Genomic DNA, 54864 nt, shown 5'->3' on the forward strand with positions numbered 1-54864 from the left:
CCCCGCCGGCCCCCCCCCCCCCCCCCGGGCCCCCCGGCCGCCCGGGGGGCGGCCCCCCCGGGGGGGGGCGCCGCGGGCGGTGGGGCCGCCGGCCCCCCACCGCCCTCGGGCCCGTCGGGGCCCTCAGGACCGTCGGGGCCGTCCGGGGGCGGTGCGGGTGGCTCCAGCGCGGGCAGCGGGCGGGGTCCGCGCAGGCCGTGGTGGCGTTCCCGGACGGGGCTGTCGGTCGCGGCCGGCGTGGTGGCGGCGGCCGTGGTGGCGACGGTGCTGATCGTCAACAACCAGGGCGGCAAGAACGAGGCCGTCCCGACCGCCAACGAGGTCGCCCTCCAGGCCCCGGCCGACCCCGGACCGGCGCCGTTCACCCCATCGGTGGAAACCCAGGGCATGAGCGCCCCGGCCCCCGCTCCCACCAGCACGGCGGCACAGCCGGGCGGCACCCCCAGAACCAGCTCCCCGGCCGTCCTGCACAGCGTGCAGGGCAACTCGGCGGGCCTGTACGGCGGGACGATGAGCCGGTCCAGCTGCGACACCGAACGGCTGATCGGCATGGTGTCCAGCGGTGACGCCGGACGGGCCTGGGCCTCGGCCGCGGGCATCGAACAGTCCGCGATCCCGTCCTACCTGCGCTCGCTGACCTCGGCCTACCTGCGGGTGGACACCCGGGTGACCAACCACAGCTACAAGAGCGGCGCCGTGGTGGAGTACCAGTCCGTGCTGCAGGCGGGCACGGCCGTCCTGGTGGACGCCCAGGGCGTGCCCCGGGTGCGCTGCGCCTGCGGCAACCCGTTGAAGCCGGCGGTGCTGGTGAGCAACGCCAAGTACACCGGGAAGGCCTGGACGGGCTTCGAGCCGACCACGCTGATCGTGGTGGTGCCGGCCCCGCAGCCGGTGACCGAGATCATCCTGGTGAACGTCGAGACGGGCGGCTGGTTCTCCCGGCTGACCGGTCGGATCGAGGTGGTGGACAAGCGCGTCGAGCCGCCGAAGCAACTGGTGCCGGGCGTTCCGCCGCCCGTGCCGTGGAAGCCCACGTCGCCGACGGCGACGGCCTCGACCTCGGGCACGACCTCTTCGGGCGCGACGTCCAGCGGGGCGACCTCGTCCGGTGCCACCTCCTCCGGCGCCACCAGCTCGGGTGCCACCACCTCCGGAGCGACCTCGTCCGGCGCGACGGCCTCGACCTCGGGCGCCACCAGCTCCGGTGCGACGTCCTCCGGCGCCACCTCCTCCGGAGCGACGTCCGGCGGTACGACGTCCTCCGGCGCCTCCACCGGTACGGGCTCAGCCGCGGCCACCTCGTCGACCACGTCGGGCAGGCCGTCCGAGAGCACCGCGACGACGCACTCCTCGTCCGCCTCGACGCTCAGCGAGGCACCGACCAGCAAGACCAGCACGACCGGGGCCGGCGCGACGGGCGAGGGCACCACGACCTCGACCGGCAGCACCTCGGCCGGTGCCACCTCGGCCGGCGCCCAGACGGCGACGCCGATCTGCAAGCAGCCGGGACCGACGGGCACGGTCACGCCCTGCCCGCCCGCGACCCCCTGATCCCACCGCCCCGCCGCCCACTGCCCCACCGCCCCGCCGCCACCGGCCGTCTCGAACGCCGGTGGCGGTGGCACGTCTCAGGGCAGCAGCACCTTCGCGTCGTCCGGGCCGAGCGGCCGCCCGTCCGCCGCGCGCACCTCCACCGGGGCGACCGGGGCGCCCGAGGCGCGGTCGACCAGCCGGGCCCGGGGCTCGCCCTCGGCGAAGAACCAGTCGTCACCCCACTGCCGCAGCGCGGTGATCACCGGGAACAGCGCGCGGCCCTTCTCGGTGAGCAGGTACTCCTGGTAGGGGCTGCCGTCGGCGGCCGGGGCGAGTTCGAAGACGCCATTGGCGACCAGGTTGGTGAGCCGCGCCGACAGGATGTTCTTGGCCAGCCCCAGGTTCTTCTGGAACTGCCCGAAGCGGCGCAGCCCGTCGAAGGCGTCCCGGACGATCAGCAGCGTCCAGCCGTCGCCGACCACGTCGAGCGGGCGGGCGACCGGGCAGGTCGACTCCTCGTGCGTGGTGCGTTTCGGCACTCTTCCCACCTCTCGACCGGTCGGCGGCCAGCGTACCGCCGAACGTGTGGTTGCTTATTGAAACCAGGATATGCCAGGGTGACGCGGTAGCACTTTGAAACCACTGCTGCCCGTCGAGGGGTTCCCGCTCATGACCTCCCCCGCTCCCACCGGCCCACCCACCACCGACGCGACGCGCGCGGCCACGCCGCCGCGCGGCCTGTCACCGGCCGCGGCCTGGCTGCTCTCCGTCGCGTGCGGCCTGGCCGTCGCCAACGTCTACTACTCCCAGCCGCTGCTGGACCTGATCGCCCGGGACTACGGCATCGACCCGGCCACCATCGGCCTGGTCGGCACCCTCACCCAGGTCGGTTACGGGCTCGGCCTGCTGCTGCTCGTCCCGCTCGGCGACCACGTCGACCGCCGCGCCCTGACCACCGCCCAACTCGGCCTGTCCGTCCTCGCCCTGCTCGCCGTCGCCGTCGCACCCTCCGCTCCGCTGCTGCTGGCCGCGATGGCGGCCGTCGGGGTGCTGGCCGTCGTCGCCCAGGTCGTCGTCGCCCACTCCGCCTCGCTCGCCGCGCCCGGCGACCGGGGCCGGGTGGTCGGTACCGTCACCAGCGGCATCGTGGTCGGCATCCTGCTCGCGCGCACCGTCGCCGGGACGGTCGGCGACCTGGCCGGCTGGCGCGCCGTCTACCTCGCCTCCGCCGTCGCGACCGGCGCCATGGCCTTCGCCGTCGCGGCCGTCCTCCCGCCCGACCGCCGCGGCCCGACCGGGCGGATCCGCTACCTGCGGCTGGTCGGCTCGGTGTTCACGCTCTTCGCCGAGGAGAGCGTGCTGCGCGTGCGCGCCGTGCTCGCCCTGCTCACCTTCACCTCCGTCACCGTCCTGCTCACCCCGATGGTCCTCCCGCTCGCCGCGCCGCCCTTCGAGCTCAGCCACACCCGGATCGGCCTGTTCGGACTGGCCGGAGCCGCCGGGGCACTCGGCGCCGGGCGCGCGGGACGCCAGGCCGACCGCGGCCGCCGTCACGCCGAACGCACCGCCGGCCTCGGCCTGGTGGCCATGCTCGCCGCCTGGCTCCCGGCCGCGCTGCTGCCGCACTCGGTGTGGTGGCTGGTGCTCGCCGTGGTCGTCATCGACTACGGCCTCCAGTCCGTGCACGTGGTCAACCAGCACCTCCTCTACCAAGTCCGCCCCGAGGCCAGGAGCCGCCTGACCGCGGGCTACATGCTGCTGTACTCCGTCGGCTGCGGAGCGGGCGCGATCGCCTCCACCGTGGTGTACGACCACGGCGGCTGGAACGCCGTCTGCGCGCTCGGGGCCGCCACCAGCCTCGCCGCGCTCGCTTACTGGCGGGCCGGCAAGAACGGTTGACGATCGCTCACAGCCCGGGCAGCGACGCCTACGTCACCGGCGGCACCGGCTCCAGGACCTCGCGCAGGGCGCGGATCCCCCGGCGCCACTCCCCGTCGGAGTCCGACTCGTCCCACAGCTCGGCCAGTTCGGACTCCTCCGCGACCACCCGGTCCAGCGCCGCCACCGCCAGCGCGCGCAGCTCGACGGGCAGCTCGGGTATCGGCTCGGCCGGGCCGTAGGCCGTCGTCACCGCCGTGCCGCCGGAGCACTGGGCGGCGACCAGCGCCGCCGCTGCGACGGCCTCCACGCCCTCGTCGTCGTCCAGGTACTCCGGCCCGCGGGCGGCGCGCTCCAGCGCCGCCCGGACGAGGCCCGCGCGCTCGCCCGGCGCGGCGTCGTCGAGGCCACCGGCGAAATCCGCCGCCGTGTCGTTGTCGAAAGGGCCGATGTCCCAGGTGCCCATGAGAATTCCCTCCGTGTTCGTGTGCAATGGATGCTGGCACGCCCCACTGACAATTCGCCCGGGCCCCGGAAATCCGCTGGTCAACCACGTGACGGTGCGGCAGGGTTCGCCCATGGACATTCAGGGACTGGACGAGGACGGGTACATCGCGCGGGAGGGCTCGCTGGAGCGCGTCCGGCCGGAGTTCGCGCCGGTGGTCGACGCCGCGCGGGCGCGGATCGCCGCCGCCTTCGGCCCGGACCGCCTGCACGGCGCCTACCTGTACGGCAGCATCCCGCGCGGCACCGCGCTCCCCGGCGTCTCCGACCTCGACCTGCTGCTCGCCCTGCACCGGGAGCCCACGCCCGACGACCGACGGGCGGCCGACGCCCTCGAGGCCGCCCTCGACGCGGACTTCCCGCAGGTCGACGGCGTCGGCGTGCTCCTGTTCGGCACCGGCACGCTGCTCAGCGAGCTGGAACGGCACGACCTGGGCTGGTTCGTCGCCTGCCTGTGCACCCCGCTGCTCGGCGAGGACCTCGCGGGGCGACTCCCCCGCTACCGTCCGGACTCCCTGCTCGCCCGCGAGACCAACGGCGACCTCGCGCTCGCCCTCCCCCGCTGGCGCGAGCGACTGGCCGCCGCCGATTCGGACGCCGAGCTCACCGCGCTGAGCCGCGCGGTCTCCCGTCGGCTCGTCCGCACCGGCTTCACCCTGGTCATGCCCCGCTGGGGCGGCTGGACCAGCGACCTCACCGTCTCCGCCGAGGCCTTCGCCGCCCACTACCCCGACCACGCGGACCGGATGCGCCTGGCCGCCGCCGTGGCCCGCACCCCCACCACCGACCGCGCGGTCCTGGCCGCCCTCATCGACGGGCTGGCCCCCTGGCTGGCCGCCGAGTACACCGCCGTCCACGGCGAGAAGGCCCCGCGCCCCTGACCGCCGTGCCGCCCGCACCCGGGCCATGATGCGCGGAGCAGCCCAAGGCAGGACACCACCGGACACGGAGCGAGCAGTGCTGAACCACCAGGACCACACGAACGGGGCGGAGCCGCGTGCCCTGCTGATCACCGGCACCGTCGGAGTCGGCAAGACCTCGGCCGCCGACGCGGTGGGCGGCCTCCTCCAGGAGGCCGGTGTGCCGCACGCGGTCATGGACCTCGACCGGCTCTGCCAGGCGTGGCCCGCCCCCGAGGGCGACCCGTTCAACCTCGGTCTGCTGCTGCGCAACCTGCGCGCCCTGACCGCCAACTACCGGGACGCCGGGGTGCGCCGGTTCGTCCTGGCCGGGGTGGCCGAGAGCATCGCCGAGCGCGACGGCTACCGGGCCGCCCTCGGCATGCCGCTCCAGGTCTGCCGCCTGACGGCGGACCTCCCCGTCGTCCACGGCCGGCTCAGGCGCCGGCACGAGGCCGACAACGACCCCGGGTCCCTGCCCTGGCACCTGGAGCGCGCCGACGGGCTCCACCGGATCCTCGACCAGGCCGGCGTCGCGGACTTCACCGTCGACACTACCCGCCTGCCGCTCCCGGACGTCGCCTCCGCCGTGCTCAGGACGGCCGGTTGGGCCTGACCGCTCGGGCCTGACCCGAAGCACGATCCGACCCGACGCACGACCCGACCCGACGCACGGTCCGACCCGACACCTGGCGCGTCCGGCGGGCGGCCCCGCCGGACGCTCGTACCGCGGGTCAGTCCACGCAGGGGATCCCGCCGGCCTTCACGGCCGGCCCCTGCATCGGCAGCCCGGCGGCCGGGTCGGCGGAGCCGTCGGCCGGCGCGGGGGCGCCCGAGGCCGTCGCGGCCGGGGTGGGGGTCGAGGTCCGGGTGCCGGCGAGGGTGACCAGGACGTGGCCCGCCGGGACGGCCGAGGACGGGACGGCGGTGACGCCGTACCGGGCGGCGACCGCCTGGGCGTCGGCCTTGGCGCCGGTGCCGTAGCTCACGGTGGTGGTGCGGATCCGCGCGGGCGCGTCACCGATCCGGCCGGCCTGGTAGCCGAGGTCGACCAGCGCCTTGGACTCGGTGGCGGCGGCGCCCGCGCCCGCCGTCGCGTTGACGTCGACCACCGACTTGGGCGCGGCGCTGGGCGAAGGCGAGGGCGGGGCCGTCTCGCCCGGGGCGCCGCCGGGGGCCGCGGCCGGGGCGGCGGGCGCCGGTTCGCGATTGAAGAGCTGCCGGACGATCTTCTTGATCAGGTCCGGGTTGACGGTGTTGACCTCCTGCCCGCCGACGGTCTTGAACCCGGTGATGGGCAGGGTGTTGAACTCGACGTTGCCACCGGTGAGGTTGGGCGCCTGCTGGGCGAAGTCGAGGATGTTCCACTCGTTGTCGATCACGACGTCCTTCTTCACCACCCCGAACAGCTTCTGCATCTGTCCGAAGTCGTTGAGGATGCCCTGCTGCTTGAGCTTGTACTCGACGGAGGAGATGAACGCCTGCTGCCGGTGGGTGCGGTCGAGGTCGCCGTTGGTGAGGTGGTGGCGCTGGCGGACGAAGGACAGTGCCTGGGCGGCGTTCAACGAGCTGATCCCGGCGGGCAGTTTGAGGCCGGTGCCGCCGCCCTCGTGCGCGGCGGTCCGGGCGATGATCGGATCGTCGACCGGGTGGTTGAGGCAGACCTGGATCGGTTCCACGGCCTTGGCGATGTCGTAGAAGCCGATCAGGTTGACCTCGGCGAAGTGGTCGATCGGGACGTCCAGGAAGCTCTGCACCGTCTGGATCGTGGCCGAGCGGCCGGCCTCCCGGCTCTGCCGTTCCAGATCCGCCTTGGAGAGGCCCTTGCCCGCGAGCTTCGACTCGGCGGCCTCCTTGGCGATGCCGTAGGCCTCCTTGATCTTGTGCATCTTGCCGTCGGCGCCGACGGTCTGCACGTAGTCGTCACGCGGGACGGACAGCGCGGTGACCTTCCCGCCGTTGGCCGGGATGTGCAGCACGATCAGGGCGTTGGTGTTGTAGCCGCCGATCTCGCTGGAGCCGGCGTGCAGTTCGTCCTCGACGAACTGCTTGGGCAGGTCGTTGCCGTCCATGTCCTTGCGGCTGTCGAGGCCGATCAGCAGCAGGTTGACGGACTTGTCCAGGTGCGGCGGGGCGTTCTTCTTCGCCTCGTTCAACGCACCGGACTTGATCATGCCGTCGTCCAGGCTGCGGTACTCGTACCAGGTGAAGCCGCTGGCGCCGAGCACGGCGACCGAGACGGCGCAGGCCAGGGTGCGGCCGGCCACGGTCAACGGGGCGGGCCCCCGACGGGCGGCGGAGCCACGGCGCGGGGCCCGGCCGCGCGGGCGCTCGGTGTGGTCGGTGCTGTTCGTGCGGTTGGTGCGGTCAGCCACGGCGGCCCCGTCCGCTCGGGGCTCCGGCCCTGGGGGGCCGGCGGCGGTCCAGCACCGCACGCACCACGATCACCAGCAGCGCGACCGCCAGCGCCGTCGCCATCACCGGGAACGCCTCGACCACCCAGCGCACCGCGCCGGTGCCCAGGCCCTTGCCCCGGTACTTGTCGGGATCGGCCCCGTACTCGACGGCCGAGGCCGTCAGCAGCACCACCAACGGGGTCGCGGTCAGCACCCACCAACGGCCGCTCCGGCTGCACAGCACGGCCGCGACGCCGGTGCCGAGCACCGCGCCGACCGCGAACAGGATGCCGACGCCGGGGCCGCCGAGTTCGTCGCCGATCCCGCCGAGCAGCGGCAGCCCGACCGCGGCGAGCGCGGCGACCGGTCCGCCGCGCCGACGGGCCTGCTGCCTGCGGCGCGAGGCCCCGGCGCGCTGGGCGCGGGCCTGCCCCGACGGGTCGGGGTCACCGCCGGCCGCGCGGGAGCGCTGGGCGGGCACGGCGGGGTCCTCGATGCGAGGTCCCGCGTCCTGGTACGGCGTTCTCGCCCGCTGGCCGGCCATGCGCACTTCCCTCGATCGTTTCGGCTGCGGCGGCGAGACCACGCCGCCCCTCGTGCCGGGACGCCATCCGTCCGCTGGCAATTCCCGCCGTCTACAGGCCTGTAGAGGCTGGTCTGGAGCATACAAACCCATTTCAGCAAAGTCACTCGCCGCCGTTCCGCAGCGGCGGACCGCCCGGCCGGCCCTCGTTAGGATGACCATGATCCCCGCCACGTCGGCACACCAACAGGAACGCACCAGAGGAGTAGAGCGTCACCATGTTTGAAAGTCTTAAGAACATCGCGGACAAGGCCACCGACCTCGCCCGCGAGCACAGCGACGTGCTCGGGCAAGGCCTGGAGAAGGTCGGCGACGTGATCGACGACCGCACGGACGGCAAGTACAGCGGGCAGATCGACACCGGCGTCGAGAAGGCGAAGGACTTCCTGCGCAACCTCGACGGCGACGCGAAGTCCGCCGAGTAGGACCGGCCGGGCCTCCCGCGGGGCACGAGCGACCGTACGACGGTCGAACTGGATGACGGGCGAACGGGGAGGGCCGACGGCGGTGAGCGAGGAGCAGAAAGGTCCGCGCTGGGGGCGCTGGATCGTGATCGGCGTCCTGGCGGCGGCCGGGTGGGGCATCGTCCGCAGCGGCGGCCACGAGCCCGGGGCCGCTTCGGCGGCGCCCTCGTCCTCCGCCGCCGCCCCGTCGTCCGGCGCCTCCGGTTCGGCGGGCGCCGGGTCAGGTGCCGACGCGGGAACCGGGTCGGGTGTCGGCGCGGGTGCTGGGTCGGGCGGGTCGTCGGCGGCCCCGTCGAAGCCCTCCGGCCGCTACGAGCCCGCCGACTACGCGGCGCCGGTGCGCCAGTACGCGGCCGAGGCCGGGGTCAACCCCCAGCTGCTGATGGCGATCCTCTACAACGAGGCGTACAAGCCGCACGACCCGGACTTCGAGCGGGCCTGGCAGCGCGGCAAGCCGGACGCCGCCTTCGGCATCGCCAACATGCACCGCGCCGCCTTCGACGACACCAAGCCGGGCCGCCCGTTCGCCTCCCGCCGCTGGGAGGAGCTGCCGGACGACCGCAACCTGGCCGTCCAGGCAGCCGCCTGGCACCTCCACGACCTCGCCGAACAGCTCCCCGCCAAGGTCGGCGCCCCGCTGAACAAGGACGAGCTGCTCGCCCTCGGCTACAACGCCGGGGCGGGCAACATGCTCGCCTTCGCCCGGGGCGTCAGGATCGGCCCGCAGGCGCAGTCCTACCTGGACCGCCTGCACGACAACTGGGCGAAGTCCGGCGAGGCCGTGAAGTAGCGGTTGCGGCCGGTCAGTTCGCGCCGAGCTGGGTGGCCCACTTGGCGCGCCAGGCGAGCGCGTCGGCGACGCCCTCGGCCAGGGTGCGCCGCGGCGACCAGTCGAGCAGCTCGCGGGCGGCGTCGACGGAGGCGTAGCAGCCGATCACGTCGCCCGGGCGCGGGCCGGCCTCACGGACGTCGAGCTTGCCGCCGACGGCCTGCTCGAAGGCGGCGACCAGCTCACGGACGGTGGTGCCCTCGCCCGTCCCGACGTTGATCGCCCGGAAGCGGTCGGCGGCGTCGGGGGCGATCACCTCGTCGAACCGGAGCAGCGCCGCGACGTGGGCCTCCGCCAGGTCCTGCACGTGGACGTAGTCGCGGATGCCGGAGCCGTCCCGGGTCGGCCAGTCGACGCCGGTGACGGTGAACGGGGTGCCCTCGGTGTGGGCCTCGATCAGCTTGCCGAGGGCGTGGCTGGGGTTGAGGTTCTGCAGGCCGGTGCGCAGCCGGGAGTCGGCGCCGACCGGGTTGAAGTACCGCAGGGTGATGACCCGCTGCCGCTCGGCGCCCTCGCCCCGGGTCCAGTCCTGGAGCACCTGCTCCATCATCAGCTTGGTGCGCGCGTACGGGCTGTTCGCCTCCAGCGCGGAGTCCTCGTCGACCCGGCCGTCCGGGGTGGGCGCGTAGATCGAGGCGGAACTGCTGAACACCACCCGGGTGCAGCCGTGGCGCTGGAGGGCGTCGAGCAGCTCGACGGTCTTGGCGACGTTCTCCCGGTAGTAGAACAGCGGCTTGGCCACCGACTCCGGGACGACGATCCTGGCCGCGCAGTGCACGGTGGCGTCGATGTCCGGGTGTTCGGTGAAGATCCGGTCCAGCAGGGCGGCGTCGGCGATGTCGCCCCCGTAGAAGACGCGGTTCTCCACGAACTCGGCGCGGCCCTTGGACAGGTCGTCCAGGACGACCGGGGTGATGCCCCGGTCGAGCAGGACCGAGGCCACCGTGCTGCCGATGAAGCCGGCACCGCCGGTGATCAGGACCTTCCTCATGCGCGGATGCTCCCTTGCGATCGGCCGGGCGTCCGGTGACGCCCGGTGATCGCTCAGACGTGCTTCGTGCGCCGCCGGTTCCCGGTTTGCCGGGGTGGCACGGATCACGGGTCGCCGACGGCCGGACGGGGCGGTGCCGCGCTCCGGCCCGTCAGCGGCGGGCGCGTCCGCGCAGCCAGAAGCCGGTGCCGACCAGCAGCACGGCCGCGGTGGCGGTGCCGATGGCGGCCCAGGTGGTGGCGTCGTCGGTGGTCTCGTGGGCGGGCGCGGCGGTGGTGGCCGCCGCGGCCACCACGGTCGGGCCCGCGGTGGGCGTGGCGCCGGAGGCCGTGGCGGAGGGTCCGGTGGAGGCCGCGGCAGAGGGCGCGGCGGAGGCCGAGGAGTGGGCGGAGGCGGCCGCGTCCAGCGGCACCGGGTCGCTGATCGCCGCCGCCTCGACGTCGAGTTCGCGCTCGCCGTGGCCCAAGGAGGGGAAGGCGCAGTCGACGGAGATCTTCCAGTGCCCGGCGGGCAGCAGCTCCCGGGTGGTGTACGTACCCGGGCGGCCCGGCACGGCGACCAGCCGCCAGGGGCCGACGGTCCGGCCGTCGGCGGCGGTCGCGGAGAGCGTGCCGGCGAACTCCTCGGTGACCGGGTCGTGGTCGTTCTCCCAGGTGGCGACGGTGCTGACCCGGCCGTTCTGCTGGCCGGTCACGTCCAGGTGGACGGTGTCACCGTGGGCGGCGGCGGGTGCGGCGGCGGGCAGGACGGAGACGGCGGCGAGGGCGAGGGAGGCGAGCAGCGGGCGAGTGCGGGTTCGCATGTCGGGCGGTCCTCGGCGGTGGGGGTGAGGGTAGGTGGAGCAGCGGTGCCGAGTGCGGCCGCCATCCGGTGGTGGCGGCCGCACCCGCTGTGCGGGATCGTGCGGGGCCGTACGGGTAGTACGGGGTGGTACGGGTAGTCCGGGGTGATACGGGATCGTGCGGTCGTACCGGGCTACGAGGTCTTCAGCAGCGACCAGTTCTGGTACGGCCGGCCGTTCGGCTGCTGCAACTCCAGCAGCCAACCACCGTAGTACCAACGGTCGCTGAGCCCGAGCACCAGGCCGGTCCCGTCGGCGGTGAGGGTGAACCCGCCCTCGGCCGCGTTGAGTTGCCACTTCTGCTCAGCGGTGTCGGAGCACGGCTGCTGCGCCACGTACTGCCCGGCCACCGGGGTGCCGCCGAGCTGCAGGCACTTGCCCGAGCGCGTGGACTTGATCCGCAGCGCACCGTTGCCGGCGTCCTCGAACTGCCACTTCTGGTTGGCGTAGCCGGTGCGCTGGTAGCCGATCGCCACGGTGCCGTCGTTCATCGAGCTGCCCCACAGGTCGGCGGCCTGGCCGGTGAGGCCGTTGACCATGCTGTAGTGGGTGCCGGGCTGCGGGCGGCCGGTGTCGGCGAGGGTGCGGAAGTTCGCCGCGCGGCCGGGCTTGCCGACCGTTCCGGCGGCGTCGCGGACGGCGACGGCCACGGTGTAGCCGGTCCCGGGGGCCAACCGGACCACGCCGACCACGGTCGAGCTGACGGTACCGATGGTCCGGCCGTTCAGCTGGACGTCGTAACCGGCGGCGCCGGGAACGGGGCTCCAGCTCAGCACGACCGAGTTCTGGGTGATCTGACTGGTCGTCACATCGGGACCGGCGCCACCCGGGGCCGGGGTCCTGGTCGGCGACGGGGAGCCGGTGGGCGTGGCGGTGGGGCCGCCGGTCGGCGTCGGGGACGGCGAGGGCGTGCGGGTGGGCGTGCCCGTGGGGGTCGGACCCGTGCCGGTCGGGGTCGGGGTCGGCCCGGTGGCGGTCGGGGTCGGCGTGGGGTTCGGCCCGGTCCCGCCGCCGTTGCCCGCGATGAGGAAGCGGTTGTTCGCGACGTTCCAGTGCGTGGCCAGGTAACTGCCGGGTGCCGGAGAGGTGTTGTAGTAGTCGTCGTGGTTGCAGTCGAGCCGGTCGTCGTGCGCGCGGTCCGGGCAGGCGATCCGCATCTGCGGGTAGTACGGGGCGTCCGAGTAGCACATGATGTCCCACTCGTCCGTGCAGTGACCGGCCTTGCTGGAGTTGGGCGCGCTGTTGTTCACCGCGCCCAGGTTGTGGCCGAGTTCGTGCGCGGCGGTGGTTCCGCTCCAGCAGCCGGAGTCGGTCCGGCCGTACGAGGGGCCGAAGTTGCTGAGGTTGTCCTGGCCCGGGCGCTCGTCACCGGCGAAGGTGCCGATCCCGCAGTACACCTTGGCGTCGGTGAACATCATGTACTTGCGGTCCTTGCGGTTGAACCCCTGCGCGGCCAGGGCGCGGTTGCTCGCGTTGAAGTCCTGGATCTCGGAGTCGGAGATCTGCACGTTCAACACCGAGGCGGTGCAGTCGGGTTCGGTGACGAAGCGGACGTGCCGCACGCCGCCGGTCTCGGCGGCGCTGGCGTCGTAGATGACGTCGACGTCCGCGGCCCACTTCTTGAAGGAGGACAGGTACTGGGCGAACCGGTCGTTGCCGGGGGTGTGCACGTACACCACCTGGACGCGGTTGCCGCTGCTGCCGTCACCCTCGCAGACCAGGCCCGCTCCGGCGGCCGGGGCGGCCGCGGGCGGGGCGGCGTCCTGCGCTGCGGAGCCCTGGCCGGCCTCGCCGAGCAGCGCCTTCTGGGTGGCGTCGAGGACGGGCGCGCCGCCCTTCAACAGATCGGCCGTGGAGGGCGGTTGGGCGCCGGCGGGCGGAGTGAGCGCGGGTACCCGGGCGGCCTGGGCGGCGACCGGCGGAACGTCCTTGCGGATGTCCACGTCCTTGGGCGGCGCGTCCGGGCCGTGGCTGCACTGGGCGCTGCCGGTGACCTCCAGCATGTTGCCGCAGCGGTCACTGGTCGGCAGGGTCAACCCCGCGTAGACCAGGCCGCGGTCGGGCTGGTCCTTGGGTATCGCCTTGGGCGGGGCGGCCTTCTCGTCCCGCTTCGGGGCGGGCGCCCTGGTGGCGCCCTCGGCGGTGCCCGTCTCGCCCGGGCCACCGTCGTCCGCGACCGCGTCGAGCGGCGCGTCCGCCGCCGTGACGGTACTGCGCATCGCCCCGGGCTCCAGCGCGGTGCGCAGGCCCAGGGTGCCCGCGACCAGTCCGGCCGCGACCGCCACGGCGACCAGGGCGCTCCTGCGGGTGAACCTGCGGCGCCTGCGCCGGCGGAGTTCGCTGCTCCGGTGTCCCATCGCGTTCCTTTCCTCGTGCGACGGCCCGGACCCTGTGGTGAGGGGTCCGAACCTTCCGACACGAGGGAGAGCCGGTGGGACGGCGGGGAATAACAGAAACCTCTTGCGAAAGTCCCCGGCCCGTTCGAGGCGAGGCCGAGCGGACGGGGAACGGCAGGCGGGGCCCGGCGGCCCGGGCGGCGAAGTGCCGGGGAGCGCACTCGGGGGGTACGCGCTCCCCGGCACGGGGTGGTGGCGGCCACCCGGCCGGAACCCTCGGGGTCTGCGCCCCGGCGGGCCGTGTCGAATGCTAGACCTCCCGCCGGGAGCTGGCCAGCGCCCCGAACGGGGAGGTTTCCGCCCCGGACATGCCATCGCCATACGGGATATGACGATCCGTCACTTGACTCACTACAGACCCCAGGCCGGCCCTCACCCCGGCCCTCAGGCCGCGACCCCGACCCGGGCCGGACCACCGACCGCCGGTCCGCTCGCCACCCCCACCGCACCGCAACCGCCGTGCAACCGGGCCAGCCCTGCGGCGAGCACGGCCCGGTCCCCGGCGAGCCACACCCGCAGCGCGGCGGAGAGCGCGGCACTGGCCGGGCCCGCCGACGGGCCGCCGGTGCGCACCAGCCGCTCGCCGAGCAACGGCAGCAGGTCCGCGACCGGCGCGGGCAGCCAGAGGGTGACCGCACAGGGCGCGGGCCGGGCCAGGACCCGCAGCAGCGGCAGCACCGAACCGTCGTCGTGCAGCGAGGGGATGACCTCCAGGAGCCCGTCGACCGCGACACCGGAGACGTCGCCGCCGTGGCCGCGCGCGAGGTCCCGCAGCAGCGCCCGCTCGGCGGCGGTGATCCGGACGGTCAGCATGACCTCGTCATCGCAGTCCATGGTCCCGTTCCCCTGTCGTGGAGTTGGTGGCGTCTGGAGGGTGGTGGAGCCCGGCGGGAGGTGCGGTCCGACGGGCGGTCCGGCCCGGCGGGCGGCCGAACCTCGCGGATCAATCGCGCGCCGAGGGCATTCCTGCCCCGTGACCGCCCTCCGCTACCGGCGTTATCAGGCCGTAGTGCCCGTCGTAGCGGCGGTAGAGCACCCGGGCGCGGCCGTCCTCGGGGCCGGTGTGGCAGACGAACGGGCGCCCGGTGAGCCAGAGCCGGCGGGCCGCCTCGGCGAGGTCGAGCACCGGCAGCGCGTCGCCGCCGGCGGGCCAGGGCTCGACCGCGCCGCTCAGCGGGCAGCGGTGGACCAGGCCGTCCCGTCCGGTGTCGGCGTCCAGGAACAGGTGGAACCGCCGGTCCAGGAGCAGCAGTTCGCGGGCCGCCTGCGCCTGGGTGCGGCGGGCGGGCACGACCGCCTTGTGCCGGGCGATCCGCCGCCGGGCGAGCGGCCGGTCGGCCCACTGCGGCCGGTAGGCGCTCTCGTGCACGGCGGCCAGACCGATGTCGCCCAGTTCGCGCAGCCGGGACACCCGGCCGGCCAGGGTGCCGAGCACCAGGTCGACGGCCTCCCGGGCGGTGCCGGCGGCCAGCTGGACCCGGACCGGGCCGGTGCCGTCCAGCTCGACGTCGGCCTGGGCGAGCGCGGGCCGGGTGAGCATGCGATCGCGGGCCCGGGTGAGCCGCAGCCGCAGTCCGTGGACGTCGGGGCCCAGGAGCACCGCGGTGTCCTGCGCCCGGCTCCGGGCGTACTCGGCGTCCTCGCGCGGCAGCTCGCCGCGGATCTCCACCCGGACGTCGAGGGCGGGCCGGTGGCGCAGACGGGTCATCAGGTTCCTCCTTCTCCACCCACCATGCTGGCGTCCCCGCGACCGTGCGGCGAGGGTCCAAAGACCCTCCCGCCGGGGCCCGGTACGGGCCACCGCGTGGACGGCATCGACGCAGGTCAGGGCGACGGAAGCGGGCCGCTTCGACACCGGGCGGAGGACCGGGCCGAGGGTCGGACGAAGGACCGGGCAAGGGCCGGGCGAGGGCCGGATGACGGACCGGGCCGAGGGCCGCCCCGGGGGCCGGGCGGCAGGCCTGACGGACGGACGGGCGCAGCGCCGACACGATGATCGTCCGTTGGAGTGATCCGGGCGCGTTCGGCGCAACGCCCGTCGCACCGGCGCGTTTCCCATGGCGTGCGCCCTCCGCCCCTGGCGCACGCGGGTTCCGCGCTCGTCGGCCCCCGCCACCCGGCCGGCCGGCCGGTGCCTTCCCCCGGTACCGCCCGCACCGGCCCCTCTGGTGAGAGGAAGTGTCATGACCCTGCCGACCAACGCCCTGCTGGCAGAGACACGGAAACGGATCGTCCCCCCGAGAACCACGCCACCCCCCGCACCCGCCACCCGAGCCGCCGTCCCGCCGCTCGCCCCCGGCGCCCTGCCCGGCCTCGGCCACGCGGCCGCCCTGCTGCGCGACCCGCTCGGCTTCCTCGGCTCGCTGGCCCGCCACGGCGGCGTGGTCCGCATCCGGCTCGGGCCCCGCACCGTCTGCGTGGTGACCGACGCCCGGCTGGTCCACACCCTGCTCGTCGCCCTCGCCCACGACTGCCCGCGCGGCGCCGTCCAGGACACCCTCAGGACCGCCTTCGGCGACGGCCTGCTGATGTCCGAGGGACAGGCGCACCGCGACCGCCGCCGGATCATCCAACCCGCCTTCGCCCCCGACCGGACGGCCGGCTACCTGGCCGTGATGCACCAGGTCACCGAGGAGCGGGCCGGCCGCTGGCGCGCCGGCCAAGTCCTCGACGTGGCCAAGGAGATGAACCACCTCGCGCTGGAGATCGTCACCCGCTCGCTGTTCGACGCCCGGCTCAGCGAGGACGCCACCCTCGCCTTCCACCGGGCGCTGCCCGACCTGGTGAAGGGCCAGATCGTCCAGTCCCTCTACCCTCACCCCGCCCTCGCCCGGCTCCCGCTGCCCGTCAACCGGCGCTTCGACGCCGCCGTCCGGGTGCTCAACCGGGTGGTCGACCAGGCCGTCAACGGCCGCCCCGGACGCGCCCGGCCCGACCAGCGCGGCGGCACCCTGCCGGCCCTGCTGCGCGCCGCCACCGACCCGGCCACCGGCCGTCCGCTCACCGAGGCCGACGTCCGCTCCGAGGCCATCACCATGTTCGGCGCCGGCACCGAGACCGTCTCCACCACGCTCACCTGGCTGCTCGACGAACTCCTGCGCCACCCCGAGGTGGAGGCCCGGGTCCTGGCCGAACTGGACGAGCACCTGCCCGCCGGCACCACCCCCACCCCCGAGGCGCTCGCCCGGCTCACGTACACCCGCGGCGTCACCCAGGAGGTGGTGCGGCTGCACGCCCCCAACGCCTTCCTGATGCGCACCGCCCGGGTGCCCGTCGACCTCGGCCCGTACCGGATCCCGGCCGGGACCGAGCTGCTGTACAGCCTCACCGCGCTGCACCGCGACCCGCTGAGCTACGACGACCCGTCGAGCTTCCGGCCCGAGCGCTGGCAGGACGGCGGCGGGCTCGGGCGACCGTCCTTCCTGCCCTTCGGGGCGGGCAAGCACAAGTGCATCGGCGAGGCCTTCGCCTGGGCCGAGCTGACCGTCGCGGCCGCCGCGATCCTGCGCCGCTGGCGGCCGGTGGCGGTGCCGGGGTCGCGGGCCCGGGAGGTGGTGTGGACCACCGTCCAGGCCCACGGCCTGCGGGTCCGGCTGGTGCCGCGCGGCTCCGCCGTGCCGAGCGCCGCCGCCTCCGCCCCGGCAGGGCGGGACGTGGCGGCGGACGCTGCGGTCACCGCAAGCACCACAGGCCTCGCACCGGCCGGGGCCGGCACGGAGCGGCCGCACTCCGCCGGCTGTCCGCTCACCGGCACCGCGGCCCGCCCCGGCGCGCCCGCCGCCGTACCCCTCCCCCGGCCGCCCGCCGAACTGCGCGCCGCCGCCGACCGGCACGCCGACTGGGCGGTCCGCCACGGCCTGCTCGCCCCCACCGAGCTCCCCGACTACCGGGCCTACGCCCTGCACGAGCTGATCGGCCACGCCTTCCCCCGCGCCCGGGGCACCGACCTGGACCTGCTGGTGGACATGCTGGGCTGGTTCACCGTCCTGGACGACCGCTTCGACGGCCCGCCCGGGCGCCGACCCGCCGAGGCCCACGCGCTGGTCGACCCGCTGATCTCCGCCCTCGACGACGACGCCCGCCCCGCGGCACCGGGCGACCTGCTCCTCACCGCCTGGCAGGAGCTCTGGGACCGTCAGCGCCGGTCCACCTCCCCCGACTGGCGCGCCCGGGCGGCCCGCGAGTGGCGCGCCTGCCTGGCCACCTTCCCCGCCGAGGCCGAGCACCGCGCCCGCGGCACCGTTCCCGCCCTGGGCCTCGGCCTGGCCGACACCATGCGGCTGCGCCGCCACGGCAGCTGCGTCTACCCGTTCATGAACATACTGGAACGGGTCCACGGCGCCGACGCCCCCGCCGCCCTGCACGCGGAACCCGCACTGCACCGCCTGCGCGCCAACACCGCCGACGCCGCGACGCTGATCAACGACCTCTACTCGCTGGAGCGGGAGGAACGGCAGAGCGCCGCCGCGTTCAACACCGTCCTCACCCTCCAGCGGGTCCGCGGCTGCACCCGCAGCCGGGCCGTGCGCGCGGTGCGCACCCGGGTCGGCACCCTGCACCGGGAGAACGAGCGGCTGCGCCGCGACCTGGGCCGCCGCCACCCGGCGGGGCGCTGGTACCTGGACGGCACCCGGGAGTTGGTGGCCGGCGTCCAGGCCTGGACCAGCACCAGCGACCGCTACCTGGTACCGGGCGACCGCGCTCGCTGACGGGCGTCGCGGCCGGGCCGGACGGCTACTTGCGGTCGCCGAGGGCGAACAGCAGCAGGACGAAGCCCGCGAACAGGTGGGTGGCGAAGATGTAGATGCCGGCGCGGATCAGCATCGCCTTGCGGCGGCGCTTCTCCTCGCCGGTGCTGTCGGCACTGTTGGCGCTGTCGCCCATCGGGCTGTTCTCCTCGGGTCGGTCACGGTCACGGTCGCCCGCCGGTGGGCGCGAAGCTGCAGGCTGCCGGCTGCCGGCTGCGGACTCAGCGGGGCGACCGGCCACCGGCGGCGCGCAGCTCGGTGAGCAGCGCCCCCTGGTCGGTGATCAGCTCGGTCAGGATCCGCCGCGCCGCGCTGAGCAGCTCGGCGACGTCCGGGGTGCTGAGCGCGTACACCACCGTGTTGCCCTCGCGGGTGGCCGTGACCAGCTGGGTGCGGCGCAGCACCGCGAGCTGCTGGGAGAGGTTGGACGGCTCGATACCGATCTCCGCCAGCAGCTCGCGCACCGGCCGGGGGCCGTCCTGGAGCAGTTCCAGGACCCGGATCCGGACGGGGTGGCCGAGGGTGCGGAAGAACTCCGCCTTCGCCTGGTACAGCGGGACCGGCATGGCCCGTTCTCTCCCTCGATCCGGCTCGGTGGCGGCCTGGTCGCCCGGCCGGGCGGGGTCCGTGCCACGGCCGGTAGGCATCATCGCCACAGATGAAGATTTCTTCAAGTCGTCACAGTGGAAGGTGACCTCTCCCACATCGACGGCCGGATCGGGACGGCGAAGGGCCGGACCCGGGACGCTGCCAACTCCCGGGCCCGGCAGTCTGGGTGACGAGCCGTCAGCAGCCTACAGGCACATCGACGGTGACCGGGGCCGGTCCCCGCAAGCTCCCCTCCACCGCGAGGGAGGCGTGCACGACCGACCCGCAGGGCACGGTGGCACCGACCCCGTCCACCCGGACCGTGCTGACCCTGAACTCGGTGCGCCCGGCCACCGCACCGAGCGGGCCGACGCCGGCCAGATCGGCCGACAGCCGGGTGACCAGCGCCTGCGGCGCCGGCGGCCACGGCGTTCCCGGCGAGGGCGGGCCGGCCAGCCCGATCAGGCCGTACAGCACGACGGCGTCACCGGTGACGTCCGCGCAGACCCTGGTGGACAGTCCGGCCTGGAGGCCGGAGTGCCCGCAGGTGGTGACGGTGGCGGACTCCTGCCCGGCGGCGGCCGCCGGCAGCGGCGCGCCCAGCAGCGCGACGGCACCGGCCGCGCCTGCCGCGATCCGGGTGATGCGGGTGATGCGGGTAGCGCGGGTGATGCGGTTCATGGCTCCTCCTTCGGAGGGTGTGAGGAATGAACGCGTGGGACGGGGATCGAGCAATGTGTCATGGCACATGTGACATTTCATGCGTGCCTTGACTGCAACTCTGCCATGCGATTCAAACCCCCAAGTGCCACTTCCCCTTCGAACCAATGCCTCCGACCGAAAGCACGCCTACGATGGCGTGTTCCCATCCGGCAAGGCGAACCCCCGCACCTCGCCGGGCGTCGGCCCGTTGAACCCGGGATGAACCGTTGGCCCGGCGGCCGGACCGAGCAGCGGGGCCGCCCGGTCGGCCGCCCTGGCTGCCCTGGCCGCCCTGGCCGCGCGGGCCGCCGTCAGCCGAAGTCCTCCCGCAGCGCGTCCACCCGGGCGACGGCCTCCGTGAAGGCCGCGCGGTCGAGGCCGCCGGAGTCCAGGGCGGCCGCCAGGGCGGTGGTGGCGTCCTCACCCTGCTGGGGGTCGCGGGCGGAGCAGAGGATCAGGTCCATCCCGGCCGCCGCGGCGGCGACGGCACGCGGGCCGGTCGGACCGTACGGCGTGAGGGCGTCGGCCTCCAGGGCGTCGGTGACGGTGACGCCGTCGAAGCCCAGGCGCTCACGGAGTTCGCCCTGGACCACGATGGGCGACAGCCCGGCCGGGCGGTCCGGGTCCAGCGCCGGGTAGACCGCCCAGGAGGCCATCACCATCCGCACGCCCGCGGCGATGGCGGCCCGGTACGGGGCCTCGTCGCGGGAGCGCAGCCGGTCCAGCGGGACGGGGAGGGTGACGGGGCGGGCGTCGGTGTTCTCGTCCCGGGCCGCCGCACCCAGGCCGGGGAAGTGCTTGGCGGTGGCCGCCACGCCCCGGCTCTGCTGCTCGGCGAGGAAGGCGCTGCCCAACGCGCCCACCGTGGACGGGTCCTGGCCGTAGGAGCGCTCGTAGCGGTCGATGAAGTTGCCCGGGGTGTCGTAGACGTCGAGCACCGGGGCGAGGTTGACGTTCAACCCGGCGTCGCCGAGCGTTCCGGCAGCCCCGGCGCCGGAGTCCACGGCGGCGGCGAACGGATCCGGGGCCGTCCCGGTGCGGCGGGCGGAGAGCTCCGGCGCCCCCGGCAGCCGGCGCACCTTGCCGCCCTCCTGGTCGGTCATCAGCAGCAGCGGGCGCGCGTCCGGGGCCTCGGCGGCGGCCTGCTTCAACGCGGCCACCGCCTCGGCCAGTTGCTCCGGACCGGTGACGTTCTCACCGAACAGGATGACCCCGGCCGCCCGGCCCTCCCGGATCGCCCGCAGCACCCCGGGCGGCGGGGTCGGGCCGGGGTAGGAGAGCACGATGCGCCGACCCGCGAGTTGACGCGCGTCCTGGTGCCGTCCGGTCATCGCCGGGTTCCTCTCGTCGGGGAGCCCTCTCCCGCGCGTCACCGACCCGGCGGGGACGGGGCCGAGCACGGCCGCCACCACCAACACCACTGACGTCAACCGGGCGATCCGACGTAACGGGGCCATCCGTCCCTCCAGGGTCAGCAACGGCATACGGTCCGTCAGCGTACCCAGGAACCCGCCGGACGGCAGCCCGCACACCACCGGCCCCGCCACCGGCCCCGCCACCGGCACCGGCACCGGGGCCGGGCCCCCGTTGGCCCCCGGCCGCGTGCGGTGGGCCTCAGACGGCGTGCTCGACGAACTCGCCGCAGTCGTGGAAGCCCAGGCGGCGGTAGACCAGCCGGCCTTCCGCCGAGGCCTGGAGGACGGCGATCCGGTGCCCGTGGGCGCGGGCCGTCGCCAGGGCGGCGAGGGTGACGGCGCCGCCGTAGCCGCGTCGGCGGTGGGCGGCCAGCGTGGCGATGTTGTAGATCCCGGCGACTCCGGCGTGCAGGAGGACCTCGGCCGAGCAGACCGGCCGGTCGTCGACGTAGCCGACCAGGTAGCGGGCCGGACAGTCGTCGGCGAGTGCCGACTCCGCCGCACGGGTGAAGAACCGCCGCACGGTGGCGGCCGGCGGGTCCCAGTTCGCGGCCACGACCGAGGCGTGGTCGGCGAGGCCTTCGGGTGTGGTCACGGCGCGGATGTCGAGCCCGGTGACGTGCTCGGGCGGTGGGGCGTCGTCCAGGAGCGCCCACATGGCCGTCTCCCGCTCGGACGCCTCCAGGCCGGCGGCGCTCAGGCGGGCGGACAGGTCCGCCGGGGTCGAGGCCGGGCCGACCCACCACGAGAACGGGCGCCCCCTGGCGGCCAGGTCCCGGACGGTGTCGGCGATCCGCGCGTCGGCGGTGTCCGGGCGGAAGCGGGCCAGGGCGACGATGTTGAAGGTGTCGTCGTCGAGGCCGCTGTCGGCGACCGTCAGGTCGTCCGCGTCGGCGACGGTCATGCCCGCGGTACGGCGGTGCAGGTGACAGGCGTGCTCGGCCAGGTTCCGCTCCATCCTGGCCAGCAGGTCGGCTCGCTCCGGTGCAGCGGGTTTCGTCGTCCTCATGGTGGTCGATTCGATCACGCAGGAGCCGGGCGGGCACCCGAATTGCGGCCGGCCGAGGCCCGGCGGACCAACTCCCCCAGGACGGCGATGCCTTCGGCGATGTCGCCCGGCGGGCCGGCCGCGTAGCCGAGCACCAGACCGGGCGGGAACGGCAGGCGGGCGTGCCAGGACAGGGGCTGGACCTTGACGCCGCAGGCGAGCGCCGCGGTGGCCAACTCCACGTCACTGCATCCGAGTTGCTCCGGCAGGGTGAGCATCAGGTGCAGCCCGGCGGCCGCGCCGTGCACGGTCGCGGCGGGGAGGTGGGTACGGACGGCGGCGATCATCGCGTCCCGGCGGCGACGGTGGCGGCGCCGCAACAGCCGCAGGTGGCGCTCCAGTTCACCGGATTCCATCAGCCGGGCGAGCACCAGTTGGGGCAGCACCGGGTTGCCGAGGTCCGCGAAGCGCTTGGCGTCGAGGACGGCCGCACGCAGCGGCGGCGGCACCAGCAGCCAGCCGGTGCGCAGCGCCGGGGCGAGCAGTTTGGAGGTGCTGCCCGCGTAGCAGACCCGGTCGGGCAGTTCGGCCCGCAGCGCGGGGACGGGCGGGCGGTCGTAACGGTGCTCGGCGTCGTAGTCGTCCTCGACGACCAGACCGCCCTCGCCCGCCCAGCGCAGGAGTTCACGGCGCCGCTCGCCGCCGAGGACGACACCGGTCGGGTACTGGTGGGCGGGGGTGAGCAGCACGGCGGGGGCGCCGGTGGCGCGCAGCGCGTCGACCCGGATGCCCTCGGCGTCCACCGGGACGGGCGGGGTGGCGGCGAGCCAGTGGGCGAGGTGCTGGCGGGCGCCGAGGGAGCCCGGATCCTCGACCGCGACCTCGGTGATGCCCATCCGGCCGAAGGCCCGGCCGAGCAGTGCGAGCGACTGGGCCGTCCCGGCGACCACGAGCACCTCCTCCGGGTCGGCGCGGATGCCCCGGTTGCGGGCGAGCCAGTGGGCGACGGCCTGCCGCAGGGCGGGGGTGCCGCGGACGTCCCCGTAGCCGAGGTCGGCCGCGGCGAGGCCGTCGAGGACGGCCCGTTCGGCCCGCAGCCAGGCGGCGCGGGGGAACGCGGCGAGGTCGGGCACGCCGGGGGTGAGGTCGATCCGGGCGGGGGTGGCGCGCAGGTGGTCGAACACCTCGGGGTCGGGGTCGTCCCGGAACAGCGCGGGTGCCGGGCGGGCCGGCACAGCGGCGGAAACCGCGCTGGGAACCTCGGTGGGAACCGCGGCCGGCGGCAACGCGACCACGACCGTCCCGCCCCGGCCCCGCCCGGCGAGCTGCCCCGCCTCGGCGAGCCGCCGGTAGGCATCGGTCACCACGCCCCGGGAGACGCCGAGTTCGGCCGCGAGCACCCGACTGGCGGGCAGTCGGGTGCCGGCGGGCAGCAGCCCGTCGGCGACGGCCTCGCGCAACCGGCGGGCCAGCCAGTCGGTGAGGCCGCCCGGCGGGGCCTCGGCGGCATCGAGCTGGAGGAAGTCGACACCGGTCTCCCCGACCTCCCCGGCCGGTCCGGCCTCTTTGGACCTGTCGTTCGCGGCGGCTTTGGACCTGTTCACCGGTCCATACTGACGCGAGGGTTGAGCCATGACCACCGAGACGACCCCGCTCCCCGCCACCCCGTACGTCCACGGCTACTCCGACACCGAGGCGCAGCGCCTCGGCGACCAGGCCGACACCCTCGCCGAGCTGCTGCACTCGGGCACCGCCTACCCGGCGGGCAGCCGGGTGCTGGAGGCGGGCTGCGGGGTGGGGGCGCAGACGGCGCACCTGCTCGCCACCAGCCCGGGCGTGCTGCTCACGGCGGCGGACGTCTCCGCGCGGTCGCTGGACCAGGCCCGGGCCCGGATCGCCGCCGCGGCGCCGGCCGCCCAGGTCACCTGGCACCACGGCGACCTCCACCGACTGCCCTTCCCGGACGGCGCGTTCGACCACGTCTTCCTGTGCTTCGTACTGGAGCACCTGCCCGACCCGACGGCCGGGCTGGCCGCGCTGCGGCGGGTGCTGCGGCCGGGCGGCACGATCACGGTGATCGAGGGCGACCACGGCTCGGCCTTCTTCCACCCGGAGACCCCGGCGGCCCGCCGCACCGTCGACCACCTGGTCCGGCTCCAGGCCGGGGCGGGCGGCGACGCCCTGGTGGGGCGCCGGCTGCACCCGCTGCTGACGGCGGCCGGGTTCGCGGACGTGACGGTCCGCCCGCGGACGGTCTACGCCGACGACGGCCGCCCGGCCCTGGTGGAGGGCTTCACCCGGCGGACCTTCGTCCCGATGGTCGAGGCCGTCCGGCCCGAGGCCCTGGCCGCCGGGCTCACCACCCCGGAGGCCTTCGACCGCGGCATCGCCGACCTGCGCCGGGCGGCCGAACCGGGCGGGACCTTGCACTACACCTTCTTCAAGGCGGTCGCGGTCAACCCCTGACGCGTACGGGGTCGGCGCCTACCACCAGCCGCCACAGCCGCTGGAGTCGCAGGCACGCAGGTAGACCTCATAGGCGCCCTTGTAGGAGTACTGCTTCCCGAACGTGACCTTCTTCTGCTCCAGGCCGCCGGACTCCCAGCTGATCCGCACCTCGACCCAGACACTGCCGCTCCGCGTCAACCAGGCGAACTGACCGTTGTAGCCCTTGTGCCCGTCACCCGTCCAGGACTTCTCGACTCCGGCCTTGAAGCCCTTCGGGGACCACAGGTTCACGTCCGCCCCACTCTTCGGGGCGGCAGCGGCCGTACCGGCACCGACCGCCGCTGTCAGGGCGGCGGAAGCGAGCACGAGCACCGCGTCGCGCATACGCATCGGAACGATCTCCTTCCGGACATGTCTCGCCTTCGGTGCAATGGTCCCGGAACAGCTCCCGGGAGCGTCACTCCGAAATCGGCCAGTTCGCGTCAACCACCGTGGCGGGGAGAGCCGTTCGGGGCGGACGGCGGGGTCGGACCGTTCTCCGAGGGATCGGGCTCAGGACCGAGTTCCGCCATCCGGTCGGCGATCAGGTCGACGCACTCACGGATGCCGGGCACGGGCTCCGGCGACGCGTCGCGGATCGCCTTGATCGCGTGGACGTGGCGCCGTACGGCGAGGTGTTCGTCGACCGTGCGACGGACGTCGGCGGGGAGTGCGGTCCAGAGGGGGTGGTCCATGGCCGCCATCCAAGGCGGGGCGGCCCGCCCCGGCAATCGATTAACGGCCGGTCGAACCTCCGGCCGACCCGCGGGTCAGCCGGCCGGGTCGTCCCCGAGGTCGGCGAGCAGTGCGCGCATGGCGTCGACGAGCGCGGCCCTGCGGGCCTCGTCGAGGTCGGCGAGCATGCGGTGCTCGGTGGCGATGTGGTCGGGGAGGGCGCGGTCGATCAGGGCGTGGCCCTCGGGGGTGAGTTCGACGTCGCGGCTGCGGCGGTCCTGGTCGCTGCGGGTCCGGGTGACCAGACCGCGGGCTTCCAGGCGGTCGAGGCGCTGGGTGATGGCACCGGAGGTGACCATGGCGGACTGCATCAGGCCGGTGGGGGTGAGGCGGTAGGGCGGGCCGCTGCGTTTGAGGGTGGCGAGGACGTCGAACGAGGGCGCGTCCAGGCCGTGTTCGGCGAAGGTGCGGTTGAGTTCGGCGTCGACGAGGCGGTAGAGGCGCTTGAGCCGTCCGAACACCTCCATCGGGGAGACGTCCAGGTCGGGGCGCTCGGCGCCCCATTGCGCGACGACGCGGTCGAGATGATCTGCCACGGGTTCAGGGTAAGCGATGCCCGTCGGATTCCTTAGCGATGAGGTAACTGTGAGCCACATCACCGGTGGGATCCGCCGAAGAATGCCTTAGCGCTGAGATACATTGGCTTAGTGCTAAGTAATCGCCTCGCCGTCCTGCTGACGACGGCCCTCGCACCCGCGGTCTGGGGGACGACCTACCTCGTCACCACCGAACTGCTCCCGCCCCACCGCCCGCTCCTCGCCGCCGTCATCCGCTGCCTGCCCGCCGGACTGCTGCTGATCGCCCTCACCCGCGCCCTGCCCAAGGGCGACTGGTGGTGGCGCGCCCTCGTCCTCGGCGCCCTCAACATCGGCGCCTTCCAGGCCCTGCTGTTCATCGCCGCCTACCGCCTCCCGGGCGGGATCGCCGCCACCGTCGGCGCCGTCCAGCCCCTGGTCACCGCCGGGCTCTCGGCCGCCCTGCTCGGCGACCGGCTCACCCTGCGCACCGTGCTCTCCGGCATCGCCGGCGTGGCGGGCGTCAGCCTGCTGGTGCTGCGCGCCGACGCCCGGCTGGACGCGGCCGGGGTGGCCGCCGCGCTCGGCGGCGCGGTGGTGATGGCCTTCGGCGTCGTGCTCTCCAAGCGCTGGCTCTCCCCCGCACCGCTGCTCGCCACCACCGGCTGGCAACTCACCGCCGGCGGCCTGCTGCTGGTGCCGGCCACCCTGCTGAGCGAGGGCGCCCCGCCCACCCACTACACCGCCGACAACCTGCTCGGCTACGCCTACCTCTGCCTGATCGGCGCGGCCCTCACCTACGCCGTCTGGTTCCGCGGGCTGCGCTCGCTGCCGCCGACCTCGCTGTCCTTCCTCTCCCTGCTCAGCCCGGTGGTCGCCACCCTGGCCGGCTGGCTGGTGCTCGGACAGGACCTGAGCCCGCTGCAGGCGCTCGGCGCGCTGGTGGTCCTCGGCTCGCTGATCGTCGCCCAGACCCAGCGGCCCCGCCGGGCCGCCCCGCCGTCCACCGGACCGGGACCGGACCTCCGGCCGGACCCGGTGCGCGAGAACGCCTGACCCGGCACCTCGCACCTCGCACCTCGCACACGGCACACCGCACGACACCCCACCCCTGCCCCGTCCCAGTCCCGTTCAGAGGAACCGAGGAGAGACCTTCATGCGCATCACCGTGTTCGGCGCCACCGGCAACGTCGGCCGACGGGTCGTGACCGAGGCGCTCGCCCGCGGCCACGAGGTGACGGCCGTCGTCCGCGACCCCGCCAAGCCGCACGGCCTGCCGGCCACCGTCACGCTCGCCGTCGGCGATGCCGGCGAGCCCGCCGACGTCGCCCGGATCGTCGCCGGCCAGGACCTGGCGGTCACCGCCACCCGCCCGGCGCCCGGCCGTGAGCACGAGCTGGCCGCCACCACCCGGGGTCTGCTGGCCGGCCTCGCCGGGACCGGCGTGCGCCTGCTCGCCGTCGGCGGGGCCGGCAGCCTGACCGTGCCGGGCACCGACGGCACGATCCTGGTGGAGTCGCCCGGCTTCCCCGCGGAGATCCGACCGATCGCCCTGGCCTGCGGCGAGCAGCTGGAGCTCTACCGCGCGGACGGGGAGGTCGACTGGACGTACCTGAGCCCGGCCGCCCTGCTCGAACCCGGGGTGCGCACCGGCCGGTTCCGGCTCGGCCGGGACGAGCTGCTGGTCGACGCCGACGGCAACTCGGCGATCTCCATGGAGGACCTCGCCGTCGCGCTGCTGGACGAGGCGGAGCGGCCCGTGCACCGACGTGCCCGGTTCACCGCCGCTTACTGAGCCGCCCTCCGGAACCGCACCCGCCCGAACCACCCGCCGGAACCACCCGCCGGAACCGCTGCTGAAACGCCCCCCGCCGGGCCGTGGTGCTGGATACCCCCGCCCGGGGGTGTATCCAGCACCACCCCGAAGGCGGTCTCCTGCCTCATCGTGCGTCAGCCGTCCGGCGGGACATGATCGTTCCCGTGAACACCACCGCATCCCACGGCCGCCGCGCCGCCGCCCTCGCCGCCGCGCTCCTCGCCGGCCTCGCCCTGCCCGCCACCGCGAACGCCGACTCCGGCCGCAACCCGGGGGACGCCGACCGCGTCCCCGCCCGCTACGCCCGGCAGGCGCTCGACTGGCAGCCCTGCGCGGGCCAACCGGCCCTGGAGTGCGCCACCATGGCCGTCCCGCGCGACTGGCACCACCCCGGCGCAGGCGACGACCTGAGCATCGCCGTCTCCCGGCACCGCGCCACCGACCAGGCCCACCGCAAGGGCGCGCTGATGGAGACGGCCGGCGGCCCGGGCGGGCAGGGCCTGCTGCGCCCGATGGACCTCGCCCAGGGCGCCCCCGCGGTGGCCGCCGCGTACGACATCGTCAGCTTCGACCAGCGCGGCGTCGGCCGCAGCACCCACGTCGCGTGCCAGACCCCGGAGGAGTTCCAGGAGTTCCTGGCCGGGGACTACCGCGACCGGTCCCCGGAGGCGGTCGACCGGGTCATCGCCAACTCCCGCAAGCTGGTGGAGGGTTGCGAGAAGAACAGCGGCGACCTGCTGCCCTACCTGACCACCGAGCAGACCGCCCGCGACATGGACCTGTACCGCTCGCTGCTGGGCGAGAAGAAGATCAGCTACTACGGCGCCTCCTACGCCACCATGATCGGCGCCTACTACGGGACGCTCTTCCCGCACCGGGTCGAGCGGATGGTACTGGACAGCAACATCGGCTTCGACGGCACCTGGGAGCAGTACGAACTGGGCCAGCCGATGAGCTTCCAGCGCCGCTTCGAGGAGGACTTCCTGCCCTGGATGGCCGCCCGGGATGCCACCTACCACTGGGGCTCGACCCCGGCGGAGGTCGGAGCCCACTGGGAGCAGCGGCGCGCCGCGCTGCACGACGCGCCGATCACCGACGGGTCGTTGACGCTCGGCCCCAACCAGCTGGACAACGGCACGATCAACGCGATCTACAGCGAGAAGGCCTTCCCCCTGCTGGCGAGCGGACTGACCGCGCTGGACGACTGGCAGCAGGCCGATCCGGCCGCCAAGGAGACCGCCCGCCGGCTGTTCGGCCAGTACCTCAGCCCGGAGTTCCTCGCCGAGTACTTCTCGGTGACGTGCGGCGACACCCCGTGGACGAAGGACCTGGACACCTGGATCGAGCGCGGCGCGGAGAACACCGCGCGCTACCCGCTGATCGGTGCCCGCACGCTCGCGTTCAGCTCGGTCTGCGCGCTCTGGCCGACCGCCCCGGCGCCCGAGGTCAAGGTCACCGGCGCCCACCTGCCGCCGGTGCTGATGCTCAACTCGCTGCACGACCCGGCGACGTACTACGAGGCGGCGCTCGGCGCGCACCGGGCGCTGCGCGGCTCCCGGCTGGTGACGGTCACCAGCAACGGCAACCACGGCCAGTACCCGGGCTCCGACCCGTGCGTCACGGACACCGTCGAGCGCTACCTGCTGGACGGCCGCGCGCCCGAGCACGACCTCACCTGCCCGGCGCCGCAGGCCGGTTGAGCCCCCGGGCACCGCGGCCGACCGGCCCGGCCGGGCCGGTCAGGAGCGGGCCGGTCAGGAGCGGGCCGGTCAGGAGCGGGACTTCGGCCGGAGCTTGCCGCGCAGGTGCTCGGCGGCCACGGCCAGGACGAGGAAGCCGCCCACCGACAGCTTGATCCCGGCCTTGGCGACGATCCAGCCGATGCCCGGGACGGTCCAGCCCAACCAGTGGAGCCCGGCCAGCATCGCCGCGCAGCCGCAGACGATCGCCAGCACGGTGGCACCGACGGCGGCGACCCGCGAGAGTTCGCGCGGGCCGCCGTCGCCGTGCTCGCCGGCCTCCGAAGTGGCCTCCACCGCAGTCCCGTTGGCGGTGTCGTCCGCCGCCGCTCCGGCCGTCCCGTTCGTACCCCGATCACCCATGCAGGTGATCATACGGCCTCACCGGTGGGAGTGGTGGGTGTCCCCGAGGTGCTCCCCGGTCTCGTCGTCGGGGAAGCTGACGGCCATGGTGACCCGGTACTCGAAGACGTCGTGCCGGTGCCCGGGCACCCGCGCCCAGGCGAGCGAGTGCACCTCGGCCTCCGGGGCCTGCCGGCACCAGGCGGCGGCCTCCTCCAGGGCGCGCGCTGCCGAACGCCCGGTGCACACCACGGCGGTGTAGGCGGCGACCGCGACGTCCCCGCCGGTGGTGCGGCCGCTGCGCGACACCGCCCGGACGGCGGCGGCGGCCTGGGTCAGGTCACGGGCCAGGTCGTCCACCACCCGAGGGGGTGCCGGCAGGACCACCGCCCCCTCGGCGACGGTCTCCGGCAGGTTCGCGCTCACGGCTTCGGCCTCCATCCACATGGTCACGCGGCACAGCATGCCGGACCGGGATTCCTGGCATGCCCACTTTCACCTGAACGTCATCCGTCCAGGGCCGAGTTGGGGACGCCCCCTGGCGCCCGACCGTCCGTCCTGCTAGGGAAGGCCGCCCACGGGGGCGGGCATCGGGCCAGGTCAGCGGGGTTCGCGACGGGCGCCGCCGGGGAGCCCGAAACGACGCCCACGCACCACCCCCGCGCTTCGAACCGCCCGTCCGACCACCGGGGCGCCCGGCCGACCGGCGTTGGCCCCACGGCCAACTCCCGTTACCGGCAGCGGAGATGAAGCGCGGAGCGGGCGCCGCGCGACGGCTCCGGGCCGACCGGCCCTCGGCCGGGACACCGCGTTCACCCGTCGTCGGGTTCGCGGCCGCCTCCCGTCCATCCTGGACCTGTCAGATCGTCGTGATACTAATCGTTGCGGCGGCGGGCGCCGCCGATTCGGCGGGCGGGCACGATGACGAAGGCTCAACCGTTCCGGGAGGGTCCGGACGGCGACGGGGAGGGGCAGCAGATGGCGGCGAGGATCGGCAGTGCCAAGGGCGGGCGGAAGGTACGGATCGGCAAGCGGGTCACCGGCACGGCGGCCGCGTTCGCCGCGCTGGCCGCGCTGACCGGCTCTCAGGTGTCGGGCCTCGGGCTCGCCCCGGCCGCCGCCGCCGACACCGGGCAGGCACAGGACGCCGCCGCGCAGTCCGCGAGCGGCTCCACCACCCCCTTCGGCGGTCCGGCCGCCGGAGTCCCGGGCACCGCGGCCGACGGCGGCAGCGCCGTCCAGCTGCCGCAGCCGCCCGGCACCCAGCCCGGTCTGCCCGCGGCCGGCCCCTTCACCGCCAACGGGCCCTCGCTGCCCGCCACCGTCTTCGCCGCGTACCAGAAGGCCGAGGCCTCACTCGCGCAGCGTTCGCCGGGCTGCCACCTGCCCTGGCAGCTGCTGGCGGCGATCGGCCAGGTCGAGTCCGGCCAGGCGAACGGCGGCAAGGTGGACGCCGCCGGCACCACGCTCACCCCGATCCTCGGCCCGGTGCTGGACGGCAACGGCTTCGCCGCGATACCCGACACCGACGGCGGCCGCTACGACGGCGACTCCCGTTGGGACCGCGCGGTCGGCCCGATGCAGTTCATCCCCTCCACCTGGGCCTCCTGGGGCGTGGACACCACCGGCAAGGGCACGGCCGACCCGAACAACATCTTCGACGCGGCCGAGGCCGCCGGGCGCTACCTGTGCGCGGGCGGCCGGGACCTCTCCGACCCGGCCCAGCTGGACCGGGCGATCCTCAGCTACAACAACTCCACCGAGTACCTGCGCACCGTCCGCAACTGGATGGCGCACTTCGGCAGCGGCCAGGTGACCACGGTCGCGGACCGCCCGGGCGTCCCGACCCTGCCCGGCTCGACGCCCTCGCCCTTCCTCCGGCCGTCCGGCAGCACCGGCACCCCGGGCACCACCCCGACCGGCGGCACCGGCACCGGCCCGACGCCGGGCGGCCAGCCGACGGTGCCTCCGGTGACGCCGACTCCGACGCCGTCCGCGCAGCCCACCGGCACGCCGACGCCGAGCGGTTCGCCCTCGCCCTCCGCCAGCCCGACGGCCACCCCGAGCGGCACGCCGACGACGACTCCGAGCACCACGCCGACCGGCAGCGCCTCCCCGACGGCCACGCCGTCCGGCACCCCGACCGGCACGCCGACGTCCTGCCCGAGCCCGACCGCGACCGCGACGCCCACCGGAACGGCCACGCCGAGCGGTTCGCCCTCGCCCACCGCCGGCCCGACGTCCACCCCCACCGGCACCCCGTCGGCCGCTCCGTCCACCGCCCCGAACTGCGCGACGCCCACCCCCAGCGGCAGCCCGAGCGCCACCGCGACCCCCAGCGCCCATACCTCCGCCGCGTCGACCAGCACGCCGACCGGCACGCCGAGCGCCTCGCTCTCGCCCTCCCCCTCGGCGAGCGCGAAGAAGTAGCACCCGCGGACGCACCGCACCCAACCGCCGACGGCGGCAGAACGGCCCGACCGGCCGGACTGCCGCCGTCCGCACCTCCGGGACGCGAACGCCGTCGGGGCCGAGCTCCTACAGCTCCAGGTGCCGCGCCGCCCGGTGCACGCGCCAGCGGCCGAGCATCCCGTGCAGCTCGTCGATCATGAACTCGAAGAAGGCCGCGCTCTCCGCGAGCCGCTCCCCCGCGACCGTGCCCCTGCCGACGGTCACCTCCCCCTCCTTCAACACCCCGATCCAGCGCAGCAGCAGTTCGTCGCGCCGGGTCAGCGACTCGAACCAGACGTCGTTGAGCACCCGGTAGCGGTCGCGGCGGGAGCCCGGCTCGCGCTCCTTGGCGACCAGACCGACCTGGATCAGGTAGCGCATCCCGCCGGAGACGGCCGCCGGGCTGATCTGCAGCCGCTCGGAGAGCTCGGCGGAGGTCAGCACACCGCTCTCCTCGGCCATCAGGCAGGAGAAGATCCGGGCGGGCATCCGACCCATGCCGGCGACCACCAGCTCGGCCGCGAACCGCTCCACGAAGTCGGCCACGGCCTGGTACTCGTGCCACCTGCCCGGCGTCGGCGCCGCCCCCTGCTCCGCACTCCGCTCCGGTTCCCGTTCCACCGCTCTCCCCTTTCCCGGAGATCATCCGCCCACTGACCGAACTTTAACGCCTTCCCAATATTCACGTTTTTCTGAAACTACGGTAGCTTCGAAAGCATGACCAAGGCCATCATCCTGTCCGGCCTGCGCAAGACCTTCGGCCGGACCACCGCGCTGGACGGCCTCGACCTCACCGTCGAGACCGGCGAGGTCCACGGCTTCCTCGGCCCCAACGGCGCCGGGAAGTCCACCACCCTCCGCGTCCTGCTCGGCCTGCTGCGCGCCGACGGCGGCAGCGCCCGACTGCTCGGCAAGGACCCGTGGCGCGACGCCGTCGAGTTGCACCGCCGCCTCGCCTACGTCCCCGGGGACGTCGAGCTGTGGCCCAACCTCACCGGCGGCGAGGCGATCGACCTGCTCTGCCGACTGCGCGGCCGGCCCGACCCCCGCCGCCGGGACGAACTGGTCGAGCGCTTCGACCTCGACCCGACCAAGAAGGGCCGCAGCTACTCCAAGGGCAACCGGCAGAAGGTCGCCATCGTCGCCGCACTCGCCTCCGACGCCGAACTCCTGCTGCTGGACGAGCCGACCTCCGGCCTGGACCCGCTGATGGAGGTGGTCTTCCAGGACGTCGTCCGGCAGGCCAAGGACCAGGGCCGCACCGTCCTGCTCTCCAGCCACGTCCTGGACGAGGTGGAGAAGCTGGGCGACCGGGTCAGCATCATCCGCCGGGGCCGGGTGGTGCAGAGCGGCACCCTGTCCGAACTGCGCCACCTCACCCGCACCACCGTGGAGGCGGAGACCGACCGGCCCGTCACCGGACTGGACGCGCTGCCCGGGGTGCACGCCCTGCGCACCGAGGGGCGCCGGGTCCGCTTCGCCGTGGACGGCACCCGGCTCGACGCCGCGGTACGGATGCTGAGCGAGGCCGGACTGCGCACCCTCGTCAGCCACCCGCCCACCCTGGAGGAGCTCATGCTGCGCCACTACGGCGACGAGCTGGCCGCCAACGGGCACCGCCCCGACCCCGAGGCCGTCCGATGACCGCCACCACCGCCCCCACCGCCCGGGGCGCCGCCCCGGTCCGCCCCGGCGGGCCCGCCGCCCTGGCCGGCGCCGCCACCCTGCTGCGCTTCGCGCTGCGCCGCGACCGGGTGCGGCTGGGCGCCTGGGTGCTCGGCCTCGGGCTGCTCACCCTGGCCACCGCCGACAGCGTCCACTCCGTCTACCCGACCGCCGCCGACCGGGCCTCGATCGCGCACGCCTCGGCCAGTCCCGCCGTACTCGCCATGACCGGCCCGGCCCGTTACCTGGCCGACTACACCTGGGGGGCGATGCTCGGCCACCGGCTGCTGGGCCTGCTGGTCGTCCTCGCCGGTCTGCTGAACGTGCTGACCGTCATCCGGCACACCCGGGCCGAGGAGGAGGGCGGCCGCGCCGAGCTGGTCCGCTCGGCCGCCGTCGGCCGGCACGCCCAGCTCGCCGCCGCGCTGGCCGCCGCCGCGGTCGCCGACCTCGCCCTCGGCCTGCTGCTCGCCCTGGGCCTGCCCGCCCTCGGCATCCCCGGACTGGGCGCCGGCGGCGCGCTGCTCTACGGCGCCGCCACGGCCGTCGGCGGGCTGCTGTTCGGGGCCGTCGCCGCCGTCACCGCGCAGGTCTCCGCGCACGCCCGGACGGCCTCCGGGCTCGCCCTCGCCGTACTCGGCGCCGCCTACGCGCTGCGCGCCGCCGGGGACACCGGCCGGACCGGCCTCTCCTGGGCCTCCCCGATCGGCTGGCTCCAGCGCGGCTACCCCTTCGTCGAGGACCGCTGGTGGCCGCTGCTGCCCGCACTGGCGCTGGCCGCCGGCACGGCCGTGGCGGGGTTCGCGCTGAGCACCCGCCGCGACTTCGGCGCCGGGCTGCGCGCGGCCCGCCCCGGCCCGGCCACCGGCAGCGCCTTCCTGGGCACCCCGTTCGGCCTGGCGCTGCGGCTGCACCGCGGGCTGATCGGCGGCTTCGCGGCGGCCCTGCTGCTGCTCGGCGCGATGTACGGCTCGCTGCTCGGCGAGGCCGACTCGATGCTCCGGGACGTCGACCGGATCAAGGAGGCGCTGGCCCGGCTGGGCGGCCACTCCCTCGCCGACTCCTTCGCGGCGCTGACGATGCTGGTCGTCGCGGTGGTCGGCGGCGTCTACGCGGTGCTGGCGGCGCAGCGTGCGCGCGCCGAGGAGAGCGCCGGGCGGGTGGTGCCCGTGCTGGCCGCGGGGGTGTCGCGCTCCGGCTGGCTGGGCGGGCACCTGGCGGCGGCGCTGCTGGGCTCCGTCGTGGTGATGGTGGCGGCGGGCACGGGTTTCGGCCTGGCCGGGGCGCTGTCGACCGGCGACGGTGCCGTGTTCCTGCGGCTGCTGGGTGCGGCGCTGGTTTTCGTGCCCGCGCTGTGGGTGACGGTGGGCTTCGCGGCCGCCGTCCACGGTTGGCTGCCCCGGGCCACGGCGCTGGCCTGGGCCGTCCCGGCGTACGCGTTCGTGATCGGCTACCTGGGCCCGTTGCTGCAACTGCCCCGGGGGCTGGACGGGTTGTCCCCGTTCGGCCGGGTGCCCCGGCTCCCGGCGGCCCGGATGGACTGGGCGCCGCCGATCGTGCTGACCCTGGTCGCGGCCGCGCTGATCGCGCTGGCCCTGGCCGGGTTCCGGCGCCGCGACCTCGACTGAGGCGCCGGAGCCCGGGCCCGGGTCACAGGTGCTTGACCAGCTCCGGCATGAGGTCCTGGAAGGTGCGCCCGCTGGCGGGCTGGCCGATCGCGGCCATCTGCCAACCGCCCGGTGTGCGCTGCACCTTGGCCATGATCTGGGCGGTGTAGGGGCCGCCGCCGGTGAGGGTGTAGCGAGCCAGTTCGACGCCGGTGGTCTCGTCGACCAGGCGGCAGAAGGCGGCCTCGACCTCCTGGAAGGTCTGCCCGGTGAAGGAGTTCACGGTGAAGAGGATCTGGTCGACCTCGGCGGACACCTTGGTCAGGTCGACGGTGATCGACTCGTCGTCGGTCGCGTCGCCCGAGCCGCCGACCAGGTTGTCCCCGCTGTGCCGGACGGAGCCGTCGTTGCTGGTGAGGTGCTGGAAGAAGACCACGTCCAGCGGCTTGCCGTGGGCGAAGAGCACCGCCGAGGCGTCCAGGTCGATCTCCTGCCCGGCGGACAGCAGTTTGGCCAGGAAGCCCTTGCGCTGCACCGCCCGCCAGCCCAGGCCCATCCGGACCACGCTCAGCTGCCCACCGCCCGGCTTCTCCAGGCTGATCTTCTGCCCCTTGGCCAGCGAAACGGCCATCGTGCCCTCCTCGTTCCCGCCGCCGTCCGTGCCGTGAACCTATCGCACACAGAGAAACTATGATCATCGGACGGCGTCCGTCCAGGTCCCCTACCCAGGCGGCGGCGCTCCCACCCACCAGCCCCACCGGCCCCGCTCGCGGCGGTGCTCCGCGCACCGGCGGATCCACCCGTCCGACGACTGGCGTAGCCATGACAGGGGACCGGCCCGACGGGCGGCGCACCGTCTAGGGTCGCCTCGGAGCCGCTCCGACCCACGCTGGGGGACCACCATGCCCGAACAGCACGACGGAACACCGCCCGCGGCCACCGCCGCCACCACCGCCCGCCTCGGCCGCCGCCGGCTGCTCCGGGCCGGCCTCGGCGCGGGCGGCGCCCTCGCCGCCGGCCGCCTGCTGCCAGCCGGCCCGGCCCGGGCCGCCACCCCGTTCGCCCCGGCCCCGCCGACCGCTCCCGCCGCCCCGACCCTGACCGCCCGAGCCGCCCGAGCCGTCCGCCCGGCCGCGCCGGGATCCACCGCGGCGCAGCCCTGGCCCGACTGGACCCGCTACGCCCGGATCGCCGACGGCACCTTCAACGAGCCCGCCGACATGCAGGGTTACGTCGACGCCCTCAAGGCGCAGAACGTCAGCGTCATCGAACTCGACACCCTGCTCTCCAACTGGCTCACCGACGCCGAGTTCGCCGCCCACATGGCCGACGTGAAGACCTTCACCGGCCTGGCCCACGCGGCCGGCCTCAAGGTCGTCATGTACTACCCGTCCCTCGAACTGATCTCCCCCGGCGGTGAGAAGGGCCGCTCCTTCTACAAGGACGACCACGGCAAGGACTGGGTCCAGCGCGACCTCGCGGGCAAGCCCAACGTGTTCTACGGCAGCGTGGTGGTCTGGGTCGACCCGGGCGACGAGAGCGTCTGGCTCAGCCCCCACTCGCCCTGGCGGGACTACTACCTCCGGCGGATCAAGGGGGTGGCCGCCACCGGCGTGGACGGCATCTGGCCGGACGTGCCGATCTACTTCGACGGCGTGCTCACCTGGTGCGACGCCTCCAGCTGGGGCGCGGCCGCCTTCAAGGCCGACACCGGGCTCGCCCTGCCCCGGGCCGCCGACTTCACCGACCCGGTGTTCCGCCGCTACGTCGAGTGGCGCCACCGCAGCCTGCTCGGCTTCCAGTTGGACATCGCCGCCGCCGGGCGCTCGGTCAACCCCGACCTGGTCACCTTCGTCGAGACGGTCTCGATGGACTACCGCTACGCCACCTCCATCGGCCTGGACGGCGGCTACCTGCGCACCGCCGAGGGCGCCGTCTCCCAGGTCTGGGAGGTGGACATCCTCGGCAACTACGACGGGATGCGGCACGCCACCGCCACCGACTGGACCTGCCTGATCTCGATGTACAAGTACGCCCGCGCGGCCAGCGGCGCCAAGCCCGCCTGGGCGTTCTCCTACGGCTGGCAGGCCGACGACGCCTCGCTGGTGATGTCCCAGCTGATCGCGGCCGGCTGCAACCCGTACGAGGTGAGGACGCCGTTCAAGAACGACACCGTGGACGCGGCCATGCGCGCCCGGATGTACGCCTTCGTCCGGGCCAACCAGGCGAAGCTCTACGACCCGGTCTCCGCGGCCCGGGTCGGGGTCTACCACTCCGCGCCGTCCCGGGACTACGTCGCGCCCGGCGAGGGCAACGGGATGTACGCCAACGCCAAGGCCCCGGCCGGGATCGCCGACTGGTGGGGCGGCGACGACCCGCAGATGAGCTGTGCCGCGCTGCCCTGGCTCGGCGAGTTCCGCGGCACGGTCAAGGCGCTGGTGTACGCCCAGGTGCCGTTCGACACCGTGCCCAGCCCCGGCCTCGTCGCCGCCGACCTGGCCCGCTTCCAGGTCCTGCTGCTGCCCAACCTCCAGGCCGTCTCGGACGCCGAGGCGACCGTGCTGCGCGGCTTCGTCGCGGCCGGCGGGACGGTCGTGATCACCGGCCCGGCCCCCACCGCGCTGGACGAACTGGGCGGCCGGCGGGCCGAGTTCGCGCTCTCCGACGTCCTCGGGCTGCGCCGGGCAGACCCGTTGCCCGCGAGCCGGCGGAACTCCTACGGCAGCGGCAGCTGCTGGTACCTCAAGGCCCTGCCCGGGCTGAGCTACCTGTCGAACACCGACCAGGCCTCGGCCGACCAACTGCTGGCGGCGGTACGGCAGTCGGCGCCGCCCGCCGTCACCCTCACCGGGGACCGGCGGATCTTCCTGGACGCCCGGCGGCTCGGCGGCGACACCGTCGTCCACCTGGTGAACTTCACCAACTTCGGCGACGCCCCGGCCGACTTCCGCACCACGCCCGTCAACTGCACCCTCTCCTACGCGCTCCCGGCCGGAGCGGTCGTCACCGCCGTGACCGTCGCCAGCCCGGACGGCACCGACCCGGCGCCCCGGCCCGTCCCGTACACGGTGACCACCGGGACGGTCGGCGTGCCGCTGACCGTCGTCCAGTACTCGGTGGTGACGATCAGCGCGTCGGCGGCCTGACCGGGGGGCGACCGGGCGGGTCAGGCGTCGCCGTCCAGCAGGTGCTGGCGCACCTCCTGGAAGGTCCAGGCCCCGCCGGCCGGCCGGGAGAACACCCAGACCAGGTCGAACCGGTCCGGCCAGGTGCCCGGCGCCCCGCTGCCGGCCGCTCCGAGCGCCTCGACGATCCGCGGGATCCGGGAGTGCTCCCAGCAGATCAGCACCGGCTGCGTTCCGGCGAGGGCGGCGGCGGCCAGCTGGGACTCCTGGGACTCGGCGTAGGTGGTGTCCACGGTCAGTCCGAGCCCGCCGGCCAGCGGGGTGACGGTCTGCCGCATCCGGTGGGCTCCGGCCAGCGGGCCCTGGTCGGTGGCGGCGTAGATCCGGGCGGGGGTGCGCAGGCCGGTCGCGGGCGGGGTGGTGAACAGGGTGGGCAGTGCCTTGGCCCGGTCCCAGCCGCGCTGGGTGAGGGACTTGCCGTCGTGCTTGCCGTTCTCGTCCAGGCCGGGCTGGTTGCCGTCGGGCTTCTCGCCGTGCCGGATGATCATCACGAAGGCGGCGCCGCCCGGGTCACTGGCCCTGGCCACCGGGCCGTTCTTGTCGGCCTTGTCCTTCTTGCCGGAGGAGCAGCCGGCGAGCACCAGCGGGGCGGCGGCCGCGAGGCCGGTGAGGAGCAGCCGGCGGGTGGGGCGGGCGGTCGTGGGCCGGGCGCTCACGCGGCACCCCGCTCCAGGCGCACCAGCGCGTCGATCGCGACGCCCGTCGCGACGCCGGTCGCTCCGCCCGTCGCACCGCCCCGGTGGCCGGGTTCGGTGTCGACCTCGCGCCGGACGCGCTCGGCCCGCACGGTGTGCAGGCCGTAGGGGGCGAGGTCGGCGAGGACGTCCTGCGGGGTGAACAGCACGGCCGGGTCCTGCGGGCCGCCGACGCCTTCGGTGAGGTTGCTCAGGTCGTGTCCGATCACCAGCAGGGTGCCGCCGGGGGCGAGTGCTTCGGCGGCGCGGTGCAGTGCGGCGCGGCGGTCGGCGGCGGGCAGGTGGAGGTAGGCGACCAGGACGAGGTCGTAGCCGACGGTGGGGGCCTCGTGGGTGCGGGCGTCGCCGTGGCGCCAGGTGAGGCGGTCGGCGACCTCGTCGGGCAGTTCGGCGGTGAGCCGTTCGGCGCGTTCGAGGGCGACGGCGGAGAAGTCGAGGCCGGTGACCTCCCAGCCCCGGGCGGCGAGCCAGATGGCGTTGCGGCCCTCGCCGGTGGCCAGGTCGAGGGCGTGGCCGGGGGCGCGGCCGGTGAGTTCGCGCACCACCCACCGGTTGGGCGCGGCGCCCCAGACCAGTTCACTCGCGGCGTAGCGGTCGTCCCAGCCCTGACTGTCCATGCGCTCCTCCGTTCGGCAGTCCTGTTCCGTCCCGGTCAACCTACCGGTCGGCCGCTGTTCGCCGCCCGGGTCGGTCCAGCGGGTGGACACCCTTGACGGCGAATATTGGTCCAGTCCAATCTGTTCAGTCGAGCACCCGTCAAGCACGTGTCACCCCGCCCGGTCGCCCCCACCGCGTCCGGGCCGGCTCCCCACGGCCCGTCCGGGCCACGCACCGCCGGAACCCCCACACATCCGGAGGACACCCCGCATGCACGACCGCGTCCTGCCCGCACGGCCCGACCTGCCCGCCGAGGGTCGAGCCGCCCGTCGGGCCGCCCGGCACAGACGGGCCACCGCACTCGCCCTGGCCGCCACGCTGACCACCAGCGGCGCCGCCCTCGCCCTCACCCTCGGCTCCGCCGCCGCCTCGCCGGTCAACCTGCTGGCCAACGGCGGCTTCGAGACCGGCACCCTGTCCGGCTGGAGCTGCTCCAACGGCTCGGTGGTCACCACCCCGGTGCACGGCGGGAGTTACGCGCTCAGCGGCGCCGCCTCCGCCTCCGACACCGCGCAGTGCCAGCAGACCGTCACCGTCCAGCCGAACACCAGCTACACCCTGGCCGGCTTCGTCCAGGGCAGCTACGTGTACCTGGGCGCCACCGGCACCGGCGTCAACGCCTCCAGCTGGACGCCCGGCGGGACGGGCTGGAACCAGCTGAGCAGCACCTTCACCACCGGCGCCACCACGACCTCCGTCACGGTCTTCACCCACGGCTGGTACGGCACCGGCACGTACTACGCGGACGACCTCACCCTGACCGGTCCGGGCGGGCCGACCTCCACCACCAGCCCGACGGCCACGGGCAGCCCCACGGCGTCCACCAGCCCGACGGCTTCGGGCAGCCCCACGGCCACCGGCTCGCCCAGCGGAAGTCCGACCGCGACGGGCTCCCCGAGCGGGAGCCCCACCGGCAGCCCCACCGGGAGTCCGACCGGGAGTCCGACCGCGACCGCCACCGCGAGCGGCCCGGCCGGGGACGGCAAGGTCACCACCCCGACCGGCGTCACGGTCAGCAAGGTCACCTCCGGCGCCGTGGTGCTCGGCTGGCAGCCGTCCACCCTGAACGGCGACGACGGCCCGGTGGCCTACAAGGTGTGGTCCAACGGCCAGTTGGTCGCCACCTCGATGGGCACCTCGGTCGCCGTCAGCTCGCTGCGGCCCGGCCAGGCCTACACGTTCAGCGTCCAGGGCTACTCGGGGAGCCACGCCTCCGCCCAGTCCGCCCCGGTGAGCACCACGACCGCCGCGGCGCCCGCCCAACAGCCGGTCCGCGCGGCCTACTTCGACCAGTGGGGCATCTACGAGAACGCCTACTACCCGAAGAACGTCGACACCAGCGGCGCCGCGAACAAGCTGGACGTCGTCCACTACGCCTTCGCCAACATCGACCCCTCGAAGTTCACCTGCTTCCAGGCGGTGAAGGCCTCCGACTCGGCCAACGACTCCGACCCCAACGCCGGTGACGGCGCGGGCGACGCCTACGCCGACTACCAGGACGGCTACACCTCCGCCACCAGCGTGGACGGCAGCACCGACGGCTGGGACCAGCCGCTCAAGGGCAACTTCAACCAGCTGCGCCAGCTCAAGGCCAAGTACCCGAACCTGCGCTTCACCATCTCGATCGGCGGCTGGACGTACTCCAAGTACTTCTCGGACGCGGCCGCCACCGACGCCTCCCGGAAGGCCTTCGTCTCCTCCTGCGTCGACATGTTCCTCAAGGGGAACCTGCCGACCGGGGTCGCCGGTGACGCCTCCGGCGGCGCGGCCTCGGCGGCCGGCATCTTCGACGGCATCGACATCGACTGGGAGTACCCGGGCTCGGCCGGCGGCCACACGGGCAACCACTACTCCCCCGCCGACAAGCAGAACTACACCCTGCTGCTCAAGGAGTTCCGCACCCAGCTGGACGCCCTCGGCGCCGCCCAGGGCAAGCGCTACCTGCTGAGCGCCGCGCTGCCCAGCGGCCAGGACAAGATCGCCCAGCTGGAGACCGACAAGATCGGCGCCTACCTGGACTACGCCGACGTGATGTCCTACGACATGCACGGCTCCTGGGACGCCAAGGGTCCGACCAACCACCAGGACCCGCTGCACGACAGCCCGGCGGACCCGACCACACCGATCACCCCCGGCACCCGCAAGTACAACGTGGACACCACCCTCACCGCGTACACCGCCGGCCTGCCCGAGTACGGCATCCCCGGCGGCTTCCCGGCGAACAAGATCGTGCTCGGCATCCCGTTCTACTGGCGCGGCTGGACCGGCGTCCCGGCCGGCGCGAACTACGGCCTGTACCAGAGCGCGACCGGCCCGACGGCCGCCAAGCCGCTCAGCCAAGAGGCCGGTCTGGCCGCCTGGAAGGAGCTCAACCCGACCGCCGCGCAGACCCATTGGGACCCGGTGACGGAGAGCAGCTGGGTCTACGACGGCACCAACTTCTGGACGGGTGACACCCCGCAGGCCGTCCAGGCCCGCGGCGCCTACGCCAAGGGCAAGGGCCTGGGCGGCCTGTTCGCCTTCTCGCTGGAGAACGACGACGCCTCCGGCACCATGCTCAACTCGATGGACAACAGCCTGCGCTGACGTCGAGCCGGTCGAACGACCGGCGCCGGTGGCCCCGTTCGGGACCACCGGCGCCGGCATCGGTCTCGGCCCCGGTTCAACTCTTGAGGTTGAGCGAGGGGAAGAGGTCCGTGAAGGGCTGGGTGGTGACCGAGACGCTCCGGGCGAACGGATCGTCGAAGTCCCAGATCATGAACAGCAGGAAGGCGATCAGCACGCTGAAACAGGCCGCCAGGATCAACTCCCTTGGGGTGCGCTGGATCTGCAGCGCGAACAGCATGCCGATGGTCACCACCGCCCCGCCGATCAGCCCGAACCACACCACGCCCGGCATGGTCGGCCCGGCGTTCTGGCCGCGCTGGTTGCGGGAGTCGGAGGCCTGGCTGATCCGGTCGGTGATCGGCTGGTAGGCCTGGGCCTCCAGCTCCGAGGCCGGCGCCCGGGAGACCACCTCGTTCTGGATCTTGTCCAGCAACTCGGTGCCCTTGTCGGTGATCTCACCGTTCTTGCCCATGTAGTCCCACTCGACGGTCACCACGTAGGTGACGTACGCGTCGACGTCGGCCCGGACCTGGTCGCGGAACTCGACCGGGTAGACCACCGCCCGGTCGCTGACCTCCCGCAGCGACTGGGCCTCACGGAACAGGTCGTCCTGGGCGGCGCCGCGCGCCTCCCAGACACCCGCGATGGCGAGGCCGAGGACGATCGCGTAGACCACTCCGATCATCATCGTGATGTACTCGATGACGTCCGGCGTCTCGTCGGTGTTCTCGACGACGCCGGTGCCGCGGCGCCGCAGCACCACCACCGCCAACACAACGGCACAGGCCGCCGCCAAGGCGATGATCAGCGCCACCCACTCGGACATGGGAACTCCCTTCTCTGGCTTGGCTCGTGACGTGAAAGGCGAACCCCCGGGCCCGCTCGACAGGACTCGACAGGAGGAGCCGGGGGAAGGTCGGGACGGGAGGCCGTCAGGACCCGGAACCACCGCGGCCGCGGCCACGACCCGGGCGCAGCGAGGCCGCCGCGAGCACCGCGGGGACGGTGATCAGCAGCATCGTGGTGGTGGTCGAGGCGCCGTGGTGCGGCGGCGCGACGGGCCCCGGTTTGGCGGCCCGCACCACCTTGAAGGAGGGATGCGCCGACGGCGTGGGCCGGGCCGGGCTAGGACGGGCCGGGCTCGGCAGCACGGGGCTGGGCGCCACCACGGCGGGGACCGTCGGGTCGGGCACCGCCGGAACCGGCACCACCGGTGGCGGTGGCGGAGCGGGGGCGGCGGGCGCCGGGGCCGCGGGCACGGCGGGCACCGCCGGGGGCGGTGGCGCCGGTGCGGGGGCGGGCGGCGGCGGAGACGCCGGGGCCGGGGCCGGGGGCGACGCAGGCGGGCTGGGGGCCGGGGGCGACGGGACCGCGGTCGGGGACGGCGTGGGGGTGGCGCTCGGGGTGGGCGTCGGCGTCGGGGTGTGGGTAGGGGTGGGGGTCGGCGTCGATGTGTGCGTAGGTGTCGGCGTCGGGGTCGGGGTGGCCGTCGGGGTGGGGCTCGGGCAGGGGTGCGGATGGTGGTGGTGATGGTGGTGCCCCCCGTGGCCCCAGTGCCACCAGCCGTCCCCGTGCTCCCCCTGCCCGTCGTCACCGGACCATTCGCCGCCGCCCCCGTGGCCGCCGGACCCGTGGCCGTCGGTCGGTCGCCCCGGCGCCGGCCGGAGCCCGGCCGTGCCGGAGGGCGAGGGCACCGCGGGCACCGTGCCGGCCGTCAGCGGCCGGTGGCAGTGGTGGTGGTCGTGCGGCGGCCGGGGCCCGTGGTGGCGGCCGACGTCGGGGGCGACGGTGACGCCGACCTCGACGTCCACGTCCACTCCGACGTCCACGCTGCCGCCCGGGCCCACCGTGGTGGACACGTCCGTCCCGGTGCACACGCAGGTGTCGACGGCCGCGCCGTTCGCGTGCCCGCCGGGGCGTTCGGCCCCCGAGGCGCTGGCCCCGCCGACCAGTGCGCACATCGCCACCACGCCGACCGCCGCGCCGATCAGCCGCGCCCGCCGACCGGGGACCGCGCCCCCGCCGCCGTGCCGCGGTATCCGTCGGTACTGCCGGCGCTGCGGCATGGGCTCCACACACCTCTCGGGTCGTCCGGGCAGGACGGAAGGGATTTGGCTGATCAGCCGACAGGAACGGACGGCAGTGGTCGGATCCGGATCAGAGCCGATCGGGTACGACCATGCGCATTCAGACGTGATCAGGCGGACGGCCTGCCTCCGGGGCGGGCCGTCCGCCATCAGGTGAAACGATCTTCGCGCCGACCGGTTACGGCCCGCGCCCGCCGTTCCGCGCGCTCAGTGGCGGCGGTGCGCGATCTCGACGTTCTCCAGCACGCCGACCGCGTCCGGCACCAGGATCGCGCAGGAGTAGTAGGCGCTGACCAGGTAGGAGATGATCGCCTTCTCGTCGATCCCCATGAAGCGGACCGAGAGCGAGGGCTGGTACTCGTCCGGCAGCCCGGTCTGGTGCAGGCCGATGACGCCCTGGTTGTCCTCACCGGTACGGATCACCAGGATCGAGCTGGTGTTCTCCTTGGTGATCGGGATCTTGCTGCACGGCAGGATCGGAACCCCGCGCCAGGCCGGCACCTGCTGCCCGCCGAGGTCGACGTGGTGCGGGTAGATGCCCCGGGCGTTGAACTCGCGGCCGATCGCGGCGATGGCCTTGGGGTGGGCCAGCAGGTAGTCCGGGTCGCGGCGGCGGTTGAGCAGCTCGTCCAGGTCGTCCGGGGTGGGCGGGCCGGAGTGGGTCTGGATCCGCTGGTCGAAGTCGGCGTTGTTGAGCAGGCCGAACTCCGGGTTGTTGATCATCTCGTGCTCCTGCCGCTCGCGCAGGGCCTCGATGGTCAGCCGGAGCTGGTGCTCGGTCTGGTTCATCGGCTGGTTGTACAGGTCCGCGACGCGGGTGTGGATCTTGAGGATGGTCTGGGCGACGCTCAGCTCGTACTCGCGCGGCTTGAGCTCGTAGTCCACGAAGGCGCCGGGGAGTTCGTACTCGCCGCGGTGGCCGGCCGACATGGCGATCTCGGCCTCGCCGCGCTCGTTCTGGGCCTGCAGCGGCAGGGACAGGAACGTCGTCAGGTGCTCCTGGAGGCTCGGCGCGTTGTCCCGGATGCGGGCGAAGTCGTCCCGGCTCAGGGTGAGGGCGACCCCGGAGGTGGTGGTCTTCGCCGTGTACTCCCAGACCGCGTCCGGGTTCAGCAGCGAGTCGTCGCCGAAGCGGTCGCCGTCGGCGGCCACGCCGACCACGGTCTCGTCACCGTACTTGCCGGTGCCGATCTTGTTGATCTTGCCGTGCGCGATCAGGAAGATCCGGTCGGCCGCCTCGCCCTGGGTGGTGAGCACCTCGCCGGGGCCGAAGTCGCGCTGCTGGCAGCGGTCGGCGAGGGCGGTCAGCACCTCCTCGTCCTCGTAGCCGCGCAGCAGAGCGAGTTCGCCCAGCTCGGCCGGGATCACGCGGACCTGGGATCCGGTCTTGATGAACTCCACCACGCCGTTGCCGACGGTGTAGGTGAGCCGTCGGTTGACCCGGTACGCACCACCGTGGGCCTCGACCCACGGGAGCACCTTGAGCAGCCAGCGGGAGGTGATCTCCTGCATCTGCGGGGCGGACTTGGTCGTGGTGGCAAGGTTGCGGGCAGCGGCCGTCGCGAGGCTCTGCTGCCGGTCCTGCTGTGTCTCCGGGCTCGTCGTGTCCACGGACATCGGCAGGGGTCTCCATTCGTGTGGTCGGATCACGCAGCCGGGGCCGGTACCGCTCCGGTTCCGGGGCATGCTCCGCGACGGATCATCAGATCCGCGAGCTGGTGGGGAAGTTGGCGAGTATCGAGAGGACGACCGCCATCGCCCGGCGGCCCATCCGGAACCCTAGATCACCAGAACCCGACGGAGCCCGTACGGCGGCCCACTACCCCCCGATAGGGTGAATCTCCGGTGATCCGCCCCCACGGGCCGCTATCGTCACCGGAACACCCGTTCGCGGGCGCTCACCCCGTACCCCGCACCCCGTACCCCGCACCCCGGGCGCCCCGCCGACCCGACCCCACCCCGCGCGCCCTCCTGCCGCGCAGCCCCCCTGCCGTCAACCCGGCACACCGCTCAGGCGACCTCCAGGCCCTGCCGCACCCGGTCGAGGCGGCCTGCGGCCAGGTCCTCCTCGGTGATCCAGAACGAGACGTTGACGAGTTCGCCCCACCGCGCGTCCACCGCCGAGCCCTCGACCTGGAGCAGCGGCCGGTGCCCGTCGGGGCGGGTGGTGTTGTCGCTGTCGCACCACCCCAGGAGCCGGACGTCGGCGCCGCCGAGGTGCTCGCGGCAGGCGTCCGAGACGCCCATGGCCACCAGGTAGTCACCCGCGAGCAGCGCCCGCAGCTCGTCCTCCAGGTAGGAGGGCGCCGACAGGGCCCAGCGCGCCCGGACCGGCCGAGCGGGCAGCGGCTCCAGGCCGTCCGGGTCCGGCGGGGCCGGACGCTCCGGGCTCCCGGCCGGGACGTGCAGCACCCGGCAGCTCTCCCCGTCGAGGTCGGCGGGCATCGGGTCGTGGAAGAACAGCAGCAGGCCCTCGACCGGCAACGGCCAGCGACCGCCGCCACCGGCCCGGAAGGCCTCCGCCAGCCGGGCGCAGTCGAGTCGGGCGAGCAGTTCCATCGGGTGGCCGTCGCCCTCGGGCCAGTCGACGCCGGGCGGCAGCGCCGCCGATCCGCCGGTCCGCCCGACGGACGTCCAGCCGGGCTCCTCCTCGGCGACGTCCGCGCGCAGCTCCAGCGAGGGGCGCAGCAGCCAGCCGACCCGGGAGGTGTGCTCGGGGCCCACCTGCTCCCGCAGGGCGGCGTACAGCCCGTAGGGCAGGGGCAGGGGCAGGGGCAGGTCGTCGTCCGGTCCGGGGCGGTACGGCATCCATGCGTAGTCGGGCATGGTCCGAACCCTGTCACCCGGCTCCGACACCGAGCCCGGCACCGACTCCACCTCCGGCACCGGCACCGGCACCGACGCATGCGGAAGGCCCGTCAGGTGCCGGTACGGGGGTGGCCGGCACCTGACGGGTGTACGGGGGGTGCGGCCGCGAGGGCCGCGCCGGGGGGAGGGGGTGGATCAGCAGGCGACCTGGGTACCGGGGATGCCCAGGATGCCGGAGTTGTTGGCCAGGCCGCCCTGGTACTCGTAGTACAGGTACGAGTAGAAGTCGATCCGGACGCCCTGGCCGCAGGCCGAGTCCGGGGCCACGGCGTAGGTGACCGTGAAGGTGCTGCTGGCGCCGGGGGCGAGCGGGACGTCGTAGCGGGCGATGCCGCCGTGCACGTTGTCGCTGCACCCGTTGGTCTGGGTGCCGCAGGCCGTGGCGGTGTACTTGAGCCCCTTCACCAGGCTGGTGTCGTACGTCTCCTGGACGCTCTGGTAGACGAACTGGATCGGGGTGTCGTACGGGTTGGTGAGCGTCAGGGTCAGTGTGAACTCACCTCCCCGGCCGGTCGTCTGGTGGTCGGAGACGGCCGTCAGGGGCAGCGGGCTGTCGGCGGCCCGGGCGGGTGCCGCCAGCAGCAGTCCGGCGGCGAGGGCCGGGCCCACGGCGAGCGCGGCACGGCTCAGATGTGTTCTGCGCATGTCCAAGGAGCGTAGGGGGCGGCGCCGTCGGGGCCGCCCTCCTCGGCCCGAACCCGTACTCGCGTACGAGCGGCGGGCGGACGCCGGGGACCGACCGTCCGCGTTCCGGCCCGGCGGAACCGCCGGTGCCCTATCCTTCGCCGCGCACCCGGACGGCCTGCTCGGGCCGGTGCGCCCAGGCCGGGCTGGCGCATTGAGGCCGGCGCATTGAGGCCGGTGCGCTGAGGCAGGTGCGCTGAGGCCGATAGATGCTCCGGCCGGCAGGCGCTCAGGCCGGCGACGGCAGGACGTCGCACAGTGCCCGGAGCGCGGCCGGCCAGGCGTGGTCCGGCGGCGTGGCGTAGCCGACCACCAGGCCGTCGACGGCGGGCGTCGCCGCCGGATCGGCCGCCGGGTGCCGGTAGTCGGCGAGCCCCTCGACCGCCAGGCCGCGATGGGCGGCGGCCTGGAGAACGGACCGTTCGGTGCCGGGGGCGAGCCGCAGCACGGCGTGCAGGCCGGCCGCGATGCCGGACACCTCGATGTGCGGGGCGTGGGCGGCCAGCGCGGCCACCAGCTGGTCGCGGCGGTCCCGGTAGCGGCGGCGCATCCGGCGCAGATGGCGGTCGTAGCCGCCGGAGTCGATGAACTCGGCGAGCGTCAGCTGGTCCAACGCACTGGCCCAGGCCTCGCGTTCGCCCTTCGCGGCGAGCACCCGGTCGACCAGGTGGTCCGGCAGGACCATCCAGCCGAGGCGCAGCGCCGGGCTCAGGCTCTTGCTGGCGCTGCCGAGGTAGACGACCCGTTCGGGGTCGAGCCCCTGGACGGCGCCGACCGGCTGGCGGTCGTAGCGGAACTCCCCGTCGTAGTCGTCCTCCAGGACGAGCCCGCCGCGTCCGCGCGCCCAGTCGATCACGGCGGCGCGGCGCCCGGCGTGCAGCGGGCCGCCGGTCGGGAACTGGTGGGCGGGGGTGAGCAGGACCGTCCGGACCTCCGGGCACCGGGCCAACTCCCCTATCCGGGCGCCCTGTTCGTCGATCGGCAGCGGGACGGCGGTGACGCCGGCGGCGGCCAGCAGCCCGCGGTGGAAGCCCAGCCCGTACGCCTCGACGGCCAGCGGCCCCTGGTCGGCGGGCGGCAGGGCGGGCGCGGCACCGTCGAAGAGCAGGCGCAGCGCGTGGGCGAAGCCGGAGCAGACCACGATCCGGTCGGGGTCGGTGCGCACGCCGCGGGCGCGGGCGAGGTAGTCGGCGAGGACGGCGCGCAGTTCGGGCCGGCCCTGGGGGTCGCCCGGCCCGAAGGCCTCGTTCGGGGCGGCGGTGAGGGCCCGGCGGGCGGCGGCCAGCCAGGCGGCGCGGGGGAAGGAGGCGGCGTCGGGCTGGCCCTGGCGCAGGTCGTGCGCCGGTCCGGAGCGGCGTGCGGGGCGGGGGGCCCGGGTGGGCGGGACGGGTGCGGCGCGGTCGGCGACGGTGGTGCCGGAGCCCTGGCGGGCGGTGAGCCAGCCCTCGGCGACGAGCTCGGCGTAGGCCTCGGCGGCGGTGTTGCGGGCCAGGCCGAGGTCGGTGGCCAGGGCCCGGTAGGGCGGCAGTCGGGTGCCGGGGGCCAGTCTGCCGCTGCGGATCGCCTCGCGCAGCGCGGCCATCAGTGCGGCGCGGCGGCCGCCGGTGGCGGGCAGGTCCAGGTGCAGGTCGTTACCGGTCGGGTGGGCCGGCTCGGTGGGGTGCGCGCCCGACGTCTCCGTCATGGTCACGCACCCTACCCGCCGCTCCGGCGCCGCCCGGCGGGCGGTCCGGGCCCGTACCACTGCGGCCACCCCTCCGACGGCCACCCCTATTACGGCTACGGCTACGGCTACGGCTACGGCACGACGGTGACCGGCCAGCGGCCGGCCTTGACCAGCCGGACCGCGACCGAGCCGATCACCTTGTGCCCGGCCTGCTCCGAGACGCCGACCACCACGGCGTCGGCGCGCAGCTCGTCGGCGAGCTTGGCGAGGCCGGCGTAGGGGTCGCCACGCAGGGTGAGGAAGCTCCACTCCACCCGCCAGACCTCGCTCACCCGCTGCTCGGCCTCGCGCAGCGCGGCCAGCAGCTCGTCGGCGACCTCCTGGGTGGTCTCCTCCACGGCGGCCCCGGCCAGGGCGGTGGCGGCGCCGAGTATCGGCTGGACGTAGGCGACGGCCAGCTGGGCGCCCTGCCGGCGGGCCAGTCCGGCGGCGTAGGCGGTGGCGCGCCAGGAGGAGTCGGAGCCGTCCAGGCCCGCCAGGATCACCTTGGGTCCGTCGGTCCCCAGCTCGAAGCCGCTCGGTGCGACGGCCGGCTGGTGCTCCCCGTGCTCGGCGCCGGCCGGTCGGCCTGCGCCCTCGACGGCCCCGGTGTCGGCCGCATCGCTGTCATTGCTCATGGGCGGAAGGCTATGCCCGCCACCGTGGGTGGCCGGCGGGGGCACTCCGGGTGAGGGCTGTGGCGCGGGCCACCCGGGCGGGCCCGCGGCGGCGCCGCGCCGGTACCGGGGGCGGGCGGGCCGTCACGCGCTGTCGACGGTGTGCGCGGCCTCACACGGCCTTCGCGGTGACCGGGGCCACTTCCGGGGGTGGTTTGATCTTGGAAATAGCCGCAAATCGGTCTGAATCACCTTATTTTCGTGATCGCTACCTGCGGTAACAGGCCTCTGACGTGCTCGAACCTGCGATTCCTTGAAACCGCCACGACCACCCCCGTACCTTCGAACTCGTTGCACCGAGCGATTCCGCTCCGGCCGGGCCCCACGGCCCCCGGGCAGGAACGGTGCCGGACCGCGCGAGCGATGCGTCCCCGCAACCGACGGCCTTCCGAAGGCCTGGTTCCGCACGCCCGCACACCCCCTCCGAAAGGAAACGCATGACCTTCCGTAACGAGACTGCCGCTGCCACCACCACTGCCACCCCGAAGCGCCGCAACCGCGTCCGGATGGCTCTGATGGCCGGGGCGCTCACCGCGCTGCCGGCGGCCGGCCTCGTCACGGCCACCAGCGCCTCCGCCGCGCCGGCGTCGGTCTGGGACAAGGTCGCCTCCTGCGAGGCCACCGGCAACTGGGCCATCAACAACGGCAACGGCTTCTACGGCGGCCTGCAGTTCACCTCCAGCACCTGGGCGGCCTTCGGCGGCACCGCGTACGCCCCGCAGGCCCACATGGCCTCCAAGGCCCAGCAGATCGCGATCGGCGAGAAGGTCCTCGCCGCCCAGGGCCCCGGCGCCTGGCCGATCTGCTCCGTCAAGGCCGGCCTGGGCAAGTAAGCCCGCCGCCCCCACGCACCCACGAAGCCGCCGCACCCCCGGGGTACGGCGGCTTCGCCATGTCACCGTCCGCCCCGCCCGTCCGGCCCGCAGACCCTCAGGCCGACTGGGTCGACGCGGTCGGGCGGGCGGGGAGTGGGAGGGGGAGGGCGGGCAGGCCGTCGATGCTGGTGGCGACGAGGGGCTTGCGCTCGCAGTAGGCGCCGAACTCGTCCTCGTCCTTGCGGTCGAAGTACTGCGCGTGCAGGTCGCGGTCGGCGCGGTAGTCCATGAACGGCACGGCGTACCCGCAGGAGTCGCTGACCCGTTCGGCCCGGACCAGCACGATGGCCCGCAGGCCCGAGCCGTCCACCCCGGGTTCGAAGCGGGCGAGGAGGTCCGCGAAGCGCGGGTCGTCCCGGAAGACCGGCTCGCCGTGGCCGTGCACCCGCACCACGGTGGGCGGGCCGTCGAAGGCGCACCACATCAGGGTGATCCGGCCGTTCTCCCGCAGGTGGGCGATGGTCTCGGCCTGCGAGCCGCCGAAGTCCAGGTAGGCGAGGGTGAGTTCGTCGATGATCGCGAGAGTGCCGGAGCGGCCCTTGGGCGAGAGGTTGACGTGCCCGTCACCGGCCAGCGGTGCCGTCGCGACGAAGTAGACGGGCTGGCGTTCGATGAACTGCCGCAGCCGGCCGTCGATGCATTCGTACTGCTTTCCCATGTGCGCGATTGTGCCCGCATCTCGCCTTGCGAGAAAGGAAAATCCAGCCCATGAGACGGCGAGCGGCCCCGCCGCGGGCACGGCGGGGCCGTCGTACAAGGTGGGCGCGTCAGCGCTTCGAGTAGACGCTGTCCATGAATTCGATGATCTGCTGGTCCGTCAGCCGGTGGCCCTCGCGGTGACCCATCGCCAGGTCGGCCTCGCTGATCATGCCGACCAGCCGGTCGCCGTCGATCACCGGGATGCGCCGGATCTGGTGCTGCTCCATCTTCTTGAGCACCGTGTCCATGCTGTCGTCGGCCCGCACGCAGTGCAGGTGCCCGGCCAGTTCGATGGCCGTCATGGCGGCCGGGTCCTTGCCCTCGGCGAGACAGCGCACCACGATGTCGCGGTCGGTGATGATGCCGTGGAGCTTCTGGTCGTCGCCGCAGATCGGCAGCGCGCCGACGTTCTTGTCGCGCATCATCTTCGCGGCCTCGTCCAGCGTCTGGTGGGCGCCGATGCACTGGGCGCCGGTGTGCATGATGTCTCGGGCAGTGGTCACGGGGACTCCTTCGTCGGTGTTGCCCCCCGGCGGCCATCCCCCGGCGGCGCACCGCGCCCCTCACAGGGTGACCGTGCCCTCACCGTAGGCGACCGCGCTCCCGCCCGCGACCGCGGGCGCCGATACTGGAACCCGTGACCACGCAAGCCACCGACCCGGTCGACGAGGCCGTCCGCGCCCGGCCCGCGACGGCACTGCGCCCGTACGTGGCCTGGTACTCGGGCTACCGCCAGCGCGGCCTGGCCCCGGCCGTGCACCGCGGCCTGCCCTCCCCGTACCTGACCTTCATCCTCACCCTGGACGAGCCGCTGGTGATCGCCGGCCACCCGGATCCGGCGCAGCCGCCCGGCAGCTACCCGACGCTGCTCGGCGGGCTGCACACCTCCCCCGCGCTGATCACCCACGAGGGCGCCCAGTCCGGGGTGCAGATCGCCGTGCACCCGCTCGCCGCCCGGGCGCTGTTCGGCCTGCCCGCAGGAGAGTTGGCCGGGATCGACGTCCCGGCGGAGGACGTGCTCGGCCGGCTCGGCCCGCAGTTGCAGGAGCGGCTGCGGGCGGCCGACGGCTGGGCGGAGCGGTTCGCCGCACTGGACGGGGCGCTGCTGCGGGCCGCCCGGCCGTCCGGCCTGGTGCCGCCGGAGGTGGGCTGGGCCTGGCGGGCGCTGCGGCGCAGCGGCGGGGCGCTGCCGGTGGCCGAGCTGGCCCGGGAGACCGGGTGGAGCGCCCGGCACCTCCAGGAGCGGTTCCGCCGGGAGACCGGGCTGACCCCGAAGGCCGCCGCCCGGGTGATCCGCTTCGACCGGGCCCGGCACCTGCTGGCGACCGGCGCGCCGCCGCCCCGGTTGGCGGAACTGGCGCTCCGCTGCGGCTACTTCGACCAGGCGCACCTGGCCCGGGAGTTCCGCGCGCTGGCGGGGTCGCCGCCGAGTGCCTGGCTGGCGGCGGAGGGGCCGGAGGAGGGCAAGTTCCGAAACGTCCAAGGCGGGGCGGCGGGGGCGGCCGCAGAGTGGGAGGCGTAACCACCGCACCCGAGGAGTGAGATTCATGGACACCGAGACCCCTGCCCCGCAGGTCTGGCCCACCTTGCGCGCGACCGACGCCCGCGCCCTGATCCGCTTCCTGGTGGAGGCCTTCGGCTTCCAGGAGGTGGCCAGTTACGGCGAGGGCGAGTTCGTGGCGCACGCCGAACTGGCCTGGCCGGAGGGCGGCGGCGTGATGCTCGGCTCGGTGCGCGAGACCGCGCCGGGCCAGTGGCGGGGCGAGCCGGGCACGTTCAGCGCGTACGTGGTCACCGCCGACCCGGACGGCGTGCACGCCCGGGCCGTGGCCGCCGGGGCCCGGATCACCACCGGCCTGACCGAGACCGACTACGGCTCGCGCGACTTCGCCGCGGCCGACCCGGAGGGCAACCACTGGTACTTCGGCACCTACCCGGGCGCGCCCCGGCCCGCCCCGACGCCGTGAGCCGGACCCCGGCGCCGTGAGCCGGACCCCGGTGGAGCGGCCGCGGGCTCCGGCCCCGGCCGCCGGGCCCGGGCGGCGGGAGCGGGGGCGGGGCAGACTGGCTGAGGGGGCCACCGCAGCACTCCCGGAGAGCGCCGATGCCGCAGATGACGGTCGACGGGCACACCCTCGCCCTGTCCCACCTCGACAAGGTGTACTACCCGAGCATCGGCACCCCCAAGGGCGAGGTGCTGCGCTACTACGCCGCCGTGCACACCGCCCTGCTGCCCCACCTGCGGGACCGCCCGGTCTCCTTCCTGCGCTGCCCGGACGGCGTCGAGGCGGAGGTGTTCGTCGCCAAGAACCCGCCGCCGGGCACCCCGGACTGGGTGCGCACGGTGGACGTGCCGAGCACCGCCGGGGAGCTGCGCCAGGTGGTGCTGGAGAACGGCGCGGCGCTGCTGGCGGTCGCCAACCTGGGCTGCCTGGAACTGCACGTCCCGCAGTGGCACGCCGCCGCGCCCGGGCTGGCCGACCGGCTGGTCCTGGACCTCGACCCGGGCGAGGGCGCCGACGTGCTCACCTGCCGGGCGGTCGCGCTGCTGCTGCGCGAGCGGCTGGCCGCGGACGGCCTGTCGGCCTGGGTGAAGACCTCCGGTTCCAAGGGCCTGCACCTGCTGGTGCCGATCGAGCCCACGCCCAGCGCCGACGTCTCCGGGTACGCCAAGGCGCTGGCCGCCGCCCTGGAGGCGGAGCACCCGGAGCTGGTGGTGCACACCATGGCCAAGGCCCGGCGGCGCGGCCGGGTGCTGGTCGACTGGTCGCAGAACAACGCCAAGAAGACCACCGCCGCCCCGTACACCCTGCGGGCCCGGCCGCTGCCGACGGTCTCCGCCCCGCTGGCCTGGGCCGAGTTGGAGCGGGCCCGCGGGGAGGCGGAGCTGGTGTTCACCCTCGCCGAGCTGCCGGGCCGGCTGGCGGCGCACGGCGACCTGTTCGCGCCGCTGCTGGACCCGGAGCAGGCCCGGCCGCTGCCTGCGGCACCCGCCGCCGGTGCCGCATCCTCG

52 protein-coding genes and 1 pseudogene are annotated in these 54864 nt (G+C 74.5%); 20 read left to right on the top strand and 33 right to left on the bottom strand.

Annotated elements, in window-relative coordinates:
- Positions 1–252 precede the first annotated feature (252 nt).
- A complete protein-coding gene (locus tag ACFXOZ_RS16625) occupies positions 253–1551 on the top strand; it encodes a DUF6777 domain-containing protein (protein WP_380591022.1) in 1299 nt (432 codons plus the stop codon).
- 77 nt (positions 1552–1628) lie between these two features.
- Here the strand turns inward: ACFXOZ_RS16625 and ACFXOZ_RS16630 are convergent, their stop codons facing one another.
- Complete coding sequence (locus ACFXOZ_RS16630; RefSeq protein ID WP_380591025.1) at positions 1629–2072, bottom strand: winged helix-turn-helix transcriptional regulator; 444 nt, start codon at positions 2070–2072, stop codon at positions 1629–1631.
- Positions 2073–2202: 130 nt separating this feature from the next.
- On the opposite strand from ACFXOZ_RS16630, the gene ACFXOZ_RS16635 reads away from it, so the two are divergent.
- Positions 2203–3432, top strand: coding sequence for an MFS transporter (locus tag ACFXOZ_RS16635; protein WP_380591028.1), 1230 nt, complete (start codon positions 2203–2205; stop codon positions 3430–3432).
- 28 nt (positions 3433–3460) lie between these two features.
- Here ACFXOZ_RS16635 and ACFXOZ_RS16640 read toward each other — a convergent pair whose 3' ends face one another.
- Complete coding sequence (locus ACFXOZ_RS16640; RefSeq protein WP_380526408.1) at positions 3461–3877, bottom strand: DUF4259 domain-containing protein; 417 nt, start codon at positions 3875–3877, stop codon at positions 3461–3463.
- A gap of 112 nt (positions 3878–3989) precedes the next feature.
- On the opposite strand from ACFXOZ_RS16640, the gene ACFXOZ_RS16645 reads away from it, so the two are divergent.
- Together ACFXOZ_RS16645 and ACFXOZ_RS16650 are read left to right on the top strand one after the other, a co-directional pair.
- Entirely contained in the window at positions 3990–4796 is an 807-nt protein-coding gene (locus ACFXOZ_RS16645) for a nucleotidyltransferase domain-containing protein (protein ID WP_380526406.1), read from the top strand.
- Between the two features lie 76 nt (positions 4797–4872).
- Positions 4873–5430, top strand: coding sequence for a hypothetical protein (locus ACFXOZ_RS16650; RefSeq protein ID WP_380591031.1), 558 nt, complete (start codon positions 4873–4875; stop codon positions 5428–5430).
- A 118-nt stretch (positions 5431–5548) separates the two neighbouring features.
- Here ACFXOZ_RS16650 and ACFXOZ_RS16655 read toward each other — a convergent pair whose 3' ends face one another.
- Together ACFXOZ_RS16655 and ACFXOZ_RS16660 are read right to left on the bottom strand one after the other, a co-directional pair.
- Positions 5549–7189, bottom strand: coding sequence for an LCP family protein (locus tag ACFXOZ_RS16655; protein WP_380591034.1), 1641 nt, complete (start codon positions 7187–7189; stop codon positions 5549–5551).
- The gene (locus tag ACFXOZ_RS16660) at positions 7182–7754 is read right to left on the bottom strand and encodes a DUF6542 domain-containing protein (protein ID WP_380591037.1); all 573 of its coding nucleotides are present in this window, start codon (positions 7752–7754) and stop codon (positions 7182–7184) included. Before ACFXOZ_RS16660 ends, ACFXOZ_RS16655 begins: the two co-directional genes overlap by 8 nt.
- Before the next feature lie 257 nt (positions 7755–8011).
- On the opposite strand from ACFXOZ_RS16660, the gene ACFXOZ_RS16665 reads away from it, so the two are divergent.
- Both ACFXOZ_RS16665 and ACFXOZ_RS16670 read left to right on the top strand, forming a co-directional pair.
- The gene (locus ACFXOZ_RS16665; RefSeq protein WP_360240392.1) at positions 8012–8218 is read left to right on the top strand and encodes an antitoxin; all 207 of its coding nucleotides are present in this window, start codon (positions 8012–8014) and stop codon (positions 8216–8218) included.
- An 82-nt stretch (positions 8219–8300) separates the two neighbouring features.
- Positions 8301–9047, top strand: a complete 747-nt coding sequence (locus ACFXOZ_RS16670; protein ID WP_380591040.1) for a lytic transglycosylase domain-containing protein — start codon at positions 8301–8303, stop codon at positions 9045–9047.
- A gap of 13 nt (positions 9048–9060) precedes the next feature.
- Here ACFXOZ_RS16670 and galE read toward each other — a convergent pair whose 3' ends face one another.
- The 5 genes from galE to ACFXOZ_RS16695 form a co-directional block, all read right to left on the bottom strand.
- Entirely contained in the window at positions 9061–10077 is a 1017-nt protein-coding gene (gene galE / locus ACFXOZ_RS16675) for a UDP-glucose 4-epimerase GalE (protein ID WP_380526398.1), read from the bottom strand.
- A gap of 151 nt (positions 10078–10228) precedes the next feature.
- Positions 10229–10879 (bottom strand): hypothetical protein, encoded by a 651-nt coding sequence (locus ACFXOZ_RS16680; protein WP_380591043.1) that lies wholly within the window; start codon positions 10877–10879, stop codon positions 10229–10231.
- 173 nt (positions 10880–11052) lie between these two features.
- Positions 11053–13275, bottom strand: coding sequence for an RICIN domain-containing protein (locus ACFXOZ_RS16685; RefSeq protein ID WP_380591046.1), 2223 nt, complete (start codon positions 13273–13275; stop codon positions 11053–11055).
- A 423-nt stretch (positions 13276–13698) separates the two neighbouring features.
- Positions 13699–14148: a hypothetical protein gene (locus ACFXOZ_RS16690; protein ID WP_375886857.1), complete on the bottom strand. Its 450-nt coding sequence runs from the start codon at positions 14146–14148 to the stop codon at positions 13699–13701.
- 109 nt (positions 14149–14257) lie between these two features.
- Entirely contained in the window at positions 14258–15022 is a 765-nt protein-coding gene (locus ACFXOZ_RS16695) for a sigma 54 modulation/S30EA ribosomal C-terminal domain-containing protein (protein ID WP_380591049.1), read from the bottom strand.
- Between the two features lie 475 nt (positions 15023–15497).
- Here ACFXOZ_RS16695 and ACFXOZ_RS16700 point away from each other — a divergent pair, with 475 nt between their 5' ends.
- On the top strand, positions 15498–18023 hold the full coding sequence (locus ACFXOZ_RS16700; RefSeq protein ID WP_380591052.1) for a cytochrome P450: 2526 nt from the start codon (positions 15498–15500) through the stop codon (positions 18021–18023).
- 25 nt (positions 18024–18048) lie between these two features.
- Here ACFXOZ_RS16700 and ACFXOZ_RS16705 read toward each other — a convergent pair whose 3' ends face one another.
- From ACFXOZ_RS16705 to ACFXOZ_RS16730, 6 genes are all read right to left on the bottom strand, one after another.
- A complete protein-coding gene (locus ACFXOZ_RS16705) occupies positions 18049–18198 on the bottom strand; it encodes a DUF6126 family protein (protein WP_375886849.1) in 150 nt (49 codons plus the stop codon).
- Between the two features lie 85 nt (positions 18199–18283).
- Positions 18284–18628 carry an ArsR/SmtB family transcription factor gene (locus tag ACFXOZ_RS16710; RefSeq protein WP_375886846.1) on the bottom strand — a complete coding sequence of 115 codons (345 nt, stop codon included), beginning with the start codon at positions 18626–18628 and terminating at the stop codon, positions 18284–18286.
- A 220-nt stretch (positions 18629–18848) separates the two neighbouring features.
- Positions 18849–19331, bottom strand: a complete 483-nt coding sequence (locus ACFXOZ_RS16715) for a hypothetical protein (RefSeq protein ID WP_380591056.1) — start codon at positions 19329–19331, stop codon at positions 18849–18851.
- 332 nt (positions 19332–19663) lie between these two features.
- The gene (locus tag ACFXOZ_RS16720) at positions 19664–20683 is read right to left on the bottom strand and encodes a glycoside hydrolase family 3 N-terminal domain-containing protein (RefSeq protein ID WP_380591059.1); all 1020 of its coding nucleotides are present in this window, start codon (positions 20681–20683) and stop codon (positions 19664–19666) included.
- 283 nt (positions 20684–20966) lie between these two features.
- Positions 20967–21725: a GNAT family N-acetyltransferase gene (locus ACFXOZ_RS16725; protein ID WP_380591151.1), complete on the bottom strand. Its 759-nt coding sequence runs from the start codon at positions 21723–21725 to the stop codon at positions 20967–20969.
- A 65-nt stretch (positions 21726–21790) separates the two neighbouring features.
- Positions 21791–23359, bottom strand: coding sequence for a PLP-dependent aminotransferase family protein (locus ACFXOZ_RS16730; protein ID WP_380591062.1), 1569 nt, complete (start codon positions 23357–23359; stop codon positions 21791–21793).
- 28 nt (positions 23360–23387) lie between these two features.
- Between ACFXOZ_RS16730 and ACFXOZ_RS16735 the strand changes: the two genes are divergently transcribed.
- Positions 23388–24221: a methyltransferase domain-containing protein gene (locus tag ACFXOZ_RS16735; RefSeq protein ID WP_380529983.1), complete on the top strand. Its 834-nt coding sequence runs from the start codon at positions 23388–23390 to the stop codon at positions 24219–24221.
- Between the two features lie 18 nt (positions 24222–24239).
- On the opposite strand, the gene ACFXOZ_RS16740 is transcribed toward ACFXOZ_RS16735, so the two are convergent.
- From ACFXOZ_RS16740 to ACFXOZ_RS16750, 3 genes are all read right to left on the bottom strand, one after another.
- Positions 24240–24593, bottom strand: coding sequence for a hypothetical protein (locus tag ACFXOZ_RS16740; RefSeq protein ID WP_380529985.1), 354 nt, complete (start codon positions 24591–24593; stop codon positions 24240–24242).
- Positions 24594–24685: 92 nt separating this feature from the next.
- Positions 24686–24937 (bottom strand): hypothetical protein, encoded by a 252-nt coding sequence (locus ACFXOZ_RS16745; protein ID WP_380529987.1) that lies wholly within the window; start codon positions 24935–24937, stop codon positions 24686–24688.
- A 75-nt stretch (positions 24938–25012) separates the two neighbouring features.
- On the bottom strand, positions 25013–25513 hold the full coding sequence (locus tag ACFXOZ_RS16750) for a MarR family winged helix-turn-helix transcriptional regulator (protein WP_380529989.1): 501 nt from the start codon (positions 25511–25513) through the stop codon (positions 25013–25015).
- Between the two features lie 111 nt (positions 25514–25624).
- Here ACFXOZ_RS16750 and ACFXOZ_RS16755 point away from each other — a divergent pair, with 111 nt between their 5' ends.
- The 3 genes from ACFXOZ_RS16755 to ACFXOZ_RS16765 all read left to right on the top strand — a co-directional run bounded on the left by ACFXOZ_RS16755 (position 25625) and on the right by ACFXOZ_RS16765 (position 29008).
- Positions 25625–26548, top strand: coding sequence for an EamA family transporter (locus ACFXOZ_RS16755; protein ID WP_380591065.1), 924 nt, complete (start codon positions 25625–25627; stop codon positions 26546–26548).
- 100 nt (positions 26549–26648) lie between these two features.
- On the top strand, positions 26649–27287 hold the full coding sequence (locus ACFXOZ_RS16760) for an NAD(P)-dependent oxidoreductase (protein WP_380529993.1): 639 nt from the start codon (positions 26649–26651) through the stop codon (positions 27285–27287).
- Positions 27288–27472: 185 nt separating this feature from the next.
- The gene (locus ACFXOZ_RS16765; RefSeq protein ID WP_380591068.1) at positions 27473–29008 is read left to right on the top strand and encodes an alpha/beta hydrolase; all 1536 of its coding nucleotides are present in this window, start codon (positions 27473–27475) and stop codon (positions 29006–29008) included.
- Between the two features lie 69 nt (positions 29009–29077).
- On the opposite strand, the gene ACFXOZ_RS16770 is transcribed toward ACFXOZ_RS16765, so the two are convergent.
- Together ACFXOZ_RS16770 and ACFXOZ_RS16775 are read right to left on the bottom strand one after the other, a co-directional pair.
- Complete coding sequence (locus ACFXOZ_RS16770; protein ID WP_380591071.1) at positions 29078–29410, bottom strand: hypothetical protein; 333 nt, start codon at positions 29408–29410, stop codon at positions 29078–29080.
- A gap of 18 nt (positions 29411–29428) precedes the next feature.
- Entirely contained in the window at positions 29429–29842 is a 414-nt protein-coding gene (locus ACFXOZ_RS16775; protein ID WP_375886815.1) for a hypothetical protein, read from the bottom strand.
- A gap of 525 nt (positions 29843–30367) precedes the next feature.
- Here ACFXOZ_RS16775 and ACFXOZ_RS16780 point away from each other — a divergent pair.
- Positions 30368–31819 (top strand): hypothetical protein, encoded by a 1452-nt coding sequence (locus ACFXOZ_RS16780; protein WP_380591074.1) that lies wholly within the window; start codon positions 30368–30370, stop codon positions 31817–31819.
- Positions 31820–31927: 108 nt separating this feature from the next.
- Here the strand turns inward: ACFXOZ_RS16780 and ACFXOZ_RS16785 are convergent, their stop codons facing one another.
- The gene (locus ACFXOZ_RS16785; protein WP_380591077.1) at positions 31928–32461 is read right to left on the bottom strand and encodes a GbsR/MarR family transcriptional regulator; all 534 of its coding nucleotides are present in this window, start codon (positions 32459–32461) and stop codon (positions 31928–31930) included.
- Positions 32462–32557: 96 nt separating this feature from the next.
- On the opposite strand from ACFXOZ_RS16785, the gene ACFXOZ_RS16790 reads away from it, so the two are divergent.
- On the top strand, positions 32558–33484 hold the full coding sequence (locus ACFXOZ_RS16790; RefSeq protein ID WP_380591080.1) for an ABC transporter ATP-binding protein: 927 nt from the start codon (positions 32558–32560) through the stop codon (positions 33482–33484).
- Positions 33481–35133, top strand: coding sequence for an ABC transporter permease (locus tag ACFXOZ_RS16795; RefSeq protein WP_380591083.1), 1653 nt, complete (start codon positions 33481–33483; stop codon positions 35131–35133). Before ACFXOZ_RS16790 ends, ACFXOZ_RS16795 begins: the two co-directional genes overlap by 4 nt.
- Positions 35134–35155: 22 nt before the next feature.
- Here ACFXOZ_RS16795 and ACFXOZ_RS16800 read toward each other — a convergent pair whose 3' ends face one another.
- Positions 35156–35743, bottom strand: a complete 588-nt coding sequence (locus tag ACFXOZ_RS16800; protein ID WP_375886802.1) for a TerD family protein — start codon at positions 35741–35743, stop codon at positions 35156–35158.
- A 271-nt stretch (positions 35744–36014) separates the two neighbouring features.
- Between ACFXOZ_RS16800 and ACFXOZ_RS16805 the strand changes: the two genes are divergently transcribed.
- Entirely contained in the window at positions 36015–38258 is a 2244-nt protein-coding gene (locus tag ACFXOZ_RS16805; RefSeq protein WP_380591086.1) for a hypothetical protein, read from the top strand.
- Positions 38259–38278: 20 nt separating this feature from the next.
- On the opposite strand, the gene ACFXOZ_RS16810 is transcribed toward ACFXOZ_RS16805, so the two are convergent.
- Positions 38279–38953 carry a hypothetical protein gene (locus ACFXOZ_RS16810; protein ID WP_380527870.1) on the bottom strand — a complete coding sequence of 225 codons (675 nt, stop codon included), beginning with the start codon at positions 38951–38953 and terminating at the stop codon, positions 38279–38281.
- Positions 38950–39609 carry a methyltransferase domain-containing protein gene (locus tag ACFXOZ_RS16815; RefSeq protein ID WP_380527873.1) on the bottom strand — a complete coding sequence of 220 codons (660 nt, stop codon included), beginning with the start codon at positions 39607–39609 and terminating at the stop codon, positions 38950–38952. Before ACFXOZ_RS16815 ends, ACFXOZ_RS16810 begins: the two co-directional genes overlap by 4 nt.
- A gap of 250 nt (positions 39610–39859) precedes the next feature.
- Here ACFXOZ_RS16815 and ACFXOZ_RS16820 point away from each other — a divergent pair, with 250 nt between their 5' ends.
- Positions 39860–42235 carry a glycosyl hydrolase family 18 protein gene (locus tag ACFXOZ_RS16820; RefSeq protein WP_380591088.1) on the top strand — a complete coding sequence of 792 codons (2376 nt, stop codon included), beginning with the start codon at positions 39860–39862 and terminating at the stop codon, positions 42233–42235.
- Between the two features lie 76 nt (positions 42236–42311).
- Here the strand turns inward: ACFXOZ_RS16820 and ACFXOZ_RS16825 are convergent, their stop codons facing one another.
- The 7 genes from ACFXOZ_RS16825 to ACFXOZ_RS16855 all read right to left on the bottom strand — a co-directional run bounded on the left by ACFXOZ_RS16825 (position 42312) and on the right by ACFXOZ_RS16855 (position 50238).
- Positions 42312–43082 (bottom strand): hypothetical protein, encoded by a 771-nt coding sequence (locus tag ACFXOZ_RS16825; protein WP_380527879.1) that lies wholly within the window; start codon positions 43080–43082, stop codon positions 42312–42314.
- Positions 43083–43381: 299 nt separating this feature from the next.
- Positions 43382–43816 carry a hypothetical protein gene (locus ACFXOZ_RS16830; RefSeq protein WP_380591091.1) on the bottom strand — a complete coding sequence of 145 codons (435 nt, stop codon included), beginning with the start codon at positions 43814–43816 and terminating at the stop codon, positions 43382–43384.
- A gap of 734 nt (positions 43817–44550) precedes the next feature.
- The gene (locus ACFXOZ_RS16835; RefSeq protein WP_375886785.1) at positions 44551–45960 is read right to left on the bottom strand and encodes a family 2B encapsulin nanocompartment shell protein; all 1410 of its coding nucleotides are present in this window, start codon (positions 45958–45960) and stop codon (positions 44551–44553) included.
- Between the two features lie 393 nt (positions 45961–46353).
- Complete coding sequence (locus tag ACFXOZ_RS16840; protein ID WP_380527884.1) at positions 46354–47169, bottom strand: DUF1963 domain-containing protein; 816 nt, start codon at positions 47167–47169, stop codon at positions 46354–46356.
- Positions 47170–47346: 177 nt separating this feature from the next.
- Positions 47347–47856, bottom strand: coding sequence for a hypothetical protein (locus tag ACFXOZ_RS16845; RefSeq protein WP_375886782.1), 510 nt, complete (start codon positions 47854–47856; stop codon positions 47347–47349).
- Positions 47857–48124: 268 nt separating this feature from the next.
- On the bottom strand, positions 48125–49579 hold the full coding sequence (locus ACFXOZ_RS16850) for a PLP-dependent aminotransferase family protein (protein WP_380591094.1): 1455 nt from the start codon (positions 49577–49579) through the stop codon (positions 48125–48127).
- A gap of 113 nt (positions 49580–49692) precedes the next feature.
- On the bottom strand, positions 49693–50238 hold the full coding sequence (locus ACFXOZ_RS16855) for a universal stress protein (protein ID WP_380591096.1): 546 nt from the start codon (positions 50236–50238) through the stop codon (positions 49693–49695).
- 476 nt (positions 50239–50714) lie between these two features.
- Between ACFXOZ_RS16855 and ACFXOZ_RS16860 the strand changes: the two genes are divergently transcribed.
- Positions 50715–51110 (top strand): transglycosylase family protein, encoded by a 396-nt coding sequence (locus tag ACFXOZ_RS16860; RefSeq protein WP_380591099.1) that lies wholly within the window; start codon positions 50715–50717, stop codon positions 51108–51110.
- A gap of 97 nt (positions 51111–51207) precedes the next feature.
- Here the strand turns inward: ACFXOZ_RS16860 and ACFXOZ_RS16865 are convergent, their stop codons facing one another.
- Positions 51208–51810: a pyridoxamine 5'-phosphate oxidase family protein gene (locus tag ACFXOZ_RS16865; protein ID WP_380591102.1), complete on the bottom strand. Its 603-nt coding sequence runs from the start codon at positions 51808–51810 to the stop codon at positions 51208–51210.
- Between the two features lie 109 nt (positions 51811–51919).
- On the bottom strand, positions 51920–52354 hold the full coding sequence (locus ACFXOZ_RS16870) for a CBS domain-containing protein (protein WP_375886767.1): 435 nt from the start codon (positions 52352–52354) through the stop codon (positions 51920–51922).
- Positions 52355–52488: 134 nt separating this feature from the next.
- On the opposite strand from ACFXOZ_RS16870, the gene ACFXOZ_RS16875 reads away from it, so the two are divergent.
- From ACFXOZ_RS16875 to ligD, 3 genes and pseudogenes are all read left to right on the top strand, one after another.
- Positions 52489–53373, top strand: a complete 885-nt coding sequence (locus tag ACFXOZ_RS16875; protein ID WP_380591105.1) for a helix-turn-helix domain-containing protein — start codon at positions 52489–52491, stop codon at positions 53371–53373.
- Positions 53374–53398: 25 nt separating this feature from the next.
- Entirely contained in the window at positions 53399–53818 is a 420-nt protein-coding gene (locus ACFXOZ_RS16880; RefSeq protein WP_380591108.1) for a VOC family protein, read from the top strand.
- 137 nt (positions 53819–53955) lie between these two features.
- Positions 53956–54834, top strand: a pseudogene (gene ligD / locus ACFXOZ_RS16885) (non-homologous end-joining DNA ligase); the annotation flags it as partial.
- Positions 54835–54864 lie beyond the last annotated feature (30 nt).

The organism is Kitasatospora sp. NPDC059160, from assembly GCF_042755465.1.
Classification (GTDB): domain Bacteria; phylum Actinomycetota; class Actinomycetes; order Streptomycetales; family Streptomycetaceae; genus Kitasatospora.

Coding starts and splice junctions, on each gene's coding strand:
- ACFXOZ_RS16635 (WP_380591028.1), top strand. CDS start 2,203: ATGACCTCCCCCGCTCCCACCGGCCCACCCACCACCGACGCGACGCGC.
- ACFXOZ_RS16640 (WP_380526408.1), bottom strand. CDS start 3,877: ATGGGCACCTGGGACATCGGCCCTTTCGACAACGACACGGCGGCGGAT.
- ACFXOZ_RS16645 (WP_380526406.1), top strand. CDS start 3,990: ATGGACATTCAGGGACTGGACGAGGACGGGTACATCGCGCGGGAGGGC.
- ACFXOZ_RS16660 (WP_380591037.1), bottom strand. CDS start 7,754: ATGGCCGGCCAGCGGGCGAGAACGCCGTACCAGGACGCGGGACCTCGC.
- ACFXOZ_RS16665 (WP_360240392.1), top strand. CDS start 8,012: ATGTTTGAAAGTCTTAAGAACATCGCGGACAAGGCCACCGACCTCGCC.
- galE (WP_380526398.1), bottom strand. CDS start 10,077: ATGAGGAAGGTCCTGATCACCGGCGGTGCCGGCTTCATCGGCAGCACG.
- ACFXOZ_RS16680 (WP_380591043.1), bottom strand. CDS start 10,879: ATGCGAACCCGCACTCGCCCGCTGCTCGCCTCCCTCGCCCTCGCCGCC.
- ACFXOZ_RS16685 (WP_380591046.1), bottom strand. CDS start 13,275: ATGGGACACCGGAGCAGCGAACTCCGCCGGCGCAGGCGCCGCAGGTTC.
- ACFXOZ_RS16690 (WP_375886857.1), bottom strand. CDS start 14,148: ATGGACTGCGATGACGAGGTCATGCTGACCGTCCGGATCACCGCCGCC.
- ACFXOZ_RS16695 (WP_380591049.1), bottom strand. CDS start 15,022: ATGACCCGTCTGCGCCACCGGCCCGCCCTCGACGTCCGGGTGGAGATC.
- ACFXOZ_RS16700 (WP_380591052.1), top strand. CDS start 15,498: ATGACCCTGCCGACCAACGCCCTGCTGGCAGAGACACGGAAACGGATC.
- ACFXOZ_RS16705 (WP_375886849.1), bottom strand. CDS start 18,198: ATGGGCGACAGCGCCAACAGTGCCGACAGCACCGGCGAGGAGAAGCGC.
- ACFXOZ_RS16710 (WP_375886846.1), bottom strand. CDS start 18,628: ATGCCGGTCCCGCTGTACCAGGCGAAGGCGGAGTTCTTCCGCACCCTC.
- ACFXOZ_RS16715 (WP_380591056.1), bottom strand. CDS start 19,331: ATGAACCGCATCACCCGCGCTACCCGCATCACCCGCATCACCCGGATC.
- ACFXOZ_RS16720 (WP_380591059.1), bottom strand. CDS start 20,683: ATGACCGGACGGCACCAGGACGCGCGTCAACTCGCGGGTCGGCGCATC.
- ACFXOZ_RS16725 (WP_380591151.1), bottom strand. CDS start 21,725: ATGGAGCGGAACCTGGCCGAGCACGCCTGTCACCTGCACCGCCGTACC.
- ACFXOZ_RS16735 (WP_380529983.1), top strand. CDS start 23,388: ATGACCACCGAGACGACCCCGCTCCCCGCCACCCCGTACGTCCACGGC.
- ACFXOZ_RS16740 (WP_380529985.1), bottom strand. CDS start 24,593: ATGCGTATGCGCGACGCGGTGCTCGTGCTCGCTTCCGCCGCCCTGACA.
- ACFXOZ_RS16745 (WP_380529987.1), bottom strand. CDS start 24,937: ATGGACCACCCCCTCTGGACCGCACTCCCCGCCGACGTCCGTCGCACG.
- ACFXOZ_RS16760 (WP_380529993.1), top strand. CDS start 26,649: ATGCGCATCACCGTGTTCGGCGCCACCGGCAACGTCGGCCGACGGGTC.
- ACFXOZ_RS16770 (WP_380591071.1), bottom strand. CDS start 29,410: ATGGGTGATCGGGGTACGAACGGGACGGCCGGAGCGGCGGCGGACGAC.
- ACFXOZ_RS16780 (WP_380591074.1), top strand. CDS start 30,368: ATGGCGGCGAGGATCGGCAGTGCCAAGGGCGGGCGGAAGGTACGGATC.
- ACFXOZ_RS16790 (WP_380591080.1), top strand. CDS start 32,558: ATGACCAAGGCCATCATCCTGTCCGGCCTGCGCAAGACCTTCGGCCGG.
- ACFXOZ_RS16795 (WP_380591083.1), top strand. CDS start 33,481: ATGACCGCCACCACCGCCCCCACCGCCCGGGGCGCCGCCCCGGTCCGC.
- ACFXOZ_RS16800 (WP_375886802.1), bottom strand. CDS start 35,743: ATGGCCGTTTCGCTGGCCAAGGGGCAGAAGATCAGCCTGGAGAAGCCG.
- ACFXOZ_RS16805 (WP_380591086.1), top strand. CDS start 36,015: ATGCCCGAACAGCACGACGGAACACCGCCCGCGGCCACCGCCGCCACC.
- ACFXOZ_RS16815 (WP_380527873.1), bottom strand. CDS start 39,609: ATGGACAGTCAGGGCTGGGACGACCGCTACGCCGCGAGTGAACTGGTC.
- ACFXOZ_RS16820 (WP_380591088.1), top strand. CDS start 39,860: ATGCACGACCGCGTCCTGCCCGCACGGCCCGACCTGCCCGCCGAGGGT.
- ACFXOZ_RS16825 (WP_380527879.1), bottom strand. CDS start 43,082: ATGTCCGAGTGGGTGGCGCTGATCATCGCCTTGGCGGCGGCCTGTGCC.
- ACFXOZ_RS16835 (WP_375886785.1), bottom strand. CDS start 45,960: ATGTCCGTGGACACGACGAGCCCGGAGACACAGCAGGACCGGCAGCAG.
- ACFXOZ_RS16840 (WP_380527884.1), bottom strand. CDS start 47,169: ATGCCCGACTACGCATGGATGCCGTACCGCCCCGGACCGGACGACGAC.
- ACFXOZ_RS16845 (WP_375886782.1), bottom strand. CDS start 47,856: ATGCGCAGAACACATCTGAGCCGTGCCGCGCTCGCCGTGGGCCCGGCC.
- ACFXOZ_RS16850 (WP_380591094.1), bottom strand. CDS start 49,579: ATGACGGAGACGTCGGGCGCGCACCCCACCGAGCCGGCCCACCCGACC.
- ACFXOZ_RS16855 (WP_380591096.1), bottom strand. CDS start 50,238: ATGAGCAATGACAGCGATGCGGCCGACACCGGGGCCGTCGAGGGCGCA.
- ACFXOZ_RS16860 (WP_380591099.1), top strand. CDS start 50,715: ATGACCTTCCGTAACGAGACTGCCGCTGCCACCACCACTGCCACCCCG.
- ACFXOZ_RS16865 (WP_380591102.1), bottom strand. CDS start 51,810: ATGGGAAAGCAGTACGAATGCATCGACGGCCGGCTGCGGCAGTTCATC.
- ACFXOZ_RS16880 (WP_380591108.1), top strand. CDS start 53,399: ATGGACACCGAGACCCCTGCCCCGCAGGTCTGGCCCACCTTGCGCGCG.